This is a genomic window from Vibrio sp. sp1 (assembly GCF_016920955.1).
GTDB lineage: Bacteria > Pseudomonadota > Gammaproteobacteria > Enterobacterales > Vibrionaceae > Vibrio > Vibrio alginolyticus.
Genome location: NZ_CP060590.1, coordinates 57672 through 113858, shown reverse-complemented (window position 1 = coordinate 113858; position 56187 = coordinate 57672). Strand labels below are relative to the sequence as shown.

Annotated in this window: 60 protein-coding genes and 1 pseudogene (1 of these 61 cut by a window edge); 39 read left to right on the top strand and 22 right to left on the bottom strand. The window is 44.8% G+C overall.

Annotated elements, in window-relative coordinates; all coding sequences use genetic code 11:
• Positions 1 to 406: 406 nt before the first annotated feature.
• Together H9L11_RS15995 and H9L11_RS15990 are read left to right on the top strand one after the other, a co-directional pair.
• Positions 407 to 1387 carry an OmpA family protein gene (locus H9L11_RS15995; RefSeq protein WP_005374035.1) on the top strand — a complete coding sequence of 327 codons (981 nt, stop codon included), beginning with the start codon at positions 407 to 409 and terminating at the stop codon, positions 1385 to 1387.
• 136 nt (positions 1388 to 1523) lie between these two features.
• Positions 1524 to 2393 (top strand): LysR substrate-binding domain-containing protein, encoded by an 870-nt coding sequence (locus tag H9L11_RS15990; protein ID WP_205391263.1) that lies wholly within the window; start codon positions 1524 to 1526, stop codon positions 2391 to 2393.
• Positions 2394 to 2461: 68 nt separating this feature from the next.
• Here H9L11_RS15990 and H9L11_RS15985 read toward each other — a convergent pair whose 3' ends face one another.
• The gene (locus H9L11_RS15985; protein ID WP_005384388.1) at positions 2462 to 3337 is read right to left on the bottom strand and encodes a LysR family transcriptional regulator; all 876 of its coding nucleotides are present in this window, start codon (positions 3335 to 3337) and stop codon (positions 2462 to 2464) included.
• 248 nt (positions 3338 to 3585) lie between these two features.
• Here H9L11_RS15985 and H9L11_RS15980 point away from each other — a divergent pair, with 248 nt between their 5' ends.
• A complete protein-coding gene (locus H9L11_RS15980) occupies positions 3586 to 3822 on the top strand; it encodes a hypothetical protein (protein WP_054579233.1) in 237 nt (78 codons plus the stop codon).
• Positions 3823 to 3943: 121 nt separating this feature from the next.
• Here H9L11_RS15980 and H9L11_RS15975 read toward each other — a convergent pair whose 3' ends face one another.
• Positions 3944 to 5314: an L-serine ammonia-lyase gene (locus H9L11_RS15975; protein WP_017819764.1), complete on the bottom strand. Its 1371-nt coding sequence runs from the start codon at positions 5312 to 5314 to the stop codon at positions 3944 to 3946.
• 131 nt (positions 5315 to 5445) lie between these two features.
• Between H9L11_RS15975 and H9L11_RS15970 the strand changes: the two genes are divergently transcribed.
• Positions 5446 to 6288 carry a YdcF family protein gene (locus H9L11_RS15970; RefSeq protein ID WP_205391262.1) on the top strand — a complete coding sequence of 281 codons (843 nt, stop codon included), beginning with the start codon at positions 5446 to 5448 and terminating at the stop codon, positions 6286 to 6288.
• Here H9L11_RS15970 and H9L11_RS15965 read toward each other — a convergent pair.
• Entirely contained in the window at positions 6278 to 6934 is a 657-nt protein-coding gene (locus H9L11_RS15965; RefSeq protein WP_005374025.1) for a hypothetical protein, read from the bottom strand. The two genes, H9L11_RS15970 and H9L11_RS15965, sit on opposite strands and share 11 nt — an antisense overlap.
• A 249-nt stretch (positions 6935 to 7183) precedes the next feature.
• Positions 7184 to 7450 carry a DUF333 domain-containing protein gene (locus H9L11_RS15960; RefSeq protein ID WP_005374023.1) on the bottom strand — a complete coding sequence of 89 codons (267 nt, stop codon included), beginning with the start codon at positions 7448 to 7450 and terminating at the stop codon, positions 7184 to 7186.
• 277 nt (positions 7451 to 7727) lie between these two features.
• Here H9L11_RS15960 and H9L11_RS15955 point away from each other — a divergent pair, with 277 nt between their 5' ends.
• Complete coding sequence (locus tag H9L11_RS15955; RefSeq protein WP_005374021.1) at positions 7728 to 8246, top strand: NUDIX hydrolase; 519 nt, start codon at positions 7728 to 7730, stop codon at positions 8244 to 8246.
• A 434-nt stretch (positions 8247 to 8680) separates the two neighbouring features.
• On the opposite strand, the gene H9L11_RS15950 is transcribed toward H9L11_RS15955, so the two are convergent.
• The 4 genes from H9L11_RS15950 to flgA form a co-directional block, all read right to left on the bottom strand.
• Positions 8681 to 9427: a lytic transglycosylase domain-containing protein gene (locus tag H9L11_RS15950; protein WP_054579235.1), complete on the bottom strand. Its 747-nt coding sequence runs from the start codon at positions 9425 to 9427 to the stop codon at positions 8681 to 8683.
• Positions 9408 to 9845 carry a flagellar export chaperone FlgN gene (gene flgN / locus H9L11_RS15945; protein WP_005374018.1) on the bottom strand — a complete coding sequence of 146 codons (438 nt, stop codon included), beginning with the start codon at positions 9843 to 9845 and terminating at the stop codon, positions 9408 to 9410. The genes H9L11_RS15950 and flgN overlap by 20 nt, the downstream gene beginning before the upstream one ends.
• A 20-nt stretch (positions 9846 to 9865) precedes the next feature.
• Entirely contained in the window at positions 9866 to 10147 is a 282-nt protein-coding gene (flgM, locus tag H9L11_RS15940; protein WP_205391261.1) for a flagellar biosynthesis anti-sigma factor FlgM, read from the bottom strand.
• Between the two features lie 136 nt (positions 10148 to 10283).
• The gene (gene flgA / locus H9L11_RS15935) at positions 10284 to 11081 is read right to left on the bottom strand and encodes a flagellar basal body P-ring formation chaperone FlgA (RefSeq protein ID WP_064369423.1); all 798 of its coding nucleotides are present in this window, start codon (positions 11079 to 11081) and stop codon (positions 10284 to 10286) included.
• A gap of 77 nt (positions 11082 to 11158) precedes the next feature.
• On the opposite strand from flgA, the gene flgB reads away from it, so the two are divergent.
• The 12 genes from flgB to H9L11_RS15875 are packed head-to-tail and all read left to right on the top strand — an operon-like array spanning position 11159 to position 21149.
• Positions 11159 to 11521: a flagellar basal body rod protein FlgB gene (gene flgB / locus H9L11_RS15930; protein WP_005374013.1), complete on the top strand. Its 363-nt coding sequence runs from the start codon at positions 11159 to 11161 to the stop codon at positions 11519 to 11521.
• A 2-nt stretch (positions 11522 to 11523) separates the two neighbouring features.
• On the top strand, positions 11524 to 11958 hold the full coding sequence (gene flgC / locus H9L11_RS15925; protein WP_005374012.1) for a flagellar basal body rod protein FlgC: 435 nt from the start codon (positions 11524 to 11526) through the stop codon (positions 11956 to 11958).
• Entirely contained in the window at positions 11958 to 12641 is a 684-nt protein-coding gene (gene flgD, locus H9L11_RS15920; RefSeq protein ID WP_005384410.1) for a flagellar hook assembly protein FlgD, read from the top strand. Before flgC ends, flgD begins: the two co-directional genes overlap by 1 nt.
• Positions 12642 to 12668: 27 nt before the next feature.
• Positions 12669 to 13865: a flagellar hook protein FlgE gene (flgE, locus tag H9L11_RS15915; protein WP_005374010.1), complete on the top strand. Its 1197-nt coding sequence runs from the start codon at positions 12669 to 12671 to the stop codon at positions 13863 to 13865.
• Between the two features lie 12 nt (positions 13866 to 13877).
• The gene (gene flgF / locus H9L11_RS15910) at positions 13878 to 14609 is read left to right on the top strand and encodes a flagellar basal-body rod protein FlgF (RefSeq protein WP_064369422.1); all 732 of its coding nucleotides are present in this window, start codon (positions 13878 to 13880) and stop codon (positions 14607 to 14609) included.
• Between the two features lie 24 nt (positions 14610 to 14633).
• Positions 14634 to 15419 carry a flagellar basal-body rod protein FlgG gene (flgG, locus tag H9L11_RS15905; RefSeq protein WP_005374008.1) on the top strand — a complete coding sequence of 262 codons (786 nt, stop codon included), beginning with the start codon at positions 14634 to 14636 and terminating at the stop codon, positions 15417 to 15419.
• A gap of 32 nt (positions 15420 to 15451) precedes the next feature.
• Positions 15452 to 16123: a flagellar basal body L-ring protein FlgH gene (gene flgH, locus H9L11_RS15900; protein ID WP_205391260.1), complete on the top strand. Its 672-nt coding sequence runs from the start codon at positions 15452 to 15454 to the stop codon at positions 16121 to 16123.
• Positions 16123 to 17244: a flagellar basal body P-ring protein FlgI gene (locus H9L11_RS15895; protein WP_053307165.1), complete on the top strand. Its 1122-nt coding sequence runs from the start codon at positions 16123 to 16125 to the stop codon at positions 17242 to 17244. Before flgH ends, H9L11_RS15895 begins: the two co-directional genes overlap by 1 nt.
• 10 nt (positions 17245 to 17254) lie before the next feature.
• Positions 17255 to 17803: a rod-binding protein gene (locus H9L11_RS15890; RefSeq protein WP_005384422.1), complete on the top strand. Its 549-nt coding sequence runs from the start codon at positions 17255 to 17257 to the stop codon at positions 17801 to 17803.
• The gene (flgK, locus tag H9L11_RS15885; protein WP_005374000.1) at positions 17804 to 19177 is read left to right on the top strand and encodes a flagellar hook-associated protein FlgK; all 1374 of its coding nucleotides are present in this window, start codon (positions 17804 to 17806) and stop codon (positions 19175 to 19177) included. It abuts the gene before it with no gap.
• 13 nt (positions 19178 to 19190) lie between these two features.
• A complete protein-coding gene (gene flgL / locus H9L11_RS15880) occupies positions 19191 to 20090 on the top strand; it encodes a flagellar hook-associated protein FlgL (RefSeq protein ID WP_005373998.1) in 900 nt (299 codons plus the stop codon).
• A gap of 18 nt (positions 20091 to 20108) precedes the next feature.
• On the top strand, positions 20109 to 21149 hold the full coding sequence (locus H9L11_RS15875; protein ID WP_205391259.1) for a flagellin: 1041 nt from the start codon (positions 20109 to 20111) through the stop codon (positions 21147 to 21149).
• An 88-nt stretch (positions 21150 to 21237) separates the two neighbouring features.
• Here the strand turns inward: H9L11_RS15875 and H9L11_RS15870 are convergent, their stop codons facing one another.
• Complete coding sequence (locus H9L11_RS15870) at positions 21238 to 23925, bottom strand: DUF2339 domain-containing protein (protein ID WP_205391258.1); 2688 nt, start codon at positions 23923 to 23925, stop codon at positions 21238 to 21240.
• Between the two features lie 416 nt (positions 23926 to 24341).
• Here H9L11_RS15870 and H9L11_RS15865 point away from each other — a divergent pair, with 416 nt between their 5' ends.
• From H9L11_RS15865 to H9L11_RS15850, 4 genes are all read left to right on the top strand, one after another.
• On the top strand, positions 24342 to 26141 hold the full coding sequence (locus H9L11_RS15865) for a sodium:proton antiporter (protein WP_104976290.1): 1800 nt from the start codon (positions 24342 to 24344) through the stop codon (positions 26139 to 26141).
• A 238-nt stretch (positions 26142 to 26379) separates the two neighbouring features.
• Positions 26380 to 27399, top strand: coding sequence for a type 2 isopentenyl-diphosphate Delta-isomerase (fni, locus tag H9L11_RS15860; protein ID WP_205391257.1), 1020 nt, complete (start codon positions 26380 to 26382; stop codon positions 27397 to 27399).
• 194 nt (positions 27400 to 27593) lie between these two features.
• Positions 27594 to 27857, top strand: a complete 264-nt coding sequence (locus H9L11_RS15855; RefSeq protein ID WP_005373992.1) for a DUF3012 domain-containing protein — start codon at positions 27594 to 27596, stop codon at positions 27855 to 27857.
• Positions 27858 to 28108: 251 nt separating this feature from the next.
• On the top strand, positions 28109 to 28507 hold the full coding sequence (locus H9L11_RS15850; RefSeq protein ID WP_033906292.1) for a GFA family protein: 399 nt from the start codon (positions 28109 to 28111) through the stop codon (positions 28505 to 28507).
• A 96-nt stretch (positions 28508 to 28603) separates the two neighbouring features.
• Here H9L11_RS15850 and H9L11_RS15845 read toward each other — a convergent pair whose 3' ends face one another.
• Positions 28604 to 28954: a rhodanese-like domain-containing protein gene (locus H9L11_RS15845; RefSeq protein WP_205391256.1), complete on the bottom strand. Its 351-nt coding sequence runs from the start codon at positions 28952 to 28954 to the stop codon at positions 28604 to 28606.
• Positions 28955 to 29221: 267 nt separating this feature from the next.
• Here H9L11_RS15845 and H9L11_RS15840 point away from each other — a divergent pair, with 267 nt between their 5' ends.
• The 3 genes from H9L11_RS15840 (at position 29222) to H9L11_RS15830 (ending at position 31459) form a co-directional block, all read left to right on the top strand.
• Positions 29222 to 29512 carry a co-chaperone GroES gene (locus H9L11_RS15840; RefSeq protein ID WP_005373989.1) on the top strand — a complete coding sequence of 97 codons (291 nt, stop codon included), beginning with the start codon at positions 29222 to 29224 and terminating at the stop codon, positions 29510 to 29512.
• A gap of 33 nt (positions 29513 to 29545) precedes the next feature.
• The gene (gene groL, locus H9L11_RS15835) at positions 29546 to 31144 is read left to right on the top strand and encodes a chaperonin GroEL (RefSeq protein WP_205391255.1); all 1599 of its coding nucleotides are present in this window, start codon (positions 29546 to 29548) and stop codon (positions 31142 to 31144) included.
• A 105-nt stretch (positions 31145 to 31249) separates the two neighbouring features.
• On the top strand, positions 31250 to 31459 hold the full coding sequence (locus H9L11_RS15830) for a hypothetical protein (protein WP_005373984.1): 210 nt from the start codon (positions 31250 to 31252) through the stop codon (positions 31457 to 31459).
• Between the two features lie 131 nt (positions 31460 to 31590).
• Here H9L11_RS15830 and H9L11_RS15825 read toward each other — a convergent pair whose 3' ends face one another.
• Positions 31591 to 32202: a LysE family translocator gene (locus tag H9L11_RS15825; protein ID WP_205391254.1), complete on the bottom strand. Its 612-nt coding sequence runs from the start codon at positions 32200 to 32202 to the stop codon at positions 31591 to 31593.
• Positions 32203 to 32311: 109 nt separating this feature from the next.
• Here H9L11_RS15825 and H9L11_RS15820 point away from each other — a divergent pair, with 109 nt between their 5' ends.
• Complete coding sequence (locus H9L11_RS15820; RefSeq protein ID WP_005388706.1) at positions 32312 to 33202, top strand: LysR family transcriptional regulator; 891 nt, start codon at positions 32312 to 32314, stop codon at positions 33200 to 33202.
• Between the two features lie 59 nt (positions 33203 to 33261).
• Positions 33262 to 33633, top strand: a complete 372-nt coding sequence (locus tag H9L11_RS15815; RefSeq protein WP_005373979.1) for a VOC family protein — start codon at positions 33262 to 33264, stop codon at positions 33631 to 33633.
• A gap of 98 nt (positions 33634 to 33731) precedes the next feature.
• Here H9L11_RS15815 and H9L11_RS15810 read toward each other — a convergent pair whose 3' ends face one another.
• Positions 33732 to 33953, bottom strand: a complete 222-nt coding sequence (locus H9L11_RS15810; RefSeq protein WP_017635120.1) for a hypothetical protein — start codon at positions 33951 to 33953, stop codon at positions 33732 to 33734.
• 122 nt (positions 33954 to 34075) lie between these two features.
• Between H9L11_RS15810 and H9L11_RS15805 the strand changes: the two genes are divergently transcribed.
• Complete coding sequence (locus H9L11_RS15805) at positions 34076 to 34603, top strand: TetR/AcrR family transcriptional regulator (RefSeq protein ID WP_005373975.1); 528 nt, start codon at positions 34076 to 34078, stop codon at positions 34601 to 34603.
• Between the two features lie 44 nt (positions 34604 to 34647).
• On the opposite strand, the gene H9L11_RS15800 is transcribed toward H9L11_RS15805, so the two are convergent.
• Positions 34648 to 35598 (bottom strand): helix-turn-helix domain-containing protein, encoded by a 951-nt coding sequence (locus tag H9L11_RS15800; protein WP_064376176.1) that lies wholly within the window; start codon positions 35596 to 35598, stop codon positions 34648 to 34650.
• Between the two features lie 184 nt (positions 35599 to 35782).
• Between H9L11_RS15800 and H9L11_RS15795 the strand changes: the two genes are divergently transcribed.
• The 4 genes from H9L11_RS15795 to H9L11_RS15780 all read left to right on the top strand — a co-directional run bounded on the left by H9L11_RS15795 (position 35783) and on the right by H9L11_RS15780 (position 40730).
• Positions 35783 to 37195: an ethanolamine ammonia-lyase subunit EutB gene (locus tag H9L11_RS15795; RefSeq protein ID WP_005388715.1), complete on the top strand. Its 1413-nt coding sequence runs from the start codon at positions 35783 to 35785 to the stop codon at positions 37193 to 37195.
• Positions 37188 to 38072 carry an ethanolamine ammonia-lyase subunit EutC gene (gene eutC / locus H9L11_RS15790; RefSeq protein WP_064376177.1) on the top strand — a complete coding sequence of 295 codons (885 nt, stop codon included), beginning with the start codon at positions 37188 to 37190 and terminating at the stop codon, positions 38070 to 38072. The genes H9L11_RS15795 and eutC overlap by 8 nt, the downstream gene beginning before the upstream one ends.
• 11 nt (positions 38073 to 38083) lie before the next feature.
• The gene (gene eat / locus H9L11_RS15785; RefSeq protein WP_005373969.1) at positions 38084 to 39487 is read left to right on the top strand and encodes an ethanolamine permease; all 1404 of its coding nucleotides are present in this window, start codon (positions 38084 to 38086) and stop codon (positions 39485 to 39487) included.
• A gap of 187 nt (positions 39488 to 39674) precedes the next feature.
• Entirely contained in the window at positions 39675 to 40730 is a 1056-nt protein-coding gene (locus H9L11_RS15780; RefSeq protein WP_205391253.1) for a nitronate monooxygenase, read from the top strand.
• A gap of 38 nt (positions 40731 to 40768) precedes the next feature.
• On the opposite strand, the gene H9L11_RS15775 is transcribed toward H9L11_RS15780, so the two are convergent.
• Positions 40769 to 41248 carry a peptide-methionine (S)-S-oxide reductase gene (locus H9L11_RS15775; protein ID WP_005373965.1) on the bottom strand — a complete coding sequence of 160 codons (480 nt, stop codon included), beginning with the start codon at positions 41246 to 41248 and terminating at the stop codon, positions 40769 to 40771.
• A gap of 217 nt (positions 41249 to 41465) precedes the next feature.
• On the opposite strand from H9L11_RS15775, the gene H9L11_RS15770 reads away from it, so the two are divergent.
• Complete coding sequence (locus H9L11_RS15770; protein WP_017635127.1) at positions 41466 to 42206, top strand: DNA-binding transcriptional regulator YciT; 741 nt, start codon at positions 41466 to 41468, stop codon at positions 42204 to 42206.
• Here the strand turns inward: H9L11_RS15770 and H9L11_RS15765 are convergent, their stop codons facing one another.
• From H9L11_RS15765 to H9L11_RS15750, 4 genes are all read right to left on the bottom strand, one after another.
• The gene (locus H9L11_RS15765; RefSeq protein WP_005373960.1) at positions 42207 to 43100 is read right to left on the bottom strand and encodes a DMT family transporter; all 894 of its coding nucleotides are present in this window, start codon (positions 43098 to 43100) and stop codon (positions 42207 to 42209) included.
• 154 nt (positions 43101 to 43254) lie between these two features.
• Positions 43255 to 43611 (bottom strand): VOC family protein, encoded by a 357-nt coding sequence (locus H9L11_RS15760; protein ID WP_017635128.1) that lies wholly within the window; start codon positions 43609 to 43611, stop codon positions 43255 to 43257.
• Positions 43612 to 43640: 29 nt separating this feature from the next.
• Positions 43641 to 44294: an isochorismatase family protein gene (locus H9L11_RS15755; protein ID WP_017635129.1), complete on the bottom strand. Its 654-nt coding sequence runs from the start codon at positions 44292 to 44294 to the stop codon at positions 43641 to 43643.
• Between the two features lie 32 nt (positions 44295 to 44326).
• On the bottom strand, positions 44327 to 45052 hold the full coding sequence (locus H9L11_RS15750) for an NUDIX domain-containing protein (RefSeq protein WP_005373953.1): 726 nt from the start codon (positions 45050 to 45052) through the stop codon (positions 44327 to 44329).
• A 298-nt stretch (positions 45053 to 45350) separates the two neighbouring features.
• Between H9L11_RS15750 and pncB the strand changes: the two genes are divergently transcribed.
• From pncB to H9L11_RS23670, 4 genes and pseudogenes are all read left to right on the top strand, one after another.
• A complete protein-coding gene (gene pncB / locus H9L11_RS15745) occupies positions 45351 to 46661 on the top strand; it encodes a nicotinate phosphoribosyltransferase (protein ID WP_205391252.1) in 1311 nt (436 codons plus the stop codon).
• Between the two features lie 320 nt (positions 46662 to 46981).
• The gene (locus H9L11_RS15740; protein ID WP_033906302.1) at positions 46982 to 47341 is read left to right on the top strand and encodes a hypothetical protein; all 360 of its coding nucleotides are present in this window, start codon (positions 46982 to 46984) and stop codon (positions 47339 to 47341) included.
• Positions 47342 to 47555: 214 nt separating this feature from the next.
• Complete coding sequence (locus tag H9L11_RS15735) at positions 47556 to 48074, top strand: glycine zipper 2TM domain-containing protein (RefSeq protein ID WP_005373945.1); 519 nt, start codon at positions 47556 to 47558, stop codon at positions 48072 to 48074.
• Between the two features lie 170 nt (positions 48075 to 48244).
• A pseudogene (locus H9L11_RS23670) lies at positions 48245 to 49024 on the top strand (methyltransferase domain-containing protein).
• Positions 49025 to 49087: 63 nt separating this feature from the next.
• Here H9L11_RS23670 and H9L11_RS15725 read toward each other — a convergent pair.
• The gene (locus H9L11_RS15725; RefSeq protein WP_005373940.1) at positions 49088 to 49969 is read right to left on the bottom strand and encodes a DMT family transporter; all 882 of its coding nucleotides are present in this window, start codon (positions 49967 to 49969) and stop codon (positions 49088 to 49090) included.
• A gap of 92 nt (positions 49970 to 50061) precedes the next feature.
• Here H9L11_RS15725 and H9L11_RS15720 point away from each other — a divergent pair, with 92 nt between their 5' ends.
• From H9L11_RS15720 to H9L11_RS15710, 3 genes are all read left to right on the top strand, one after another.
• The gene (locus H9L11_RS15720; protein WP_005387224.1) at positions 50062 to 50946 is read left to right on the top strand and encodes a LysR family transcriptional regulator; all 885 of its coding nucleotides are present in this window, start codon (positions 50062 to 50064) and stop codon (positions 50944 to 50946) included.
• Between the two features lie 180 nt (positions 50947 to 51126).
• On the top strand, positions 51127 to 51741 hold the full coding sequence (locus H9L11_RS15715; protein WP_005373936.1) for an outer membrane beta-barrel protein: 615 nt from the start codon (positions 51127 to 51129) through the stop codon (positions 51739 to 51741).
• A gap of 160 nt (positions 51742 to 51901) precedes the next feature.
• Positions 51902 to 53569 carry an ABC transporter substrate-binding protein gene (locus H9L11_RS15710; RefSeq protein WP_064354517.1) on the top strand — a complete coding sequence of 556 codons (1668 nt, stop codon included), beginning with the start codon at positions 51902 to 51904 and terminating at the stop codon, positions 53567 to 53569.
• A 75-nt stretch (positions 53570 to 53644) separates the two neighbouring features.
• Here H9L11_RS15710 and ompV read toward each other — a convergent pair whose 3' ends face one another.
• The 3 genes from ompV to H9L11_RS15695 all read right to left on the bottom strand — a co-directional run.
• Complete coding sequence (ompV, locus tag H9L11_RS15705; RefSeq protein WP_017635134.1) at positions 53645 to 54421, bottom strand: outer membrane protein OmpV; 777 nt, start codon at positions 54419 to 54421, stop codon at positions 53645 to 53647.
• A 222-nt stretch (positions 54422 to 54643) separates the two neighbouring features.
• Entirely contained in the window at positions 54644 to 55177 is a 534-nt protein-coding gene (locus H9L11_RS15700; protein ID WP_005373930.1) for a copper resistance protein NlpE, read from the bottom strand.
• A 261-nt stretch (positions 55178 to 55438) separates the two neighbouring features.
• A protein-coding gene (locus tag H9L11_RS15695; protein ID WP_205391251.1) for a glycine betaine/L-proline ABC transporter ATP-binding protein crosses the window boundary here: on the bottom strand, positions 55439 to 56187 show its 3' portion. 481 nt of this gene lie beyond the right edge of the window; only the last 749 of its 1230 coding nucleotides appear in the window; its start codon lies off the right edge, out of view; it ends in the stop codon at positions 55439 to 55441.

Here is a 56187-nt window from a genome sequence, read left to right as displayed (position 1 = left end):
TGAGCTGTTTTTTTGTGCTCTCCACATCCATGCTCCCCTGTAAAAATTTGTTGCCATTCACAAGCTTAAATGATGATTCTTAAATTTGAGAAAGTGGTTTTTTATGGTGATTTGCGTCACAGAAAGTTGGCTTCTTTGTGATATTCTCCGCAACGAATTGACTATGGCTAAACCAACGCAACGAACTTTATTTTTCGGTTGGGTATGCGGATGAAGCTCATGAATAGATGGTCTTGAGGTTACCTTTTTCCGTTTTACGTCATTGGCGTTTGAATATCATTTTTGATTCTTTCCTACGCTATTTAGCTATTTCTATTCGAAGAAAAGAGAAAGTTACGGCTTCATATTTTACGGCAGTATGCTGCCGCGATGTGTTGCTTTGTGTACAAGAAAAAGGAAAAGAATAATGAAAAAAATCGCTATAGCAGTGGCTACTGTACTTGCTGGTGGTGTGATCTCAAACGTTGCACTTGCTGACACTTACATGGGCGGTAAAGTAGGTTACAACTCTCTAAACGATGCGTGTTACCTAAACGAACCTTGTGACGACGACAGTTTTGCAGCATCTATGCACTTAGGCTACAGCTTCAACAAGTACGTTGCGGCAGAGTATGGTGTTGATTACCTTGGTGACTTCACTGCAAACTTCAAAAAGCCTGGCCTAAACACCGTTGATGGTGATCTTTGGGCATTGACGCTTGCTCCTAAATTTAACCTACCACTAACGGATTCTTGGAATCTATTCGCGAAAGTTGGTGCTGCATACATGATGGCTGGTGACGAGAAAGATTTCGTACCAACTGGCTCTCTGGGTGCTGAATACCAAATCAACTACAACTGGAGCCTACGTGCTGAATACCAACGCTACCAAGATATGTCTGATGATGTAATTGAAGACATGGATTCAGATTTCTTCGGTATCGGTTTCAACTACAAGTTTGGTTCTGAGCCAGTCGTTCAAGAAAAAGCCGTTGAAGAGGTGGTAGAAGCACGTCCTGCAACCCGCATTGTAGATCACGTTTACCCTGCTCAAACAACAGCGACAGTACAATTCGACTTAGAAAGTGCAGAAGTGAAAGATGCGTCGAACCTTTCTGGTACCGTTGATTTGATGAATACTTACCCACAAGCTCAAGTTGAGATCACGGGTTACAGCGATACGACAGGTTCTGCTGCTTACAACAAGCAACTCACAGAAAAACGTGCGAAAGCCGTTGCTGACGAGTTCCAAGCAAAAGGTATTGCGGCTGAGCGTATGACAGTGAAAGGCATGGGTGAAGCTAACCCAGTAGCAAGCAACGAAACACGTCAAGGTCGTCAAATGAACCGTCGTGTTGAAGTAGTTGTCCCTGCGTTTGAATACCAAACCACTGAGAAAGCAGAATAATTCCTGCTTAAGAGACAGTTCCAAAAGCCAGCGTGTATCACGCTGGCTTTTTTGATCCCGCTTAACAAACTCAGCACTTTCATCAATTTGTCATCACCAGTTCATACCATGGCTGCCAAGTATTTGGGAGAGTGTTATGCAAAGTTTACCGCCGCTTAATTTGCTCCGAGCGTTTGAAGCCACGGCGCGATTACAGAGCTTCACTAAAGCCGCAGAGGAGCTAAATGTGACCCGTGCGGCCGTCAGTCAGCAGGTGAAATCGCTAGAACTGCAGTTAAATGCGACGTTATTCGAGCGCAAGGGTACGCACCTTACGCTGACCAGCTCAGCAAAAGAATACTGGCCTGTGGTTAACCATGTGCTTCAAACATTATCGACCACGACGCAGCATTTATTTACTCGTCCCAAGAATACGAAAGTTAACTTACATGTCGCTCACAGCTTTTGCTCTCAGTGGTTAATGCCAAGATTGGCTGATTTTCAGCGACAATTCCCAGACATTTCCTTTAAAGTCTCGACAACTGCTAATACAGTTCCAAACGCCAGTGCGATTGCGGATATCGAAATTATTAACGGAGATGGAGATTGGCAAGAGCAAGAAGCCATACGATTAACCCAAGAAAACTGGATTGTTGTCGCAAGCCCCGGCTTTATGCATTTAAACCCGATAAATGACCTCTCGCAGTTAGCTAAAGCGCCTAAAATCTGTACTAGTGGTTATCATGAATCTTGGCAAGAGTGGCTTTCACACCAAGGTTACCAAGGGAAGGTGAGCAAAGTCGTCGCCGAGTTTGAACACTCATTGCTTGCTATTCATGCTGCGATTAATCAACTTGGCGTGTTGCTGGTAAGAGACTTTCTTGTTGAGGATGAGCTGCAACAGGGCGTATTAGTCCAGGCTGGAAATTGGCATATGCCAAGTTCTGGTGCACATTATATGGTGGTTCGAGCATCCGAAAAATCACACGTAAACACCTTTGCTCAATGGTTAATACAGAGTCTTTAATGTTCGTTCAGCGAGTAAGTAGAGCGCATGTGTGGTTTGGCTATTATTAGCAGTAGCAAGTCATCAGTCTAGGACTGAGCGACATGCTTAATGACATCTAATAACCACTGATTTACCGGAGCTTGCTGTTGAGAGCGACGACAGCTCATCACGTAGCGAACATCAAGCTCTAGCCCAGCAGGAAGCGCGATACTCCGGCAACCCTTAGGAACATGTCCACTCATCGTTATGCCAAAATGATTCGTTTGCAGAAGCACTTTTTGAATCATCGCTGGATGCTCAATTTCCACTTTAGGTGTGGTTCTAAAACCCATATGTTTGAGCCTTTCCAACACTGGGTATCGGTAGTCGTTCCATCCCGGCGTTTTAAAAAGTATAAAAGGGTATTCTTCTAGTTCTTGGGAGTTTTGAGCGGGATGATCTTGTCGAACAAAAAATACCGCTTTTCCTCGCCCTAGTTCGGTCTGAACAATTGACTGTGGCAGATCTTCATCAAAGTAATGAATCGCAATGGCGTTTTCACCGTCAATTAATCGTTTTTTTGCTTCGCTACCCCAGCGCAAACATGAGAATTTTGCGTTTGGGGCGTGCTTTAGTAACTCCAAGTAAAACTTGTCACCAAAGTACTCCCAAAACAATGTGTTGGCATAAATAGTGATTGAACCGTCAAAATGAGCTGGTGAAAAATGCTGTGGTTTGATGGAATCAATACTGTTGATTATTTGCTCAAAATGCGCAATGTTCGCTTCCACAAAAGCTGTTGGTTCAAAGCCATTTTTGGTCTGAACGAATAGCGGATCATTGAGCTGAGTTTTCATCTTTGTCAGATTTTTGCTGATTGCTCCTGACGTTTTACCGAGTGATTCTGCGACTAACCGGACGTTACGTAACTCATACATCCGTTTTAATACCAAAATATTTTGAATATCCAGATTAACGCTCATACATTGTCTCGCTTGGCTTTTGTCGACAAATCATATCGCTGAATTTCTTAAGAAAAGACAACGCTCGGTCAATTTAAGTTGCTGCCTTATCCCTGATTTATTGAAGGTAACGATAAGTTATTCTTGGTTACATCAGTTTATTAGCATGGATTTCCATTTGGTAAATAATGGCTTTCCTCGTATGAGCGCGTTTCTGTTGTTACAGTTTTTCCACCGACAGAAAGTAAGAACGATAATAGAGGTGATGTATGAAAAAACTAATCGCACTTGTTTTGATGGTTTGCTCAACAAACGTAGCATTTGCTGGTGATGGGTCATACACGGGCACGATTGATATGACGATGGCAACGAAAAATCAGGTTGACGTAGAGCGTTCAGATTCTCAATTGACGCTGAAGGGTCGCAATGAAATGGCCTATGGCGGTGTAACAATCCATTCGGATGCTGCAACTCAAAAAATTGAACTTCGTGGTCGACGTGATTAATCGAATAGTTTCTTGTTAAGAAAATGCCGCGAAGAACGCGGCATTTCTATATGTAATATCATCAGATCATAATTACCAGATAAGCGTATGGTGAGAAGCTAAGCGCAATGACCACCTGCCATTATTCGCATGGCGGTGCCATATGAATGACAGCTAAGCCCCCCAAAGAGGTTTCACGGTATTTTTTATTCATATCTTTACCAGTCTGATACATGGTTTCGATAACTTTATCTAAAGAAATTAAACATTTACTTGTGCGCTTTAATGCCATACGCGATGCATTAATCGCTTTCATTGCTCCCATGGCATTTCTTTCAATACAAGGTACTTGAACCAAGCCGCCAATCGGGTCACAAGTCATACCCAATGAATGCTCCATCGCAATTTCCGCAGCAATACAAATCTGCTCGTTACTGCCCCCTCTTAGCGCTGTTAAGCCAGCGGCAGCCATGGATGAAGAAACCCCAACTTCTCCCTGACACCCCACTTCTGCACCAGAAATTGACGCGTTAGTTTTATATAAGATGCCGATAGCGCCGGCGACTGCGAGAAAGTCTTTTAGCTGTTTAACATCGAGCTCTTTGATGAAGCGATGGTAGTACATCAATACCGCCGGAATCACCCCTGCTGCACCATTCGTTGGAGAAGTGACGACTTGCCCTCCTGCTGCATTTTCTTCACTAACCGCAAAGGCGAAGAGATTGATCCAATCCATGATCTCCATCGGATCGTTTTCAACTGCAGCGTTGGCTTCGAGCTTTTTCAAAAGGTTTGGTGCTCGACGAGTGACATTTAGACCACCTTCCAAAATCCCTTCCGTATCGAAGCCACGTTGCATGCAGAGCGACATCACTTTCCAAATTTGCTCTGCTCTTTGGTTAATTTCTTCGTCTGAGCGAAATGCGAGTTCGTTTTGGAGGATCATGCCTCCCAAGCTGAAACCGTTCGTCTCGGCTTTTTCCAGCATCTCATCTGCGGATGTAAACGGAAATGGTACTGCGACCTCATCTTGTTGCGTGCCGTTCTCTAGTTCGTCGGCGGTGGCGATGAATCCGCCCCCAATGGAGTAATAAATTTCAAACGCGACTTGATCTCCAGCAGCGTCTAATGCCGTAATCGTCATGCCATTTTCATGCAAGGGAAGGTTGTCGCTATGAAAGACGATGTCATGGTCGTAGCTAAACTCAATCTGGTGTGTACCGGCGAGCATGAGCGTATTATTGTCTATGGTATTTTGTAGCGCACTTTTGGCACTGCTCATTTTGATGGTATCAGGTTTATTTCCCATCAAACCAAGGACCGTGGCTCGGTCTGTATGGTGCCCTCGACCTGTCAGTGACAATGAGCCATAAAGGTCCACTTGCACCCGATGCACTTTCGCCATAGAGTCGCTAACTAGCTGAGTGAAATGGAATCCGGCAAGCATAGGACCATTAGTGTGGGAGCTGGATGGCCCGACACCAATTTTAAATATATCGAAAATCGACAGCATAATTGACTTCCTTTAGCAGTGAACCTTTATAAAGGTCTCTAGAACAGTGTTGTTAACTAGATGTTAAAGCTTGTGGGTCGGGAGTGAAAGAAGATTTTTGTAACACTGCCAACTAAGCGCGAGATTTTAAAATGAAGTTAGACAACATCGTCATCGTTTTAGGTAAACGCCTCGTCAATAACAGGTTGACCTCTGAGGGCATAACAAGAGTCGAAGCTTTGTCTTGTAGGACTGCATCACTACCGACAGAGCGAACGGCGATTATTTTTTGTGGCGGAGTAACGCAAGGACAAAGTGTTTCTGAAGCAGAGGCGATGTACGCGTATTTTAGAACCCTAAACGCAGACTCTGTGAATCCGTTCCCTGAACGTCATATACTCTTAGAAACGGAGTCGTTGAACACGTTTCAAAACATGCGTTATGTTTCCCAAGTTTTGTGCAAAAGTGGGTTGTTCGAGTTATGGTTGGGGCATCCGGTTGAGGTTATCTTGCTGTCTAATGACTACCACCTCGAACGAATCATTGATACCCAGAATTTGATGGATGAGCAAGGCTTATTACGAGTACTTAAATCCGATTGCGAATCCATGGGGGTGACCCTCAATATTCCACTGGATATCAGCAAACATATTAGCGTGCCATACCCACATAAAGGGCTTATGGCGGAGACATTCTTGCTACTCGATGAACTCACAACCTACCGAGTTTATTTAGAAGGGGTCAAGCATGGCGTATTTTTCCGAGATTTATCAATTGTCCGAAAAAAGCCACTTATGATCGCAAGAGATGCTATTCACAAATTGCTCTCTTTCCCGCTCGATAAAGAGGCTTTGCAAGATATTGAAGAAATGAAAAAGGCCGTCGAAATGACGGCCTTGGATGAATCTGTAGGTGCTGCGGAAAAGGCATTAAGTATCTTCCATCCGATACTGACTGCATTGAACCGTCGCTTTGATCCTGAGTCTATTCATTAAGCTCGCGTTTTGTACGGACGGCGCTTAATGCGATCAAACAGTAGCAAAGCAGTTCTATACCTTCTTCTGAGATATTTTTAACATCACGGATGTAATTTTCATCCATCACTTGTTGCCAAAAACTGCCCATACCATACAAACGAGAGAAGACTAATAATAGCATCACAGCGCCTACTAATAGCTTCATATGTGGCACCGTTAAAATGGTCGCCATTTCGTTCATGGTACCTTTACCACCTTGGTAGGCTTTGGCGCAAGCCAGTGCGGTGACAGCAAGTGCTGGGAAAACCCAAGAGCCATGATGAATCATGTCTGTCCAATAGTCCGTTTCGCGAATAATAAGTACTGCAAAAAATCCTGCAATCAAAATAGCCGCATGCTTTAGCTGAGGCTGTTGTTTCGATAAGCTGAAAAACGACCATGATGCAATAGCAAGCATCACAAGCTGGAGCGTTTCTGTAACGGAAAGCTCGCCAAGGCTTGATCCCAACACGACATAATCAAGACGAAGACTAAGGTTAACGAGAATACTGATAGCGACAATCATCAAGGCGTTTAAACTCGATTTATAAATAATGCGCTTTGATTTTTCAGTAACAACGTTGCTTGGGGCTGACTCGGCTTCTTTTACTATTTGTGTTTTCATCTTGCTCACCTGTCCCAGAAAATGTGGAAGAAATGTGAATTAGTGTGATCTGTGTTTGGAATTTTATTGTCCAAGTGGAAAGTTATGTCAGAGAAATGTCAAGAATAGAACACTGTTCGATATAGGGTCGATGTGCGGTAAAGTCAGGGATATGTAAAAACAACGTAAGAACACTTTGATAAATCAAATAAAAAAGGAGCCAAAAGGCTCCTAAGTGATAGAGGGAAGGTGACGTATCGACAAAAATAATTAGTAGTTGTCACCCTCATTTTCTTTGTGATTCTCGCGATAGTATTCCCATTGCTCGACGCGTTCATTGTCCGACAGCACACAGTAAGTGACACGTTCGCCGTTTTCCGACACGGTATCCAGCTCACCACCTTGCTGAACACAGTATACGGCTGCGGGATTTGCAACGGAGGTATACTCAGTTGATCGGGTCGCTCCCTCGTAAGTTGAACAACCAGCCAGTACCAATGTTGCAGCCATAGCCATCATTAAATTTGTCTTTTTCATTCTTTATCTCCGCATGGGGTGGGCGAGTATTGTATTGATTATAGGCAACTTTAAGAGATTATTGTCTTATCGATGTTAAAAGTAAGAGGGACGTATAAGAATTTAGATATTCTCATTTATTGCTGATTAGCACGTCACACTTCTGTTCTTGGCGTATTGTTGTGAAGGTCATATCAATCACTTCCTGACAAGCGCTCGAACGTACTTGGCCTACAACAATGATTTAAAGTGTGAAATTCGGTAATATGCGCACAAAACATTGACCGTGGTATTTTCGATGAGACATTTAAAATCGACCGTTCATCCAGACATAGAGCATTTGGATGACAAAATTGTTTTTCAGCGCAATGCAGCGCGAGCCATTGTACTTGATGGTGAAGATGTGCTGTTGCTCTATACAGAACGTTACCATGACTACACGCTACCAGGCGGTGGTATTGATGATGGTGAAGATGTCATTGCTGGATTAGTCCGTGAATTAGAGGAAGAAACGGGCGCCCAAAATATACATGGTATTAAGCCTTTCGGAATCTTTGAGGAGTTTCGTCCGTGGTACAAGGATGACGCTGACGTGATGCACATGGTGTCGTATTGTTATACATGTAAAATCGAACGTGAGCTAGGCGAAACGGCGTATGAAGATTACGAAGTTAAAAATGGAATGCGCCCGGTATGGATGAACATACACGAAGCAATTGCACACAATGAAAAAACGATGGCAGAAAGCCCGAAAAAAGGCATGAGCATTGAGCGCGAAACGTTTTTACTTCAGTTGATTTCTAAAGAATTACTATAAACAGCTAGTTTGCATCATTACGACTTAGCTTCTGTTGGCTCTATTGTGGGCAAAGATTTTAGAGCAATAAAAAAGTCCGGACTCCCCCCCGGAACCCGGACTTATTCCAGACGCGCAAGCGAAGCGTCATCTTGATATGTTAGATTTGTTTCGAACTATGAAAACAATAGCTGTTTTACATTTAGTGTGTAAATAATTATTAGGTCTGACCATTGGTTTTCATGTTTTTTGCAAACGCAATGTGACGCATATCTACCCAATTGCCAAGCGCAATTGGGGCGCTTTTTAGTAAACCACTACTCTTTCTTATCTTTGAGATACCTTACCTCAACTTTTTTGCACACGTTTGCATAGAGATCACGAGTTTTCAAATCCGCCGAACAGGATCTTGTGATTTTACGTTTCTCTGACATTGAGCTCTGTCGTCGCTTTTATCACAAATTAACTAGCGGAGGCAGTCGGCTAAAGTCGACCAGCGGTTGTGAAATCATAGGAGCGTCTGGAGCAAATAAGAGTAAAGGTTGAAATGATGAGGATTGTAACTGACCGATATCTATCAACTTTTCCAATGCATAGAAGCGGCTGACATATTGGCGAGTCTCGTTAGGCAGCGTGAGTTGTTGGAAATCTCGACTTCCTGCTCGCTGAATAGCACGTGCAACACGTCCTTCTCCGGCATTGTATGCAGCTAAAGTGAGAGCCATATTTTGATCGAATTTGTTGTATAAAAACGCCAGGTACTTGAGCGCGGCCGTTGTGCTGGCTTCTGTGTCAAAGCGATCGTCTTGTTTTGTATTTATCGTTAATCCGAATCGTTTCGCTGTGGTTGGTATCAATTGCCAAAGTCCGGCGGCGTTAGCATGAGAAACGGCTTTGGGATTGTAAGAAGACTCTAACATTGGCACTAAGGCTAGGCTATTTGGTAATGAGTGGTTTTGAAGCTGTTTGAAAATGTGGTTAATTACCGGTTTGGATGAATCGAGACGCTTGGCAATTTGTGGTTTGTATGGGGCTAATACTTGATACTGCGTTTGAATATCGACAGCATTTGGTTTTGCCTGGCATGTGAATGGAAGGTAGGACAGAAAGGCAATAAAAATAAAAAGGCCTACAGTACTCAGCCGAGATGGCGACTGAATCTGTAGGCAAGACGAACATCGTTTAGAACGATTTATCTTCATAAGTGTGTTGCACAGGTTGTTTGAGTTGACTGACCAACTCATGGAACGCCGCAGAGCTGTGGCCATTGCTCTGATTGTATTGTTGGCACTGACTTACCAACGTTTCCAATAGCGCCCATTGTTTTCTAGCTTGCATACCTATTTGGGCAGGCAAAGCATTGAAAATTCGTTTTACGCTGGCGTCATTACACGCTAACCCCAGCGCTCGCATACACTGGCTTCTGTCATTGGCGGAGCGGCTGAGTTTATTGAGTATCGGCATTTGTTTCTGAACATTGTCGTTCAGTGCCTCTCCATCAAACTTTAAGTACAATACCTTTTGCTGCTGCAGCAAAGGAAGCAGTTGTTGATAAAGCTTAATATCCTCAGATATAGAGCGAACAAATTGTTGAATTCGCTGCGATACTGCGCTTGCCATGATGTCTTCCTAGCGTTTTATTACTCGTGACCTGTATGGAACTGCATGATTGCCTTGGATAGCACTTTTGTATCTAGGCTAAGTTCACCACGCGCTAATGCGTTGCGTACTTGTTCTACTTTTTCCATATCAACATCAGGTAGTGATGCCATTTCAGCTTGAGCGCGATCTATCGCTACGGTATTCGCTTGAAATGCAGGCTCTTGTACTTTGCTCTGTTCGACGACGTCGACAGGCTGTTTGCTTGCTTGCTGTAATTTTGTTTGTGGGACATGACCGCCCGCGACTTTGTCGATTTTCATGCTGTGGTCCTCATCATCATGTTCTAAATTAAGTAGGCGGTTAGAATGTGATAAACATTAAATATTTTTTTTGTACTCGAAGTTCAGTGTTACTGACGAGAGCCAAAATTAAAAAATGTTACCCCGAGTCAAAAAATCAAAATTGAGTATGAACCTGGTTTAATCCAGTTACGACTGCTCTTATGACCTTGCCCGAACTTGGGTTTTCCACGTCAATTTGTTGCCCTTTCGCTCCATCTTCTAAGGCGACTCCTTTTGTGCTGGCACTAAATCCATTTTTGCTCGCAATGACTATGACTTCATTGCCTTTCTCGATTAGAGGTGGGGCCGACAAATTGGATGGATTAACCACTTGTCCAGCCCTCAAACGACGAGAGGTTTCTAAGCCTACTGCTTGCTCGGGGCGAGTATAAAAATCGTCTTGGCGAGAGATGGTTCGGGTTTCAAGCTTTATGTGTTTAGCCGTTACGACTTCATTTCGGCCAACCGTGGTTGTCGCGACCAAAACAGGCAGAGTCAGCGAAGACTTTATCGTAACGTTAATTCGCCATGGTGATGCGATATTGTCGCAGCTGACTGAGCGCTTGAGGTTACCGACTGGCAACGTGTTGTTGTCACGACCTGTGATAACTAAAGGCGATTGACATTCTGGCAAGTGATTGGCGGAACCGGGCACCCACATGTCGAAGTCCAGTTTGTACTTCCCCCACTGATTGGAGAGCGCTACGCGATCCACCTCTTGTTCGAAATCCGTTGCTACAACGGACCTTATCTCTTCAACGCTTAGGGTTTTGTCATTGGTGTTGGCGAATGCTTGTTCTGATGTCAAAGCGAGTAACGTCAGCATTATTGTTGAGGAAGTGGACACTTTCCTCTTGTTTTTAATGCTTTCCGAGAACCGGAAGTTTGGCTTCCATCCTTGTTTGTAAATCATTGATATATATGGCTATTTTTTATGGCACGTATCTTGTTTGTATGTTGGCGTATTCGAGCCAACTGTAAGGAAGATGCATGGCGATCACATTTGAAAATGCTTTAGGAGTACATCCAGAGGCACTTAATTTTCGCGTTCAGCGTACCAAAGTCCTCGCCAGTAACCTAGCAAATGTTGACACCCCTGGGTATTTGGCGAAAGACCTAAGTTTCACCACCGTAATGAACCAAGTAACGGCAGGTGGTGTGAACAAACCGGTGCCAAAGTTCCAGGTTCAGGCCCAATACTCGGTGCCTTACCAGAATAGCAAAAATGGCAACACCGTAGAGCTTGGTGTTGAACAAGCAAAATTCACGCAAAACAACATGGACTTTCAAACTAGCCTGACGTTTCTCAACATGAAATTTAATGGCTTAGCGAAAGCGATTGAGGGACGTTAATTATGTCATTCACTGATATTTACTCGATCACTGGTTCCGCGATGACAGCACAAACTGTGCGTCTGAATACGGTAGCCAGTAACCTAGCAAACGCAGATGCAGTATCTGCAAATCCAGAAGATGCTTATAAAGCGCTTAAGCCAGTATTTGCGACTGTGTACCAAAAAACGCAAATGACAACAGAAAATGGAGCTTATCCCAATGCAGAAGTTCGCATTGTTGACGTTGTTAAAAATGCGGGAGATGCAGAGAAGCGTTTTGAGCCGAACAACCCACTGGCTAATGATGAAGGCTATGTGTTTTACCCAGATATTGATGTAGTTGCTGAAATGGCAGACATGATGTCCGCAACACGCAGCTTCGAAACGAATGTTGAAGTATTAGCCAATGTAAAAAGTATGCAGCAAGGTCTGCTTAGATTAGGGCAGGGCAGCTAATGAGTATTGCACAATACACCCCTTTATCGTCTGACGCTCCAGTAAATACAAAAGCAAAAGACAGCAACGGTATCTCACCAAACCCTAAAGACATGAACAGCGCTTCTTCATTGGAGAATGAGTTTATTTCTTTGATGGTGGCTCAAATTCAAAACCAAGACCCACTTAATCCCCTTGATGGTACGGAATACGTTGGTCAATTGGCTCAGTTCTCGCAGGTACAAAGTACCGAGAATATGTCTAAGACAATGCAACAGAGCATGGTGTTACTGGACAACATGCAAGTGCTATCAACAGCGGGCCTTGTTGGGCAAACGGTTTACGTCAATGCGGATGAATTTCAGCTTGGTGAAGACGTACAAAACGGAAAAATCGAACTCGCTCATAGCTCAAACCAAGTCACGTTAGTTGTTAAAGATGAATTTGGTCAATCAACTAAAGTGCCACTAGGTGCTCACGGCAAAGGTGACGTCGACTTTTCAATTAATCCTGAAGAACTTGGTCTTAAACCAGGCAAATACTCAGTGGCCGTAGAAGTGCAAGAAGGGCAAGCAAGTCCAAATGTGCTGATGGCAGGCACTGTTGAGCAAGTGCGCATTCCTAATACCGGTGGCGCAGCATTAGTCAATGTCCATGGCGTTGGCAACGTTCCTTTCTATCAAATCACTCAGTTTGGTGCTTAACCAAATACGGAAATCAGAGGTCTATTTATGAGTTTTAACATCGCACTAAGTGGTCTGGACGCGACCAACACAGAGCTAAACACAATCAGTCACAACATTGCCAACGCATCAACGTATGGTTTTAAAGGTGGCCGCACAGAATTCTCCGCTGTATATAACGGCATGCAACCTGGTGGTGTGGAAGTCGCGTCAATTTCACAGAACTTCGACAAAGACGGCAGTATCACAGGAACTGGCCGTGCGATGGACCTAGCTATTAATGGCGGTGGCTTTTTTGTTACTAAAGATAATATGGGTCAAATGTTGTACACACGTTCAGGTGTGTTCTCAACGGATAAGAACAACTTTGTTACGGCTAACAGCGGTGCAAAGCTTCAAGGTTACAGTGTCGATAGCAACAACAACCTAATGACAGGCTCTGTGGGTAATATTCAGGTATCGACTTCCTCGCTGAATGCTAAAGCAACAGACAGCTTAGATTTTGTTGCGAACTTCGACGCAAGCGCGTCTGTTATTGATAAAGCCGTAACGCCATTCAATCCAAAAGATCCAAGCTCATTTAACTCGTCTTACACAACAAAAGTCTACGACTCATTGGGTAACTCGCACACGGTAACTCAGTACTTTACTAAGACTGCTTCTAACTCGTGGGAAGTGAACGTTCAAGTAGATGGCGGTACGACGCCAGTAGCAACTGTGCCTGTAACGTTTGGTAAAGACGGCTCGCTTTCAGCACCAACTGCGCCGTTTAATGTTTCATTCCCTGCAGCAGGCGCGAACGCGATGAGTGTAGACATTAACCTGAAAGGCAGCACGCAATTTGGTGCAGCTTTTGGCGTAAGTACTAATAGCCCAAACGGTTACACATCAGGTGAACTTGCAGGTGTACGCGTTGAAGGTAACGGCATGGTTTACGCGACTTACACTAACGGCCAATCACAGCTACAAGGTCAGGTTGTTCTTGCTGATTTTGCAAACACACAAGGCTTAGCGAAAGTGAGTGGAACATCATGGACTCAAAGCTTTAGCTCAGGTGCTCCAATTATGGGTGTTCCGGGTTCAGGTACGATGGGTGACCTAACTCCGGGTGCATTAGAAGGTTCTAACGTTGACTTAACCAGCGAGCTTGTTGCTCTAATGACTGCACAACGCAACTACCAAGCAAACGCAAAGACAATTTCTACCAGCGACAAGCTTACTCAAGCTTTGTTTAACGCGGTGTAATGGGAGTTTTGCATGGATAGTTTGTTATTTACGGCAACGTCGGGTGCCAGCCGAGTTCTTAAAGCGCAGCACGTTCGTTCAAACAACTTATCAAATGCTGATACTGCGGGTTTTCGAGCGGATATGGAGCGTGTGCGTAGTGTAGAGATGCAAGGCCCAGGTTTTGATGGTCGCACTATGGTTGTGACCAACTCTGCCTCAACACGTTTCGACGCTGGCGATATTGTGAAAACAGGACGTCCGTTGGACGTTGCGGTTATGGGGGAGGGATATCTCTCTGTAGAAACCCCAGCGGGTAACGAAGCTTACACCCGTGCAGGCAATATTCAGGTCGATACTTTTGGCGCTCTAACAATCAATGGGTTCCCTGTCCTCGGTGAAAATGGTCCTTTGGTTGTGCCGGATTATCAAAAGATTGAAATCAGCGAGCGTGGTCAAGTCTCAGTGATCCCACCAGGTGGCGGCGCAGAAATTGTGGCAGGCACTTTGAAGTTGGTTAAACCGGAAATTAATCAACTGCAAAAAGAGAGCGATAGCTTGCTGCACAGCGTAGATGGCGTGCCATTCGCGGCAGATGAAACCGTGCAACTCTCTCCTGAGCACATTGAGGGCAGTAACGTATCTGCTATTGATGAATTGGTTAGTGTGATGTCGCTGACGCGCAACTTTGAAATGCAGGTGCGCATGATGAAAACGGCGGAAACTCTAGCAAAAGCTGGTAACAAATTAATGGCGGCGAGCTAAGTCTCGCCCCGCAAGGAGTAAAAAATGCATTCAGCATTATGGGTAAGTAAGACAGGCATGGCAGCGCAAGACACGAAGATGACTGCCATTTCTAACAACCTAGCAAACGTAAACACGGTTGGCTTTAAGCGTGACCGAGTCGTATTTGAAGATCTTTTCTACAGCATTCAGCGTCAACCAGGCGCACAAGTAGACCAAGTTAACGAACTACCAAGTGGTATTCAGCTAGGTAGCGGTGTTCGCGTTGTTGGCACACAAAAAGTGTTCACGCAAGGTAATACCCAAAACACAACGCAAGAGTTGGATCTTGCTGTAATGGGTCAGGGTTTCTTCCAAATAGAAAACTCGGACGGACAGATCATGTATACACGTAATGGTCAGTTCCATCGAAACTCAGAAGGCTTAATGGTGAACAGTCAGGGCCTGCCTTTAGAGCCTCAAATCCAGATCCCAGACAATGCGGTCTCTTTCTCTGTGGGTGTTGATGGCACAGTGACTACAACAACAGCAGACGATCCAACACCTCAGCAGCTTGGTCAAATTACACTTGCAAAATTCATCAATCCAGCCGGCTTAGAGGCCATGGGTGGCAACTTATTCCGTGAAACGGAAGCCAGCGGTCCAGCTGATGAGCTGATTGCAGGAGCTGATGGCGCCGGCATTATCAAGCAAGGTGCACTGGAAGGGTCAAACGTACAAGTAGTAGAAGAGATGGTCGACATGATCACCACTCAACGTGCGTATGAGATGAATGCGAAAGTGGTCTCTGCTGCAGATGACATGCTGAAGTTTGTTTCGCAATCAATGTAAGTATGAAATTGGTGATGATGAAGGAAAAAGCAATGAAATGGCTTTCTAAGAGTTGGGCAGTAGCCGCCGTGTTGCTGGTGGGATGTGCTGGCCGTCAGGAATTTATTCCGCCTGAGCCGAATGCTGAGGAATATGCACCACCAACGCTCGATTACACGCTGCCGGAAACCCAATCTGGTAGCCTTTATCGTCACCAATACACGATGACTCTGTTCCAGGATCGTCGTGCTTACCGAGTTGGCGATGTATTAACGGTTCAATTATCAGAAGAAACCTCATCGAGTAAAAATGCGGGTACTAAGTTCGGTAAAAGTTCAGCAATTAACCTTGTGGCGCCGACCATAGGCACGAAAACTATCGATGAGTTAGGGGTTAGCGTGGATGGCAAACGTAACTTCGATGGCAGTGCATCAAGTTCACAAGGCAACAAGCTTCAAGGTGCCATTACGGTAACGGTACACGAAGTATTACCTAATGGCGTATTGCGTATCAGCGGTGAAAAATGGCTTCGTCTGAATCAAGGCGACGAGTTTATTCGTCTAACCGGTATCGTCCGTGTGGATGATATTAACCGCAGTAACCAAGTTTCTTCTCAACGAATTGCTGATGCAAGAATTACCTACGCAGGTCGCGGAGCGCTAGCTGACAGCAACGCAGCCGGGTGGCTAACTCAGTTCTTCAACAGCCCATGGGTACCTTTCTAATGAAGACAATGCAATCTTTCTTTATGTCTCTCCTATTGGTGTTGACCTTGGGACTACCAGGCACTTCACGTGCTGAAGCGGAAATTCCGATCATGGACTTGGTCGATGTTCGCGGCATTCGAGAAAACCAACTGGTTGGTTATGGTTTGGTAGTTGGCTTAGCCGGCCAAGGTGACCGAAACCAAGTGAAATTTACCTCTCAATCTATTACCAACATGCTACGTCAGTTTGGGGTTCAAATTGATGACAGTATGAACCCTAAGCTACGAAATGTGGCTTCTGTGAGTGTGACAGCGTCCGTTGACCCAATGGCAGGCCCAGGACAAACGTTGGATGTGGTTGTGTCTTCAATCGGTGATGCAAAGAGCCTTCGCGGTGGTACGTTATTGCTAACGCCTTTACGTGGTATTGATGGCGAAGTGTACGCGATTGCGCAAGGTAACGTGGTTGTGGGCGGCTTATCTGCAGAGGGGCGAAGTGGCTCCAAAGTAGAAGTAAACACACCAACGGCGGGTCGCGTTCCGAATGGTGCGACTTTAGAGAGAGAAATCAAAACCGATTTCAACCAACGTGATGAAATCACCCTAAACCTGCGCAAGCCTAGCTTCACTACAGCAAAAAATATTGCGCGTGAAATTAACAACACTTTTGGACCTAAAGTTGCAGTTGCGATCAATAAAGCGCGCATTGATATGCGTGCACCAAAAGATACACAGCAGCGTGTCGTCATGATGTCGATGCTTGAAGAAATGAGCGTCGTTGAAGGCCGTAAACCTGCTCGTATTGTCTTTAACTCTCGCACTGGCACCGTAGTGATCGGTAAGAGTGTCAAAGTGAGTGAAGCAGCAGTAAGTCACGGTAACTTGACCGTGCGAATTTCTGAATCACAACAAGTTAGTCAGCCTAATGCGTTTGCAAATGGCGATACGAAAGTCGTTAACCAAACGGACCTTGATGTGAATGAAGATCTCGCTCAGATGGTGATTTGGCCTCCAGGCACGGAACTTAACACCATAGTTAATGCGGTAAATAGTTTAGGTGCCACGCCTACAGACTTGATGTCTATCCTGCAAGCTTTGAGTGAAGCGGGTGCATTGAACGCTGAATTGGTCGTGATATAAGGAGTTAAGGATGAAGCTAGACAGTACCAATGAACAAACTCAGTTAAATTCGATGCTTTATCACGACAATAGTGCATTGGCTAACATCAAGCATAGTCGTGATCAAGAAGGCGCACTTGAAGTCGTCGCAGGTCAATTTGAGGCAATGTTCCTACAAATGGTGTTACGCCAAATGCGCAGCAGTAGTGATGCTCTTGCTGATAAAGACAGCCCGTTCGCCAGTCAGCAACAAGGGGTATTCCGTGATATGTATGACGGTCAGCTGGCGATGGAACTAGCAAAGAAACAGAGCTCAGGCATTGCCAATATGCTCATCCAGCAGCTGAGCCCGTCTATGCGTGAGGTTGCTTTCGATGCTGCGCGCAACATCTCATCCGCTAACGATGGTAAAGGTTCGAATTCTGAATCTATCTCACAAGTAGATTCTAAAGAGGTGGAGAAGAATTCAAGCCTATTTAATACCGCTTCTCAAGCCGTCGCCTCTGTTAAACAGGTATTCGGTGAGGCCGGTATGACTACCGCGTTTTCTCAGCCGTTGATCAGAAAAATGGAGCTGTAAATGAACCTAGTTAATATTGCCCTTTCAGGTTTAGGCGCGAACCGTGTGGCCCTAGACGTAACCGCGCAAAACGTGGCAAACGTGAATACCGTGGGTTACAGTCGTCAACAAGCGTTGATGGCGTCTGTCGATGATGGTAAAGCCAATCGCTTAAGTCCAGGTTTAGGGGTAGAAGTCACTAGCATTCGCCGCGTTACTGATCAATTTCTGATTAAGCAAACGTGGTCGACTAACAGTATGGCGGCATACGCATCTGGATACACCAGTAACATGAGTCAGCTGGAGAATACGCTTGGTGCCGATGGTTTCAGTATATCGGCTGGCTTGGACTCGCTAAACGCTGCGCTTAACGATGCGACCGTTAAGCCGGAATCCATACCTTACCGCCAGCAGATCATTAACGAATCTGAAGCTTTGGCCCGCCGTTTTAATACGCTTACCGAATCTTTATACAATCAACATAAAGACATGAGCGATCAACGTAATGCAGCGCTTAACCACGCGAATAGCCTTATGGAAAATATCGCGAAGGTGAACAAGCAACTGGTAGAGATGCAAGGTACAGGTGGTAACCCATCACAGTTAATGGATGAACGAGATAGGTTAATCGGTGAGTTATCTCAAACCATTGAAATCAAAACAACACAGCAGCATGACGGCAGTGTTCAGGTCACACTAACCTCTGGTCAACCGCTTGTGATGGGTACGGACCATGGCAAACTGGAAGCCATTCCTGACCCGAGTGATCCTTACTTGGCGGACTTACACGTCACGTTCTCGAATCAAAGTTTTGCGATTGGTGACTCGCTTGGTGGCAAATTAGGTGCGATTAATGACTATCAAACCGAAGTGTTGAAACCAAACCAATTGGCTCTGAATGACATGGCGAAAGCTCTCGCGGATGAATACAACGCCGTGCTTGCGACTGGCAAAGACTTAAATGGCAACCCAGGTAAACCTTTGTTCAGCTATGACCCAGCAAACCCTGCAGCCAGTTTGGATATTACCAAGCTAACTCCAGATGAGCTTGCGTTCTCAAGTGATGGAACACCTGGTAACGCAGATGCGTTGCAATCATTGATCGAGTTAAGCAACAAGCCAGTGGCGGTATCAGGTTACGGCTCAGTAAGCTTGAACGATGCCTTTAGTTCAATGGTGGGTCAAACCGCAATTAAAGCACGCCAAGCTAATGCTGATTATCAAGCGAAGTTAGCCATGAACAAGCAAGCGCACGCAGCTCGCGATAATGTTAGTTCCGTAAACAGCGATGAAGAAGCGGCTAACCTAATGATGTTTGCTAATGCGCACAATGCCAACATGAAAGTGATCAGCACAGCAAATCAACTGCTCGATTCTATTCTGCAGTTATTCTAAGAGGAAAGTTTAGATGCGAATTAGTGACAATCAATTTAGTCAAATGATGTTGCACAGCTTGCAGAGCAATAGCGCGGGATTAGGCGAAGCTCTGCAACAGATGTCTACTGGCAAGCGCTTAACCAAGCTGTCTGATGATCCAATGGCTTCGATCAAGTTGCTTAACTTAGACCGAGAAACCAGTGCGATTGCTCAGTACAAAAACAACATTGAAAACGTAAAAACGACGCTATCGAGTCAAGAAACCCATTTAGATTCGATCAAAGAAAGCTTAAAAAGCATGCGAGACATCGCGCTTTGGGGTGCGAACGGCTCTCTTACTGACGAAAGTCGTGGCGGTATGATTACAGAGCTTAAGAGTTACCGTGACTCTATTGAGTCGTCTTTTAACGCGCAGGATGAAGAAGGGCACTACCTTTTCTCTGGTACTAAAACGGATACTGCGGCTGTAAGTAAAGCGAGCGGCAGCTACGTAATTGAAGGTAATAGTGACAAGCGCGTAGTAACAATTGCTAAAGGTGTCACGATGGATTCCAATATGACTGCAAAAGAAATATTGGACCTTGGGGGAGGCCATAACGTGCTTAACCAAATTGATGCGCTGATCAAAGAGTTTGAGAGCCCTACCGCCAACTTCAGAGCTGAAGTTGAGGCGAGTATCAGCGCTATCGACGATACTTTTTCAAACGTACTAGGGACCATGACTGAGATTGGTGGTCGACACAACAACTTAGATCTTGTTGGTGGCGCGCACAGTGAAAACAAGCTGTTCGTTGACAAAGTATCTGGAGACCTCTCTGCTCTGGACTATGGTGAAGCGTCGGTACGATTGAGTAATTACATGGCCGCTTTGCAAGCAACGCAAGCAAGCTATGTGAAGATCGATGGTTTGTCGCTGTTTGACCGTTTATAAGGTTAGGAAGTTCTTTTTATGGTAATGAGTACAGTAGAGGTTAGACCCCATAGCATACGCTTAGGTGGACAAGAACAAGCCTCTATCATGCCGACCCGTTCTGCAGACTCAAGTACGGCAATTAAACCGCGCCCGGCGCAAATTCAGGCTGACACTGCGTCAGCCTACTCTGTATCTGGTATTCAGCTTACGCAGGGTCAGCAGCAAGCCACGGCGGTTCAGATCGCGTCCAAATCGCTGCAGGTGATTGGCAAAGAGCTCACGCAAATTAAACGTGGTTTGACGCAAGCTATTAATCAAGGCGTACAAAATGTTCCTGGTTTGCAGGATACATTGGTTCGTTCTAAAGCCACCATCCAAAAAGTCGTTGAGCAAGCACGTTTCGATGGCCAGAAAGTCCTAAATAACGAACTGAACTTAAAACTGGATAAAGCGGACATTCGTCGCTTTTCTATTCCAGGTTTGAATGTTCATCGCTTAAGCGACAAGGCCGAGCAAATCCGTTTGGATTTTCCTCAAGGTCAAGCGGTGATGATTCAGTTTGATGGACAATCAGACGGTGAGCGAACGGTCAAAATGCTGGATCGCAGCTTGATTGCGTTAGGAATGCGAGCCTCATTAGCCGATGATGGCAGCATTTTATTTGAAGCCAGAGACAACGCTTATCAACAAATGCAGCAAAAGGTGATGGTAACGGGGGAAGGGCACCGATTCCCTGCGGGACAGCCTAACGTTTTGAACTTAAAGTCTGAGCCAGATGGTATTGCGGAGCTCGGGTTTGATCTAGGCTCACGCGATGGCATCAAGCAGACGATTGCCAAAGTAAATCAGCATCTGAAACAAGTTCAAACGAGCTTGCAGGAAGCGAAAGCTTTTCATGGTGAACTGAATACTCAAATGCGTTCTATCCAAACCAAAACCGCACAGCTTTCAGTCAATGAGGTGAATGCAAAACTGGATGGATTCATGCAAAAGTCTGGCGAGTTTACTTCGACTTTTCAGGCATTGAATGCGCAAGCAAACGTGCGTCGTCATACTGTGGTCGCTTTACTGAAGTAACGAACACTCCAATGATTCCCGGCTTTACACTGTTATCGTCCCCCAATAACGAAAACAGCGCACTGTCGGGAATCTCTCTTCGACTCGTCTAGGGCTCGAGTGCTTTTGCCACCGAACGATTCAATTTCTGGAATAGCCATCCAAGTGCTATCAAAGACGCACCTAAGCCTAAGAAGCTTATCGCTCGCCAGAACCCATCCAGAGAGCTCACATCCCATAAGAATACTTTCAGTGCGACACAGGCAAGGACCACTAGACCGACACGCTGCATCATCAGCCCCTGTTGGGTGACGCCGTGCCAAGTCAGCAATCCACCTACGAGCAAGCCAGCCACTGAATAACTGAACAACTCAGCCATGCTGGTTGGCTGATACAGCATCATCGATGTGGTTTGCCAGAATTGACGGATAGACATCCCCAACCAAATGGCTGCAAGTAAAAAGCCTAGACTAGCAATCGCAAATCGATGAACTTGCAACGTATTCCAGCGTTTAAAGGCTGCGATAAGCAGGATGCAAGCTGGTAACAGCCAGCCGATACTCAGCATGTTAAAGATGGGAAGTGCTTGTGCCGAGACGTTATCAGTCACCAACGGCGATTCTGCCGTATTAAGCAAAATAATCAATATAGCGAACGCGCACCAAAGCAAGTAACTATAGATTTCGTAGATACGGCTTAAGCGTTGCGCAAATTGGCTGCGGTAGCTGTATACCAAACCCATAACTAATGCTTGATTGGCAAAGACTGCCGCACTTGTGAAGTCGATGTGCCCCAAGTAACCATATTGCCCCGTTAACCAGTAGTTAGTTTGGGTGAACAATGCCATTAAGAATACATGTAAAAACGCCCCTTCAAACCAGTTGGTCAGTTCTCGGTCCACTTGTTTTAGTGTTGAACGAGCATAAGACAAGATGAAGAGAGAAGGCATATAACTCACAAGAACCCAAGCCCAATGCCCGGCTTCTACCGGTTGCCATTCGGGTATGAAAGGTAGCAGCGTGAGTCGGATAACCAGTATTCCCATTGCCACTTTAATCGCCCAACTCGCAGGTCGAAATAACCCGACTTGAGCCTGTAAGGCCATTATCGCAACTTGTATTGAGATTGCTGTTGTTAACCAAGTATCGCTCAACCAAACAAAAGCGATACCTACGATTAAAGCATGCATAACGGCAGAGCATTCTAATGCCAACGAACGTGCACGCTGACCAAGCACAACATAGTAAGTGGCCATCAATGCGCAGAAGGTAGTCCAATACCACAGGTAGCCTTGCATAAATTCGTCAACATAAAGCAACGTAATTAAGCTCATCGCGGGAGCCAGTACCAGCAGAAGCAGCCCACTGAGTTGCGAACGGTCACTAAGTGATTGGCAATATGTTCGATAGCCGATCAGTGCAATACTCACCGCCAATGCGAATAGAATGCTAGCTTCTCGCTCTAACATATACAGCGCATCAAAAGCGATGGTAAGAACAATCAGCGCGGTTGCTGAGACGAGAATAGATGGCAAAAATGCACGTAATGACCAGCCTGTACGAAGTGCTGGTAGCCAGATGATCGCAACAAGCAGCGTATAACAGTACGCCATTTGTAGAGTGTTCAGCTCCGGCATTCTGGTGACGGCAGAAAAGGTCAATAAAGCAGTTGCGAGAGCGGTAGCGGTCGGCGAGTTTGTCCACTTGCTTTGATAGTGACGAAAGCGAGGATTGAGCATCCAACCCATTCTCGGAACCGCGAAAATGAGATACAAAGTGATGGAGAGATAAATCGCGAGCCACGAGAACAACCGTTCTGTTGGTACACTCTCAATCAACAGCAACATCCAAATGACATGTGGAATCGCGATACTTGGCGTAATCCATGCCCTACGCACTTTTTGCATCAATAAGGTCGCCGCGAACGAAATTGCGCAGATGTATCCGGCTAACAAAAAGTAGTTGGGTTCATTACCTCCAATCCACAGTGGTGCTGTGTAGCCACCAATTAAGCCAAGCACGGCCATTAACGGCCCTTGTCGCAATGATAATGCTAAACTGAAAAATGCCGCTGAAGCCAAAATGATCAACGAGATACTTGGCGTTAGCATTTGATAAACCACAAAGGCAAAAATGACGGTGCAGTAAATGCCCGTTAATCCCGTACCGGTAACGGCAGCAGGAACATACGTAAAGCCTTGGGCTCGTGCTGCCCGCTGCGGATTCTGTTGTTCTTTACGGTGAAACCACTCGCCAACAAGCACCATAAGTAATGAGATCACAAAGGCAAAGGACACTCGCATAAATGGCGAAAACTGGATGTGACTACCAATCACCTGTACGAGATAACCTCCACCGATCAGCATGGCCAATGCGCCTACCCAAACCAACCAATTTTCTTGGATGTTGCTAAGCAGGCTCTGAACTTTACTCTGAAGGAATGACTCATTTTCTTGACTAAAAACATCCAGTTGCACTTCTCTTATCTGGGCGTACCCTTGATTCGCAGCGCTCTGGTCCAAGTCTAGGTTGGCAGCTGGATCATGTTCCCCAGAGGATGAGACATTTTTCTGTTGTGATTCTATGTGAGGTGACGTCGCTACAGATGGTGTGTCTTTTTCGATGCTGGATTGTTGGTGTACTTGTTGGTTTGAGCCCCCATGGACACTGGCTCGTAGTGATGTGACTTCCTCACGAAGTTTGGTTAGTTCTTTTTCTAAAAGTGCAGCTCGGTTGGCGGCTTTCACTCCGATGAGGATGGCGAGACACGCCATGAACAGTGCTAGTATTACGTACAATCCATTTCTCCTTGCGTACGTCGCGTGACCCACGATTCTTAACTTTGAGCACTTACGCTAAAGCTTAGTTCATGCTCTATGCCTTAGCCTCATATAGTGCTAGGTTCCGCGCTTTCTTCAGAAATCATTCTACATAATGAAACTCAATGCGTAATGATGAATTCGACAAAGTCGCACACTTGTGTGCCACTTTAAGACCTGATGAACAAAAATGAGTCGTTAAGTCATTGGGGGTCAACTATATTCATAGTTCTGATGCGATCGCCAAATGACTTCAAACATGTGCGTTTCGTAGCGATGTCATCGAAGGTCAGTCGTTTGATTTGCACGTTCGGTTGTTTCTATTTGACCGTAAGGCTGAATGTATTCGGGTATAGCGCATTCACGCGAAAAAAGACAAAAACAGGTAATTATTGATGCAAGTGGGTAATGAAGCGCTGGTGCTGTCAGCGGTTGGGGTTATTGGTTTAGGTTGCCAATGGTTAGCTTGGCGATTGCGTTTGCCAGCGATTTTATTTTTGTTGTTGGCAGGGCTGATCGTCGGGCCATTTATGCAGTGGTTAAATCCTGATGAGATATTAGGTAATTTGCTCTTTCCGTTGGTTTCTTTAGCGGTGGCAGTGATTTTATTTGAAGGCAGTTTGACCTTAAATTTTAAAGAAATTCGTGGCGTGAGTGGTTCGGTATGGAGCATTGTTTCCATCGGGGCGATCATTTCGTGGGCGGCGACCAGTATTGCAACACACTATTTCCTCGGCTTTACTTGGGAGCTTGCCATGTTGTTCGGCAGCTTAACCGTAGTAACAGGGCCGACGGTCATCGTGCCACTTCTACGAACCGTAAGACCTAACAGTACGCTTGCTAACATTTTGCGATGGGAAGGGATTTTGATTGACCCGCTCGGTGCGCTTTTTGTTGTGATGGTTTACGAGTTTATCGTATCTCACAGCGCGATAAATAGCGTCGAAGTGTTTGGGACGATCATTGCTGTCGGTGTCATGCTAGGTGCGGCCTCAGGCTATGCAGTTGCGACGATCATGCGTCGCTCTTGGCTACCGGAATATTTGCAGCCATTTGCGGTTTTGATGGTGGTTCTAGGTGTATTTTCGGTCTCTAACCACATTGAGTCTGAAGCTGGGTTACTAACCGTCACCGTAATGGGTATGTGGCTCGCAAACGCTAAAGACATCAATATTCAGCAAATTCTGCACTTTAAAGAGCATTTAACCATTTTACTGATCACCGGATTGTTCATCTTCCTTGCGGCTCGAATCAGTTTGGATGATTTTGCTGCGCTAGGTAGCGGTGCGTTATTGTTATTTGTATTTATGCAGTTAGTGTCGCGTCCGTTATCGATTTTTCTTTCAACCTTCCGCAGCAACTTGCGTCTCAAAGATAAGCTGTTTTTGTCTTGGGTTGCACCGCGCGGTATTGTTGCTGCTTCGATTTCGTCTCTTTTCGCGATCAAATTGACCGAATACGGCATTGATGAAGCGATTTTACTGGTCCCTATGACCTTCATGGTGATTATAGGAACGGTCGTGTTACAAAGTGCGACGGCACGTCCTGTAGCGCTGACATTGGGCGTCGCAGAGCCAGCACCACGCGGCTTCTTGTTGATTGGTGCTAACCGAGTAGCAAGAGAAATAGGGCAGGCGTTGTCGCGTTATGACCGTCGCGTATTAATGACTGACTCAAACTGGGAGTACATCAGTCAGGTTCGTATGTTGGGACTGGATTACTATTACGGCAACCCTATTTCTAGTCACGCGGACGACAACTTGAACTTGATAGGAATAGGTCAAGTGGTTGCATTAACGCCCGATCAGCACTTCAACATTATGGCTTGCATGCAATTCGTCGACGAGTTTGGGGAAGATAAAGTTCACTGCTTACAAAAAGTGAAAACCAACAGCAATGACAGCGAGAAGCACTCCGTGGCTCAGGAGTACCATGGTAAATTGCTGATGGGCGGCAATGTAAGCTATACCCAGCTAGCCAGTATGTTAAGTCGTGGTGCAGAGGTTAAACACACGAAATTGAGCGATAACTTCACGTATCAAGATTATTTAGCGCATCACAAAGGTAGTTCAGTTGTACCGCTGTTCCATGTAGAAGAAAAAGGAAAAATTCAATTCTGTGATGATCCCGAACAGTTTGAACCAACGACGACAAGCACTGTTGTGTCGCTAATTCTGTCGGACAGCGTAAAGTAAACTACAGAGCAATGTGATCCATTTGCATCATGGGTATCGTACGCTGATTATCTCAATTTGAAGAGAAACTTGCCGGCTTGTTGAAAACGGAAAGCGAGTTTCTTTTCTTATAATGTCAGGGGCAGTCGAGATTCATTACTCGTTTCGGAAAAGTAATCCGGCAAATTCACAAAATTCGCATTGACGTTACTGATAAGGATCGCAATACTGCGCGACTGTTTTACTTTAGGGTGACATTATGGCTCCGCAAACTAACCGAAAAGATTTACACCTAGATGCTGTTTTACATCATGATATGAGCATGAAGCATAAAACGGCGGGTTTTGAGTCTGTCGAGTTCGAACACTGTGCGCTGCCAGAATGTGACTTTCACGCGATCGATTTATCGACAGAGTTTCTTGGTCATCAATTAGCGCTACCGTTTTTGATTAGCTCGATGACTGGCGGAGCAAAAGACGCAGAAACGATCAATTGTCGTTTGGCTGAAGCCGCAAGTGAATTAGGTATTGCCATGGGTGTGGGCTCGCAACGGATTAGCTTAGAAGAAAGTCAGCATTCGGGCTTGGGTAAAACCATTCGTGAGTTGGCGAAAGAAGTACCGTTGTATTCCAATCTTGGAGCCGCTCAATTGCTCGATAAAGGTAAACTCGATAATGCGCAACGTGCGGTTGAGGCGATTCAAGCCGATGCCTTGTTTGTGCACGTTAATCCAATGCAGGAAGCGTTTCAGAAAAATGGCGACCACAATTGGGTTGGTGTTTTCCAGGCAATTGAGATGCTTAAATCTCGCGTGAAGGTTCCTATCATTATCAAAGAAGTCGGTTTTGGTATTAGCGGACACGTTGCGCAGCGATTAATTGATGCTGGTGTGGATGCAATTGACGTTGCGGGCGCGGGTGGCACAAGCTGGAGTGCGGTTGAAGGGTATTGCCAAGATAATCCGAAAATGCAGCGTGCAGCCGAGCTTTTCCGCGATTGGGGTGTCCCTACAGCAACATGTTTGGCTCAAATCCGCGCACTGCATCCTACATTACCCTTGATCGCCTCGGGAGGTGTTCGTAATGGGCTTGAAGCGGCGAAAGCCATTCATCTGGGTGCTAATCTCATTGGGCAAGCAGGTGCAGTATTAAAAGCTGCGACGATCAGCACGCAATCTGTTGTCGATCACTTTGAACAAATGGCATTAGAGCTGCGTTTAGCGTGCTTTGGTACTGGCTCTTCTAAGGTTGGTGAGCTAACGAAAGCGCGCTGCCTATAGCTTTTAGAATGGCGCGCTTTACACAGAGTCGCTCAATAATTTTTCGGTGTCTTAACACGTAGACTGATAATTTCGTTATAGTTGATACAAAAGTCACTTCAGCTAGTGACGCCTTTATTCAGACTTTTGAATGGGCTCGTGTTGAAGAGATTGAGTTTAATTTTACTATTGTTTGCAACTGGAACCTTAAATTTATGAAAAAACTAGTCATGCTGATGTTGGCGGCTTCTGCTTTGACCGCTTGTAGTGATGAAGTGGGCACTGAAGGCTGGTGTAACGACATGCGCGATAAGCCAAAAACAGAATGGACAGCAGACAACGCGGTAGACTTTGCAAAGCATTGTGTTCTGCAAGATGGTGTCGGCAGCGAGCAATGGTGTGAAAACCTGAAAGATAAGCCGAAAGGTGACTGGACTGCAAACGAAGCGACCAGCTTTACTAAACACTGCATTTTTTAAGCACAGCGGAAAGCGCCTTTTCTGAGGCGACATTCTGTGAGGTAAACACCAAGCGTTATTGCTTGGTGTTTTTGTATCTAAAATAGCTCGATTTTTCACGTGTCAGCGCACTTCCCTCTGAATGGAAAGTTTTACATTTTCGTTTCATTTTTGAAAACCTGTATTGCCTGTCTTTAATTTTTCGTATTGCAATGGCATGGTGTCGAGATAGCCATCTAATTCAATTAGATTCATAACAAAAAGGAATTCAAATGGAAGTACTAAAAGGCTCATGTCTGTGCGGCAAGGTAAAGTTGGAAGTGGCAGATGAATTTAAGTACATGGGAAATTGCCATTGCTCTGAATGCCGCAAGTTCACAGGTTCTGACTATTCATCTGCCGGTGGTATTGCGTTGGATAAACTGCTTATTATCCAAGGGAAAGAAGATATTCAAACTTATCAGAAAAGCGAAAATACCATGCTATGCTTTTGTCGCCACTGCGGATCGAGCCTGTATTCGAAAAAGAACAATGGGATCGTCAATATTCGCCTTGGTATCTTGGATGACACACCTTCTCACAAGCCTGATTTCCATATTTTTGTCGCGTCGAAAGCGCCATGGATCGAGATATCGGATAACCTGGCTCAATTTGATGCAGGGCCCAGATAGTAGAGTTGTTGTAGATAAGTATTTAGAAACAGAGCGCGTTACAATACGCTTGCGACACGCTCTGTGCTTTTACTTTGTATATTAGAACGGAGACGACTATTTGGCGTCTTGTAGTTCTTCTAAGCCACCGGCATTGTGCAGATTCGTAAAGCCTTGTGATTGTAAGTATTGATACGCTTTGCTAGAGCGGTTACCACTGCGACAGTACAACACGATAGCTTGATCTTTATCGACGTCTTGAAAATGTTTATCAAGTTCAGATAAAGGGAAGTTGACGGCATTATCCAAATGCCCTTCAGAAAACTCTTGCGGCGTGCGCACATCGACAATCATCGCGCCCTTGTCAATCAATTGCCACCCTTGTTCAGCGCGTTCAGAAGCCGACACGTTGGGGGAGAGGAAGCTCACGCACAACGTTGCAAGAAATAGAGATACGGCCTTTTTCATTGTTTGATTATCCTTTTTAAGAGTACGTAACCACTCTAGATTTGATTGAGCATATTTTCCATCATAAAGAGATGCTAAGTAGTTGTGAATGCGATAATTCGATAGAAATTTTTATTTAATTTAATAAAAAATTTTTATCAAATTCACCTCTTGAACTCTAATTTTTCGACCTTATTATTTTCATCGAAAGCGAGCTGTCGACTCGCAAATCCATCTTGATGTTTATTTTGTCTTTTATTTTTGGTTCCAAGTAGGAGGCACTTAAAAATGAAAATTCGTCCTTTAAATGACAAGCTAATTGTTGAAAGACAAGAGGTGGAAAATAAATCTGAAGGGGGAATCGTTTTAACTTCTCAGTCGGTGAAAAAATCAAACCGCGGGAAAGTCATTGCTGTTGGTTTAGGTAAACGTCTTGAAAATGGCGAACGCGCTGCGATGGAAGTCAAAGTGGGCGACCAAATCATTTTCAATGACGGTTACGGCGTGAAAACCGAGAAAATTGACGGCGCAGAATACTTAATTCTGTCCGAATCTGATGTGTTAGCAATCGTTGAGTAATTATTTTTGTAGTAGTTTTTTGAGGAGATAACCATGGCTGCAAAAGACGTATTATTTGCTAATGACGCACGTCAAAAAATGCTGAAAGGTGTGAACTTACTGGCGGACGCAGTAAAAGTGACACTAGGCCCGAAAGGCCGCAACGTTGTGCTTGATAAATCTTACGGCGCGCCAACCATCACCAAAGATGGCGTGTCTGTAGCGAAAGAAATCGAACTGAAAGATAAGTTCGAAAACATGGGCGCACAAATGGTGAAACAAGTGGCGTCCAAAGCGAATGATGAAGCGGGGGACGGTACAACGACCGCTACCGTACTGGCGCAATCTTTCATCAATGAAGGTCTTAAAGCGGTAGCCTCTGGCATGAACCCAATGGACCTAAAACGTGGTATCGACAAAGCCACTGAAGCGGCGGTTGAGAAACTACGTGAAATGTCTAAGCCATGCAGCGACAAAGAATCTATCACCCAAGTGGGTAGCATTTCTGCAAACAGCGATCGCGCGATCGGTGAAATCATTGCAGAAGCGATGGAGAAAGTGGGTCGCAATGGCGTGATTACGGTTGAAGAAGGCCAAGGTCTAAACAACGAATTGTCTGTGGTTGAAGGTATGCAATTTGACCGCGGTTACTTGTCGCCATACTTCATCACTAACCAAGAAAATGGCAGCGTCGAGCTAGACAACCCTTACATCCTATTGGTGGACAAAAAAGTCAGCAGCATCCGCGAGCTATTGCCTGTACTAGAAGAAGTGGCGAAATCTTCTCGTTCGCTATTGATCATTGCTGAAGACATCGAAGGTGAAGCGCTAGCGACATTGGTTGTGAACAACATGCGCGGCATCGTGCGTGCGACCGCGGTGAAAGCGCCTGGCTTTGGTGACAACCGTAAAGCGATGATGGAAGACATTGCGGTACTAACTGCTGGTACGGTCATCTCTGAAGAAATCGGCCTAGAGCTCGAAAAAGCAACGTTAGAGCAACTAGGTAGTGCGAAGAAAGTGACCATCACCAAAGACACAACAACCATTGTGGGTGGCGCAGCAGAAGCAAGCGCGATTGCTGATCGTGTGGCTTCGATTGAAAAACAAATCGAAACAACCACCTCTCAATACGATAAAGACAAGCTTCAACAACGTGTTGCGAAGCTTTCTGGCGGCGTAGCGGTGATCAAGATCGGCGCTGCAACCGAAGTTGAGATGAAAGAGAAGAAAGATCGCGTGGACGATGCACTACACGCTACTCGCGCAGCGGTTGAAGAAGGTATTGTTGCTGGTGGTGGTGTTGCCCTAACTAAGATCGCGAAAGAATTGGCGGATCTAAAAGGCGACAATGATGACCAAAACGTGGGTATCCGAGTTGCGCTACGTGCAATGGAAGAGCCTCTTCGTCAAATCGCAACTAACGCAGGTGACGAAGCTTCTGTTGTGGCGAACGCTGTCAAAGCTGGTGATTCCGATTACGGTTACAACGCTGCAACAGGTGAATACGGCAACATGATCGAAATGGGCGTCTTGGACCCTGCGAAAGTAACACGCTCAGCGCTTCAATTCGCTGCGTCTGTTGCTGGCTTGATGATCACCACTGAAGCGATGATCACCAACCACGTTGAAGACAAAGAACTTGATATCTAACGTCATCAACCGTTAGTGATTAAGTAAGCGTTAAAATAACAATAACATCGCAAAACCTAAGCGGGCTCGCTTGAGCCCGCTAATCAGTCATTTGAGATAAGTGTTATGACCCGTTTACCTGCGTTTTCTTTCTCAATATCTGAGCCGGGCGGTAATGAAGCTTCGTCAACGTGGCCGACTGCTATTCACTTCCCCCTCGTTCCAGCTGGGCCAGAGTTTTCGATCGAAAATGCTCTGCCTAAACGTCCGACAGTGACGATATTCACTATCGATCTGTCTCAGTTATTTAAAGGGGACGCTCGGGTCATCCATTAACTGTATCGAAACAGCCAGCGCACGTTGGCTGTTTTTTTCTAATTTAAAGTATTGATAACGTAGATTTTTATTTGATTACTGCCACTTGTTCAATGATCAATTTGAACTGGGGTAATCGGACCGCAAGCGCACTACACCTTTAAGCCCAGCATTGCGCCGAAAATGATTAATCCCGCCCCACATGCTTGATTGAGTCGATGCTTAATCTTCAACAAGAAAGCTTGTAGCCGGGATGACGTGAATAAAACAGCAACGATAGAAAACCAAATACCATGCAGCGCAATCATATAAATCCCGTAAAACAAGGCAATGTGTTGCTGACTAGAGTCGGGAGAAATCACTTGGCTAAAAATACTCAGAAAAAACAGCATCGTCTTGGGATTGAGTAAATTACACAGAAATCCCTGCATGAAAAATCGCCACATTGAATACTCGCTCTGTTGAATGGTTTCTGAGTTTGACGCAGGCTGCGAGGAGAATATTCCTTTAATCCCAAGGTAGACAAGATAAGCGGCCCCAAGATAGCGCACGAGATTAAACAACCATTCGTTTTGTGAAATTAAGTAACTGATCCCTAGCATGGAGTGAGCGATGTGGATGCTGATCGCCATGCTGATACCAATCGCACTGTATACGCCTGCTTTTCGTCCTTGATTTAAGCTATTTCTTAATACCAAAACAAAGTCTGCGCCAGGGCTAATGACAATAAGCACACCTAATAACGCAAGAGTTACAAATTCCATATCGATTTCCTGTTTGAATGATGAAGTCTGGGATGTAGTGGAATTGTAGGCGTCTTTATTACTGACTATAATCGAAAAACATTCCCATATTGGTGAGAAAAACTCACAGATGCGTCACCTGAAATCTTTTTATGTCTTCCACGTTGCGGCGAGTTCTTCAAGCTACACTGAAGCGGCTGACAAACTGAACATTACCCACGGAGCCGTGAGTAAGCAGATCAAGCAACTTGAGCAATATCTGTCTCAACCTTTGTTCTTCAAAGAGGGCAGGAAAGTCGTGTTGACGGCAGAAGGCGAATTACTCAAGACATACACAGAAACGGCATTCCAAACGCTAGAAACAGGCGTGAATACGCTTATTCAAGAGAAGCATCAGCATCTTGAAGTGTCTTGTGAACCGACATTAACCATGCGCTGGTTGATGCCAAGGTTGGCCGCGTTTAATGATGAACACCGTGCTGATGTTCGTTTGTCGACGGCTGGTGGCCCGGTAACATTAGGATCAACTGGGCTTTCGATGGCGATTCGTCGAGACGATTTTGCGCAGCATCACGATTACGACAAAACCATTCTTGTGGAAGAGTGGGTGGGGCCGGTATTTTCTCCTGAGTATTGGCAATCCATTAAAGACAATTTGAAAGCAGCTCGATTGTTGAATAGCCAAACCAGACCGAATGCTTGGGCGGATTGGCAGCAATCAACACGTTGTGAAACTTTCAACGGCAACACTCAGCAATCATTCGCGCATTTTTATTTTTGCATACAAGCCGCAGTGGATGGCTTAGGCGTCGCAATGGGATCGTATCCTTTTGTCATGGACGATATTAAGCGTGGTAATTTGGTCGCACCATTTGGGTTTTCTCCATCAAGTTGCAATTACGTTTTATTGAGTCAAGATAAAAAGCGTACAGAACTCGAACATAAATTTATCACGTGGTTACAAACGCAAATGGCAGAGTGTGTGCCACTGTCATCACAGCAGATTACGCAAGGCGAATAGAAGGCATAGAGCGAGATTACGTCAGTCAGTTTTATGGAAAAAGGCTTAGGAAATTGGAAATGGAAAACCTCAATATTGTTGAAATCAAATCATTTGTTCCGGCGAAAGATTACGCGCTATCAAAACGCTTTTATGAGGCGATTGGCTTTGAAATGGCGTCGGACTTCGGTGATGTAGCATACTTCTCTCAAGGTAGCTGCGCGTTTCTTTTACAGAATTTTTATGAGCCAGAACACGGCAATAACTTCATGATGCACTTGCTCGTAGAAGACGCAGAAAGTTGGCATCAGCACTTATCCAAAGTGGGTCATGAGGAATTTGGTTCGCGTTTGACAGAGCTAGTCGAGCAACCTTGGGGCATGCGCGAATGTTGTTTGTTTGACCCTAGTGGCGTTTTATGGCGAATTGGCCAGAACATGAATACTGACTAAAGCCAGTCTTATTTTCACCGCATCTACGCGCAGGTATTGAGATCTCGATATCTGCGCGTTTTCTTTTTTACTTAGCCTTGCCAACGTTTGTAGCGCACTCACGCCTTTTTCGAGGTGGTGTGCGATGGGCTAACGCCAAAAAACTCCTCAAGCAGCATGGCTTTGAGTTCCGCTCTGACTTCTGCGCCACCGATTAACGCCAAAAGTGCGAGTCCTCCTGGAATAAGGATGACCATTAATATCGGTCTTAAAATATACGAAAAGCAGAAGATGGTCGGGAAGAAAATCAATCCTTGGCCTAGTTTGTTTAATACGTACATGAGCGATTCCTTTTGTTTTTATATAAAATGAGCATGCTCAATTTTATAAATGAGCGCGCTCAATTTGTCAATCTCAACCACGCAAGGTATGATCCTTTCAGGCTCATTAAGCAGACACATCAATGACGAAGCGACAACAAACCAGAGATAAAATTCTAAAAGCCGCATGGGCATCTTTTGCTCAAAATGGCTATGACATGACGACCACAAGGCAGATAGCGAGAGAAGCAGGAGTAGCCGATGGCACAGTGTTTAGCCATTTCCCGACTAAACTGTCGATTTTGCGCGAAGGGATGCTGGCGCAACTGCAACAGATCAGCCAAGAAACGCTAGTCAGTGTGGAAGGTAAAACCGATATCGACATTGGTTTGGCGCTGACGGAGAAATACTATCGCTACTATTTTGCGAACGTTGAGCTGAGCCGAGCTTTGTTGAAAGAGGTGATTTGGGATTTGGATTATTATCAGTCGTTTAACCAAGCTTTGTTTCAATCTGTAAACGGAAGCTCCGTCCTTGAGGGAAAAATACCGCTGATTTTTGACTGCTATTTTATGACGTTAATCTCGCACTTGAGCCGTGCAGAACCGGATGTTGAAGCGGCACTTGAAGAGCTTCATGCTAAGTTTCAGCAAATCATTGCGACTGCATAACATGGCCCCAACGCAGGAGCTGAAAGAATATACTGCCTGTCATTTTATTTGCTGGGCTCCCATTTTCTCGTTTCAGTTGGCGTCTCACCAAATAGCCGCTTGTAGCTTTGACTGAACTGCCCGAGATGGAAAAAACCAAAGTCAAAAGCGATTTCTGCAATTGTTCGATTATCTTCAGGGCTTTGTAGCACTCTACGTACTTGATTCAGGCGCATTCGATGTATGAACTGCTTTGGGGAAGTATTACAGCAATGTTCAAAGGTGTACTGTAGTGTGCGACGACTGACGTGTACTGCGTCACACAGTTCACTGACGGTTATCGGCGTACGGTAGTCTAGATCCTGTAGCTGTTGTTTTATACGGTGCATCACGTGTTGACGATGAGAGATTGATATCGGATGGCTCGTGTGCAGTGAACTGAGTGAGAACAACTCCAGCACAATATCTTTTAAGATTGCTTGATGTGTGGTTTCAGACCATCTTGGCTCGGCGGAACCAAGTAACATGCCTAAGTAGTATTTAAGTTGTTGAATGTGTTTTTCTGTCAACCCCGTTAAGTGCAATGTGTTGTTTTGGATGCTCCCAAGCTCAAGTTGATTTTCTATGATGTGAACGAAGTTTTTGTCGAGCACTATTCCATAGATAGAAAACTGCTCCGGTGTCATTAACTCAAAATCAGCGCCACCTTGCCTAAGCAAAAGTTGGCTTGAATTAAACTGACTGTGATTTAGGTGTAGCGGCTTATTTTCCGTACTCAAACCCAACCAAATACCTCCCTGTTCAACCCTGCATTGCTGTCTTAGCGAGCGGTTACTGTCTTCACGAAATACATGGAAATTGGGAAATCGTCGTTCTCGAATTTGACCTAAAAATCGACCATCGCTGAGTTGGTCATATTCCTGTTGCCAGTTTATCAGACTCGCAGCTTGTTGGTTTGCATCCTTAGTGTGATGGATGCACAGCATTGGTGCGGTTTGGGGCATTTGGTTACTCATCCTTGTGATGCTCATTCCTTTTTTGTGAGTCATGTTGGAGCAATATTTACATAACTCATTGTTTATTATTGGTTTATAAATGTTGCCAGTTTTTGATAACGCTACGGAACACATTTGGCAATACTTTCTTAAAGCTTATTGATAGTTCAGCAAAAAGCGAACCAAATAGTGAAGAGGAAGAGCAATGACGGCAACTTATCGTCGGCAACAAGGAAGTAAAGTCTATACCTTTAAGTCATTAGCTGACTTGATGGCGAAAGCGACACCGGAGCGCTCAGGCGATGCGTTAGCCGGGGTTTGTGCTCAGTCAGCGGCAGAACGTGTAGTCGCACAAATGGCGCTGTCTGAGTTACCACTTAAAACGTTTCTTAACGAGGCGGTTATTCCATACGAAAGCGACGATATCACTCGTCTAATTATCGATACGCATGACCTTGAAGCCTTTAAGCCGATTGAGCACTTGACGGTCGGAGATTTTCGAAATTGGCTGCTGAGTGAAGAAGCCGATGGTGAAACGTTGGCTAAAATTCGTCAAGGTTTAACACCAGAAATGGTGGCCGCAGTCAGTAAGATTATGCGCAACCAGGATTTGATTCTCGTTGCTAAAAAATGCCAAGTTGTCACGGCTTTTCGGAATACGATTGGTTTGCCGAGTCGCCTGTCTACTCGCTTACAGCCGAATCATCCCACTGATTCTCTCAACGGTATCGCAGCGACCATTTTTGATGGTCTGATGTACGGAAATGGCGACGCGGTTATCGGTATCAATCCGGCAACAGATAATGTGCCTCAAGCTATCAAGTTAATGAACTTAATGGATGAGGTGATTCAACACTATCAAATACCGACTCAGTCTTGTGTGTTAACTCATGTAACGAACACGATAGAAGCCATTGAAATGGGTGCACCAGTCGATCTCGTTTTTCAGTCGATAGGTGGCACGCAAGGGACGAATGATACCTTCGGAATCGACTTGTCGATTTTGAAAGAGGCCCATGAAGCCGCGTTGTCTTTGAATCGAGGTAGCGTAGGAAACAATGTGATGTATTTTGAAACCGGACAAGGTACCGCGCTGTCTGCGAATGCATTTCATGGGGTCGATCAACAGACTTGTGAAGCCCGTGCTTATGCTGTCGCGAAACAGTTCGATCCTTTGTTGGTTAATACAGTTGTTGGGTTTATTGGCCCTGAGTATCTGTTTGATGGCAAACAGATCATTCGTGCTGGGCTTGAAGATCATTTTTGTGGGAAGCTGCTTGGTTTACCCATGGGTTGCGACATCTGTTACACCAATCATGCCTATGCCGATCAGAATGACATGGATAATTTGCTGACACTGTTAGGCGTGGCCGAGTGCTCGTTCATCATGGGTATTCCAGGGTCTGATGACATCATGCTCAACTATCAAACTACCTCATTTCACGATGCCCTTTACGCAAGAAAAGTACTCGGTTTGAAGCCAGCACCAGAGTTTGAACAATGGTTAATGGAGATGCAGATTTTCGAGAGCGTGCAAGACGTTCGGTTAAGTGAGCAAATCTCTCGCTCGTTTTCGGGAGCAATTAACCAATTGAATAAGGGGTATTCTCATGGGTAAAGTAATCACCATTGCTCAGTCCCCACAAGATGAGTCTGAAGTTGTCACACACAACCCGTGGGGCAAGTTACGTGACTTCACCTCTGCTCGGATCGCTCTGGGTCGTAGCGGAAACAGTGTACCAACCAACGAGTTACTCTCATTTCAGCTGGATCATGCCCAAGCTATGGATGCAGTGCATTGCAGTTTGAATGTTGACTCTCTCGTTGCTGGTTTATCGGACTCTTACTCGATTCTTGAAAAGACCTTAGAACCTCCAGTGGTGGTGAGCAGTCAAGTGAGTGACCGGCTTATGTACCTGCAAAGGCCCGATTTAGGAAGGCTGCTTGATGAATCTTCTTGGCAAACGCTCAACTCGATAGCAAATGAGCATAACACTGACATTGATCTTGCGATTGTTATTGCTGATGGACTTTCTTCCGTCGCAATTCAAAACCATGCCGTGCCTGTTGTTACTCGATTGATTTCTCTTTTAAGCGCTGATGATGAACATCAATGGAAATTCGCACCTATCACAATCGTAAAGCAAGGAAGAGTAGCGGTAGGGGATGATGTTGGTGAATGTTTTAACGCCAAGGCCGTGCTGGTTTTAATTGGAGAGAGGCCCGGTCTAACTTCTCCGGATAGCATAGGTATGTATCTCACTTGGGGGGCTAAACGAGGCTCTAAAGATTCCCAAAGAAACTGCATTTCCAATGTGCGCCCTCAGGGGCTCAACTATGACGATGCCTGTGAACGCGCATTTTACTTGCTCAAGGAGGCTCGAAAATTACAACTGTCAGGAGTGAATCTGAAAGATCGCTCCGATATCAATGAGCCAAGTGGCGCAAATGTTGAAGATAAACACAGCGACAACTTTTTAATTTCATCAAAGTAGAAGGATTTACTATGTCTAAACATCAGGAGTACTTGGCCAAAAGGCAGCTAAAAAGAGGCACCGCAGGTTGGATTTTACTTGCTGGCTTAGGTGTCTCGTATGTTATATCTGGTGACTTCGCCGGTTGGAACTTTGGCATCGCTCAAGCAGGATGGGGAGGCTTTCTTATTGCTGCTATCGCGATGGCAGTAATGTATTTCACGCTAGTATTGTCTTTAGCTGAAATGTCTGCGGCTATTCCTGCTGCGGGTGGTGGTTACAGCTTCGCAAGACAGGCGATGGGGCCGACAGGTGGCTTTTTCACTGGCTTATCAGTTTTGATTGAATATGCGCTCGCGCCTGCTGCGATAGTGATTTTTATTGGCTCAGCAGTGAATGAATTGGTTGGTATCGATGGCCCTGTTGTTTACGCACTTTTCTACGCCGTCTTTATCGCTATTCATATGGCAGGGGTTGGCGAAGCTCTCAAAGTAATGATGGTCATCAGCGGTTTGGCTGTGCTAGCTATTCTCATTACTGCTGCTGTGCTTATTGGTCACTTTGACGTTAATAACTTATTCGATATTGCTCCGGCGACGGCTCAGGCAACAGAAATCTTGCCGTTTGGGTGGTATGGCGTATGGGCTGCGTTGCCATTTGCAATGTGGTTGTTTCTTGCGGTTGAAGGTGTGCCTTTAGCGGCAGAGGAGGCAAAAAATCCGGCAAAAGATGTTCCCAAAGGCATCATTGGTGCGATGCTGTTTTTATTGCTAACCGCAACTCTCGTAGTCGTCCTTTTGGCTGGTGCGGTTGGCTCAAAGGTCATAGGCGATAGCGCGGTGCCATTAGTTGACGCCCTAAAGCTTACGGGCAATTCAACGGTAGCAATGGCCGTGAACTTACTTGGATTGGCTGGCCTTATCGCTTCTTTCTTTTCAATCATTTATGGTTACAGTCGCTTGGTGTTTGCGCTTTCCCGCGCGGGTTATTTACCGCAAACTTTGTCATTAACCAGTGACAAAAAAGTGCCTTCTCGTGCGCTTTTGGTTCCGGGCGTTTTTGGGTTCTTGGTTTCACTTACGGGTGAGGGGGACTTAATCTTGGCGATGGCTGTTGTCGGTGCGACTGTATCGTACGCATTAATGTCCTTGAGCCATATTTTATTGCGAATTAAACAGCCGGAATTAACTCGTCCATATAAAACGCCTGGTGGGATAATTACTTCGAGTATTTCTCTGGTGCTTTCTTTGATCGCAATGACAGGTGTTTATGCTTTTGATCCCTCAGCCTTTTTCATGACAATGGGATTGTTTCTTATCGGTGGTGTTTATTATGGGTTATACAGCCGCAACAAATTGGTGGCAGCAACCGCCGAGGAAGAGTTTGCCATGCTGTCTGTGGCAGAGCTAGAGCTTGAATCAGATGTCGTACGATAGTCACTTTGATTCTTTTTATTCAGCATATTAAGGGAGCCATAGGCTCCCTTTGTCATTTCTATCAAAAGTGCATAGCGCACAAATGCATCACTTTAACTTTATAAGTGTTTAATCATGTGAAAGTCTAGTCTGGATAACGATGGCGCAGATCCATCACAGGTAAAGGTTAAGTTTTCAAGGAAAGATCATGATAAACAAGGTATTTAATACACTTTTGGGAACAGAGTTACCGATTATTCAAGCGCCAATGGCTGGTGTGCAAGACAGCCAAATGACCATAGCCGTCAGTAATGTTGGCGGGCTTGGCTCGTTACCTTGTGGAATGCTGAACAAAGACGCCATCGTAAAAGAACTTCAACTTATCAAGCAGGCAACTAACCGACCGTTTAACCTCAATTTCTTTTGCCATGAAATGCCGGAGTATGACGCCAACAAGCACGAAGAGTGGCAAAAAACGCTGCAACCGTATTTTTCCGAGGTTGATGCAACCGTTCAGGCTCAGCCAAACGCTCCGACAAGGATGCCTTTCAATCATGATATTGCTGACGCGATTGAACCATTTGCACCGCCAGTGATCAGTTTCCACTTTGGTTTGCCAGACGATGATCTGTTAGCTCGAATTAGAGGGTGGGGAGGGAAGATCCTTTCGTCAGCGACTACGGTGGACGAAGCACTTTGGCTAGAAGCAAAAGGCGTTGACGGTATTATCGCCCAAGGCTTGGAGGCTGGTGGACACCGAGGTATGTTTTTATCGGATGATTTAACTACTCAATTAAGTTTGATTGCGTTATTACCACAAATCGCCAAACGGGTGAATTTGCCTGTTATTGCTGCAGGCGGAATCGCTGATAGAAGTGGGGTGGAAGCCGCGTTGAGATTAGGAGCGAGTGCCGTTCAAGTTGGCAGCGCCTATTTGTTGTGTGATGAGGCGAAAACATCGTCTTTACATCGATATGCCATTGCCAGTGAACGCGCGCAACATACCGCTGTGACCAATGTTTTCTCGGGCCGACCAGCGAGAGGCATTGTGAATCGCGCGATGTCGGAGCTAGGCTACATCAGTGAGTTTGCGCCGAAATTCCCATACGCCTCCATTGAAATGGCTCAACTAAGAGCGCTTATGGAAAAGCAAAACCGAGATGAATTCACACCGTTGTGGTGCGGACAAAACTCGTCGGGTTGTAAGGAAATATCGGCGGCAGAAATGACATTGTCATTAGTGGACGGCATCGATTCAAACTGATATGCATCTTGCCTTTTAAAGCGATGCTGACTGAATGGTTACGAGTTATCCCTGTATTTATGTAGTAAATCTAATGGGATGTGGCAGTAATCATTCGGAAAGTTTGTGAGTCTGTCTTGGTGCTCATCATCACTTGGCACATAATTTGTGAGTGGCAGTACTTCTACGGCGATCTTGTCGGCGTCCGGTCGTACTGCGATAAACGCTTTCGCCATGGTGAGATGCTGTTCGTTTTGGCTATAAACACCAGTACGGTACTTCTCACCTACGTCTTCACCTTGCTTGTTAACGCTGTAAGGGTCGATTATCTCAAACAAATACCCCATTAAAGTTTCAACCGAAACTTGCTCAGGGTCGAACTGGGTTTTCACGCACTCTGCGTAGCCATCGTATTCGGATTGAGTGTTATCCGTTGTGCCATTTGCTCGCCCGGCTTCTGTGTTGATTACGCCCGGAAGGTGGCGCATAAATTCTTGCACGCCCCAAAGGCAACCGCCTGCGAAGTAAATTTCTTCCATTACTTTTATCCTAGTCTTTACCGTTGTTGGGATGTAGGGAGTTAACCCCTCTTCTTCCATCCCATTTTCGTTGCCCTATTATCTGTTGATGGGAGCGATATTCGCAAGGTACAGCTTGGCTAATCAGACCACGCGTTTTTTCCTTTTTACTTTCAAGTTCTTTTCATATGAAACATCAGGTGAGTATACTGTAAGCTCATCAATAAGGAGCGAACCTGTGAACCCAAGACAAAATGAAATCCTGCAATTAGTGAACGACCGTAAACGCGTTCAAGTCACAGAGCTTTCTGACATCATTGGCGTGTCGGGTGTGACCATCAGACAGGATTTGAACTTTCTGGAGCAACAGGGCTACCTAAAGCGCGTTCACGGCGCAGCTACCGCGTTGCAAAGTGATGACATTGATGCCCGCCTAGAAGTACGTTTCGATATTAAACAATCGCTCGCAAACCAAGCTGCGGATTTGGTCGCACCGAATGAGACAGTGCTGATTGAAGGAGGCAGTGCCAATGCGTTGTTGGCTCGGACATTGGCTGAGCGCGGCGATGTGACCATCATTACGCCATCGGCGTATATCGCCCATCTCATCCGTAACACTTCTGCCAACATTATCTTGCTTGGTGGCGTGTATCAGCACCAAGGCGAGAGCTTGGTCGGACCGCTGACTAAGTTGTGTATTGAGAACATTCATTTCAGCACGGCCTTCTTGGGTATTGACGGCTTCCATCAAGACACTGGCTTTACTAGCCGCGACATGATGCGTGCTGAGATCGCAGAAACCATCATTGCGAAAAAAAGGCGCAATATTGTTCTAACGGATTCTAGTAAATTTGGGCAAATTTATCCCTCATCAATTGGTAAGACTGACGAAATATCAGTGCTGCTGACTGACAAAGCCGCTCCGAAAAGCGACCTTGAACAAATCAAAAAGCGAGGTGTGGAAGTTATATTAGGCTGATTAAGCCACGCTTCGTTTTCGCTTCGCGAGCATTGCTGTTGGGGAGAAACCGGTGACTAGCATAGTGCCGCTAAGCACTAGAATTGTTCCTATGATGGTGTTAGAGCCGACGGGCTCATCTAGCACCAAGTAGCCCCATAAGATACCAAAAACAGGAACAAGAAAAGTGACAGTCAGTGCTGACGCCGGGCCGATATCAGAAACTAAGCGGAAATAGAGCAAATAAGCGAACCCTGTGCATACAACGCCGAGCGTGACAACAGAGCTCCATTCGAAATGACTTGGTTCTGCACGCATTGGTAAGAATGGTAGCAGCGGCAGTACCCAAATAACCGCCGCCCACATGCTGCCGTGAGCATTGTCAAAAGCAGGTACTTGTGGCGCATTTTTAGTGTAGTTGGTAGCAATGCCATAGCTGAAAGAAGCCATCAAACTGGCGGCAATAGGGAGCATGGCTTCTTCACCTATGGTTGAAGTATCTAAGCCGACCAAGACTGCAACGCCTCCAATGCCTATTAGCATACCGAGAACAGATTTCGCTGTGAGTGGGCTGCGGTACCAAACAAAGCCAACTAGTGCTCCCCATATTGGGGCGGTTGAGTTCAATATTGCTAAAGTTGATGCATTCAGTGTCTGGGCTGCGTACGCAAAGAGTAAAAATGGAACTGCGCTATTGAATAAGCCAATAATAAAGAAGTGTTTAGTATGCGCAGTTAACGTGAGTTTCTTCTTCAAATATACGGCGATCAATAACAAAGCGACGGCGGCAAATGTAACTCGAAATTCGATTAAGTAAGCCGGCCCGAATGTGTTGGCGGCGACTCGCATAAACAGAAACGAGCCACCCCAAATAGCAGCGAGGCAGAGTAAGCGAAAAAAACTGACGGCAGTCATTTGACATCCTTGGTCGAGGTCTAGCGCCTCATCGATTAATTGTTGCGCTAACAGTGAATTAAACCAAGGATGAGGTCAACCAGAAATGTAATGCCAGTTCCGGATCTGGCTAGCTTGGGCTCACGTTGATGGTGTGTTGTTGATTTGTGATGACTTAATGGCTCTCTGACCATACTGCGAATTCATTTCCACTCGGTTCAGTGAAGTGGAATCGACAGCCGCCGGGGAATTCGAAAATAGGGCGGATAATTTTTCCACCATGCAGCTCTACTTTTGTCTGAGTGGCCTGAATGTCTGAGCTATAAAATACTAAAAGTGCGCCACCATTTGCGGTTTGGTTTATAAACTCAGATTTGAAGAATCCGCCATCCAACCCTTGTCCTGAAAATGCAGAATATTCTGGGCCATAATCGGTAAAGCTCCAGTCAAAAGCACGCTCAAAAAATTGTTTGGTCGCACTGACATTAGTGGAACCAAATTCAACGTAATTCAATTTTTCATGTTGATGCATGGTGAAATCCTTCTCGGTTACTATCGTTTCTAGGCGAACTTTTCTACGATGATGTCGTCCGCTTTTTCGACAAATAATGCGCCATTATCTCTGAGCTCTGTCAGCACATTCTCTACATTATCAGGCAGCACCGCACGAGTTGAAGCAAGATTAACTACCACATTGTAGCCAAGTTCCAGCGCTTGCATGACGGATTTTTTCACGCAAAAGTCTAAGGCAAGGCCACCTATAACTAAGGTATCAATCCCGTTGAACTTTAGAAATTCATGCGCGCCTGTCGTTTTGGTGTCGGCAATATCATGGAAAAAAATACCGTAAGGGTGTGCGTCAGGATCCATACCTTTATTAACTTGAAAATCATAGTCCAACACGGGTGGTAAGCCATCTAGCAGCTCAGAACCTGTTGTGCCAAGCACACAGTGACGGTTCCACTTTATATCCACATTCGGTAAACCAACGGGCTCAAGCATATTGGATGGCGATTCTGCATCCCACTTTGCTTTTGGTGGGTGTAAGTCACGACTGACCAGTTTTAATCGGCCTTTGGCATGATTGTTCAAAAGCTCCGGTACGATTTCCAACGCACCTGCAACGGGCAGTTCATTTGGACATAACTCACTAAAGCCTTTCTCTGGATCAACGTCGATCACTGCTGTAGTTTGATAGTTTACTCGAACAGTCATGGCAGACTCCTTGTCTGTCTGATTGTCTGCGTTTATCCACGCAAACAGTTTTGAAAAAAGGTTACTTCGTCGCTAGTCAGCGTATATACCATTGCGGGTTTTCCACCTTTGCCTTTGTTGGTTGAAGCGACTTTATTAGTGGGTTTTAGTACGCCTGAATCTATCAAGCGGCGCTTAATCGTCATTCGGCTGATATCAATACCAAACTCTTGATAAGCAGAAATGATGTCCGCAACCAAAAACTCTTTGTCTAATGCAAACAAAAGAACCGATGTGTATTCAATGGATGCACGAAGCTTTTGCCACGCTTTTTCAATGGTTTTTTGATGATCAAATGCGAGGGTTTCTTCTCCATTGAGAATAGCCTGTAGCGAAAACCATTTAAGTTGGCATTCCGGTACACCTGCATTATTTATTTGCTCTACATTGTTACGATCAACTAAGGCGTAGTGCGTAATGTTTAAGCTCCAGTCTTCTGGATCGCGCTTTGGATCACCGTCGATAAACGCTTCGCTAAAATGGCGAGGGTAGGTATGGATTTTCTCACGGCAAATTCGGCGACGCGCCGCTTCAAAGTTTTCATCGGCCGGGCGTCCGCCTTCACTGGTTAAGTCTTTATCAAAGACAAATCCGCCCGGTAGTGCCCAGACTCCATGGTATGGCCGATTTGGATTTGAACGTTTAATCAACAACACTTCCAATCCCTTATCGGCACAGCCAGATAGCCTGAATGGAATAATGTCGACAGATACGATCATGGTTGGGTCCTAATATTGATTTGTAAGTAATCTAGCGCATAACAAGTGGTCAATCAATGGGTAAGTAACGAGTTGTTAGAAACGTTTTAGGTAGTGTTCTTAATACGGTTTGAGCATAAATTTACGGATGACTCTGACTTATTCACAATGCTTGCTCGAATTCTAGACAAAAAAACCTTATAAAAATGAGTGGTTAGTAACAAAAGTTGACAAACTATAGATGGGTGTTTATTGTTTACGCAAATTAGTTAGTAACAAAAAGTTATATACCCAGGAAGGGCATGTAGAAGGGCACCTAATGACCACCAAACTATTTTCTTCCCGCATCATTCAAAGCGCTTTGGATTTCGATGTCTACAAAGTCAATATGATGAGCGCTGTAACAGCGCTTTACCCTGATGCGATGGTGTCATATAAGTTTATCGTGCGCAGTGAGGAAGACCTCTCTGAGCTTTTGCCCGAGGTAAAAGCCGAAGTCCTTAAACTGCAAGATATTCAATTTACGCAAGAAGAAATTGAATATATTAAGCGTGTCGCGCCTTACCTGAATCCTGACTTTGTTGATGCACTGCGCCATTTCCGTTTCAACCCACAAAGTGATGTCTCTTTCCATAATAAAGCCATGGCTGATGGCTCAAGCCAGTTAAGAATTACCATTAACGGTTTGTGGCGAGATACCATCTTGTACGAAACGATCATCATGAGCATCGTGTCTGAAGTTCGTAGCCGTCAGCGTTGGTCAGATATCCCTGTTGCGCAATTTACCACTGTTTTAGAAGAGAAAGTTCGGCACCTAAAGTCGGAACTAAAACGTCGTAACATCACTAACTTTAAATTTTCTGACATGTCGACGCGTCGACGTTTTTCCCTCCAAGCTCAGCGCACTATGCTGGAATATTTGTGCCAGGAAGTGCCGGAATGTTTGACAGGAACAAGTAACTATCACTTAGCAAAAGAGCTGAATTTGACGCCTATCGGCACCGTTGCTCATGAATGGTTTATGGGACACCAAGCTCTGGTGAATGTGCGAGATTCGCAAAAAGTGGCGTTGCAACGTTGGCAAAAAATGTTTAATGGTGCACTAGGTATTGCGTTAACCGATACGATTGGTATCGATGCTTTCCTTAAAGACTTTGATGAAGAACTAACTAACGCGTACTTCGGTGTACGTCACGATAGTGGTTGCCCTTATAGCTGGGGTGAAAAAATGATTGCACACTACCAGTCGCTGAATATAGACCCATTAACAAAAACACTGGTGTTTACCGACGGACTTAACTTCGAACAAGCGTTAGATATTTGCGAGTATTTCCAAGGACGTATTCAGGTGAGTTTTGGTATCGGTACTTTTCTTGCCAATGATATGGGTGATTATGTCAATAAAGATGGTGAAGCCTACCAGCCACTTTCTATCGTGATAAAAATGGTCACGTGCAATGGTTCACCGGTCGCCAAAATCAGTGACGAACCTGAGAAAGCCATGTGTGAAGATATCTTCTTTTTGATGAATCTCAAGCGCCGCTTTGAACAACCTCTTGATTTAAATGAGTGTCGTAAAATGATTGATCGTTTAGAAACTGAAGGTCAAAATTATCTCATCGACGCGTAGGCGTTATCTTCTCTCCATGATAAGCACCCTCTATCGTTACGACAAATTTATATAGGTAAACGTGGAGGGTGATTTCGTTATAGTAATATACAGAAGTAACCAGATACAGCGCAGGAAAGCACTCAAAAGTTGATGTGTTATCTGCCTTTGATAGGTGTAAATCGATACGTTACAGCATCGTGGACGGTGTATCTCATCCGACACTAAACTCAGTCTAATCACGTAGTTTATTCCCACGTACCATGAGCTCACTCGTGTATAGACGTCTATCTGCTTTTATGACTTTGGGCTTCACGTAGTTGCTTGAATCAGGAGTCAAAATGAACCTAGTAGTACATTTGCAAAAGAAAGCGATCCGAAAATATGGCTATGAGATGGCCACTCGCCAAGCATGGAAGTGTGGTATCAAGGCAAATCTTGTAAAGCGCGTGATTGGCCTTTTTAAAGGACAAATTGTTTGTGTGGTTGAAGGTTGCCGAGCAGAGTTTTCTTCTCCTCTTAATAACCCCCTTCACGAAGATGGCAAGCAGGGGCGATATGTGTTTGTTGGCGGTGTATGCTGGGAACCAAATAACATTATAGCGCCTGGTTTCCCTGATTTTATGTTTATGCACGTGCGTAATCTAAGCCACCGTCATAAGTATTTAACGGATGACGAACTATTTTTGAGCTTGGCTTAAAAATAAATCTCATAGACTAGTCCAGTCCAATCATAATCAGTAGTGATACAGTTTTAGCTCTGTTGACATTCTGCTGAGTGTTTCTTGACGTACCCCTTATAAAACAGTGTTTCTTTACTTGTTAATAACAGAGGGTTTGTTTTCGTCTGATGTGATTTCCCTTTTGCGATTTACCATAACGCTCATCAAAGCAAACCATACTGGGATGTAAATCATGAATATGAAATCTATCGCAATTGCAACGGCAGTTGTTGCTGTACTAGCAGGCTGTAAAGACAAAACGCCACCAGCTCCAACTCAAGCAAACATTACTTTGGTTGAAGCGGTGACTGAAACGGTGAAAAAGCCGCACCAAGTATGTAAAGATGTGGTAGTAACCGAGCAAGTTGCCCCTGCGGATGATAATAAAATTATTGGTACGGTTGGTGGCGCAGCAGCTGGAGCTGCGCTGGGCAACCAAATCGGTGGTGGCTCAGGTAAAGTGATTGCAACTGCAGCTGGTACGATTGCTGGTGCACTGACAGGTCGTAAGATCCAGGAAAATGTGCAAAAAGGTGATGTAGTAACAACGACGAAAAAACAGTGTCATACAGAATATACGACATCTGATAAAGTAGTGGGTTACGACGTCACTTACGAAGTTTCAGGTGCACCAACGACGGTTCGTTTGGCGAGCAAGCCAGCGACAAAAACGTTCCCAATTCAAGATGGTAACGTTGTTCTACCACAATAGTTAGCGACTTAACCGAAGCGATTAACAAGCCCTTTTATCTTTGAGATGAAAGGGCTTTTTCACATAAGCGGCGTTTTCATCTGTTTTCCCATTGGAATGTGCGGCCAGAAATACCCGTTAATTTCCGCGTTCGATACAATCACTTTTCTTAAAGTACGAACGGAAAAAACATGGAAGATTTTTACCTGACCGAGCACGGTTTGGCTGGTTATTTCGAAGCGCAATGGTTCGACAAGTTCATTGAGGATCAACAGATTGAGATGATAACCAGTCGCTCAAAACAAGTCCCACTTTCTTTTTTGTCATCACCTCACTGCTCCCAAGTTGCTGATTTTATTGCGCAGGCGGTAATCGAAAGCAGCGTTCAGCCGTATTCCCTACTTGAGGTTGGGGCGGCGCTGGGAAGAAATTATTATGAGTTAGTGCAACGCTTACCTAACCTTAGAGAAGCGACGCTTGTGGAGCCTTCAAATAGGTTAATGGATGGCTTGAAGTAACTATTAATAGAAGAACAACGCGTCGAGCTTACTTACCTTCACGATGTGAACACCTTAAACACTTTAGAGGTAGAGAATAGAGATATCGTACAGAAATGTGCTCATGTTGATTTGACGCTAATTAACCAGCCTTTTGAGCTTGATACTCTCCAATCTCGCTTTGATTTAGTCGTATGTTTAAATGTGATTGATCAATGTGAGTCGCCACTTAGCGTGATCAATGCTCTAAAAAAAACCACCAAGGTGGGTGGGCTGATCGTTGTCTCTTGCACTTATCAGTGGAACGCGAAACACATCAAAAATAAAGAAGAGGCGGTTGATGATATCAAAGAATACTTTGCTGAAGGCTGGCGTCTAGTGTCGGAAGCCGAGCATGAATATCGCATCCGGTTTAATGATCGCTTTGCAAGGCAGTTTTTATCTCACGTAGTCGCTTACGTAAAAACCGATTAGAGCCACATAAAAAAACCGAGCACTTACGGCTCGGTTTTTTAGTCTTTGGGTTAGAGCACAACTTTAAGTAACGTGCGCTTCTTGTTGCTCTTGCAACTTTTTCTTACGACGTTCTCGTTTAGAAAGCCAAACCAGAGGCACAACAATCATAATGGTTCCTATTGCCATAAATATATCTGGCACTTCTCCAAACCAAATCAATCCCACAAACACGGCACCAATTAAGCCACTGTATTCAGCGCTGGCAATTTTGTTGCTATCGATCGAGCGGTAAGCGATGACACATGTTGCTGCATAAATCATGATGAACAGACTTGAGCCAGCAGCAACAGGGAAAGCACTCCAGTCCCAAGGTTCTGCTTCGATCAGAACAAGCAAGAAGGCTACTGGAATACCTGCCAAGTTTGTCATCAATAACGTTTGCATCACAGACTGATTTTTTGGCAGTTTTCGAATGAGCAAGTTATTGATTGCTAAAGTAATTGCAACAACTAAAGCTGAAATTGCTGCCCAATCGATTTGGTCTGGACGAATGATGACTAACACACCGGCAAAGCCCATTATCGCTGCGGCGACCGATTGCTTAGACAACTGTTCTCCAAAAAAGATTGCTGCAAGTGGCAACATGATCAATGGCGCGGCGTAAAAGATCGCGTTCGCAGTTGCGAGCGGTAAAGATGAGATCGCCAAAACCATGAATATTGCACCAAGTAACCATACGTGAGCGCGAACAGCATGCCACTTAAACCCTTCAAGAAAAGGCGCATTTTTTGTTAGCAAGTAGACTGGCAGCAGGAAAAGCACCGCTGAAATTTGTCGGAAAAAGACAAATTGAAAAATAGGCACTTCATTTCCGACACTTTTAATTAAAGAGTCCGAAAGCACCGCAATGAGATTTCCAACAATTAATAGCAGCATCGCTGCTCCGACCGATGTAACTTTCACTTTTCCTCTCCTCTTTCTTTGCCAAAGAGTAGGTGATGTCATAGGATGAAGTGAAGTGATATTTATTAGTTTAAGTATGAGATTTTTAGATAATGAAATTGCCACCACTCAGAGCGGTTCACTGTTTTGAATCTGTTGCCAGAAACTCTAGCTTTTCGCTTGCTGCTGAAGAACTCAATGTGACGCAAAGTGCCGTTAGCCACCAGATACGATTATTAGAAGATTATTTGGGTGAATCATTATTTATCCGTCAAGGCAGAAAGCTCTCTTTGTCCGATACGGGCACCCGCTATTTAGAGGATATTAGCCCAGCAATTAGCTCAATTGCGATGGCCAGCCAAAAGGTGCGAGAAGGGGACAAAGGCAGCATACGGTTGGCGATTTATAGCTCGCTTGCCGTAAAGTGGCTTATTCCGCGTTTGTCTGATTTTAAGCGCTTACATCCAGAAATCGATCTGACACTCAATATGGTCGTTGGTGATCCTGAACAGACAGACAGCGTTGGCGATTGTTTCATCACGGTAGAAAAGCCAAAGCGAAACTACATGTCGGTAAAGTTATACGCGGAGACGCTGTATCCGGTCTGCAGCCATAAAATTTGGAAAGAGTTGCAAGATCAACCGATTCCAGAAGCGCTTTGGCGATACCCTATTTTGTCGACAGACTCAATTTATCGTGAGAGAGGAAAAGACTGGGCTGAGTGGTGCAGAGCGGGCGGTTACACCTTGCCGAAAGATGTCGATGTTCAACATTTTAGTCATATGTTGTTGGCAATAGAGGCGGCGCGTTATGACCAAGGCATCGCATTTGCGAATGATTTTATGCTCAATGAAAGAGATAAAGCGCACGATTTGGTGTACATCCCTTCTCATGGATTGGAAACCGGAGACAGCTTTTATTTTATTCATAAAAAGAGTCGAGCCAAGCAAGCGGAAATCATCAAGCTCACTAACTGGTTGAAGCAGCAATGCTTGTGAAATGACTAAATTGTCAAAATTAAGAAAGAAAGTGGCAAAGTTGTGTCTAAATATTTCATGTTTTATTGAGTTTTTATTCATTAACATCCACTTGGTTTTGAAACCAAGTGAAATGGACAGCATGGCATGCTTAAGGATGGGCAAAACACAACCTCAATAATTAACAGGCAGTGAAATACAATGTTTAAAAAAACATGGCTAATGACAGCCCTTCTAGCAACATGTTCTGTTGCAAACGCAGCTCCTTACGTTGGTGCATCTGTAGGTCAAGCATCGTTTGGTGATGTTAATGGCTCTATCAATGGTGGTGGTACTAACGCTAGCACTAAACTTAAACTTGAAGATGACTCAAGCCTTTCAGGCAAAGTATTCGGTGGTTACAAATTCAACGAATACATTTCTCTAGAAGCAGCCATTGGTGGCTACGATGCTTTAGACGGCAAAGTTGTTACTGTTGGTGACATGAAGTATCTATCGATTCAGCCAAAAGCGACTCTACCGATTGGCGATCGTTTCAACCTTTTTGCTAAAGCTGGTCTTTCTTACTTCAATGCTGAATTCAAAATTAGCAACTCTGTGATTGACGGTAGCGCAGGCCATACCACCATTTCTGACAGCACTGTAACAGGCATGTACGGTTTAGGCGCAGAGTTCGCTATTACTGAAAACTTTGCTCTACAAGTTGAATGGGAATACATGATGCCTGAGCTAGACATTGCGAAATTTGGCAATGAAAAAGTAACGGTTGATGCAGACATCAATGTGTTCTCTGTAGGTATGAGCTACCGTTTCTAAGAATACTTATTCAAGTTACCTCTTGGCTTAGTAAACGTTTTTGACTTCTGTTGGTCGAGCTGAGTCCAAGCTTTGAATTTGTTTAGATATAGCACAGGAAGTTTAGTTGCTAAGCGTCCTGTGCTATTTTTTTGCTTTGGAATAACTCTTAGGAATCTTTGTGAACGATGTCAATCTTAGGTATCTGGATCTACTGTTAAAGCACTTTGAACCTCACCAGTATCACCTTGTTACGCTTTCTGAGCTAGAAGCGGTGATTTGCACGTCGAGGCGCAATGTTTCTATTGTGATGAAAAAGCTTGCCACTTACGATTGGGTCGATTGGCAACCTGCGATTGGCCGAAGTAACGCTAGCCGTCTCAGTATTAATATTTCCCTCCAACAAGCGATGACCGAGTTTTTGGTTGAGGAGCTTGGCAGAGGAAGAATGAACTCAATAACGAAACTTATTGATTGGTTCGGTCAAACCGCGGTTAGAGCACTAACTATCGCTTCTGAAAAAGTGAATCGATTGAATGAATCAAATAACGCTATTTTGATTTCTTCTTACCCTTGGGTATCCAAAATCGACCCTGCGAATACTTACCGTCACACTGAATTACACGTCGCGAAAAGCGTTTATGACGTATTGCTGACCCAAAATTCCAATGGTGGTATCGAGCCATCGTTAGCACACGAATGGAAAATGGAAGGCAAGGTAATGACGTTATGGTTGCGGCCAGGCATATATCGCCATGATGGCGAGCCCCTTAACATACAGGATGTGGTTTGGAGTATAGAAAGACTTAGGGAGATAAAAGGACCAGTTCACGAGCTCTGGCAGTGTATTGATAGCGTGGTTGCAGAAACATCTAACTGCTTAAAAATTATATTGAAGTATCCGAACAAGTTGTTTCCATACATGCTAGCAACTCCTCATGCGTCTATTCTGTGTCGAGATGTCGTCTCTTTCGGTTCTAGTTATTCCTACCACATAGGGACTGGACCATTTAAAATCAGCGGCTGGAACCAGGAGAGTATGACTCTTGAAGCGCACAAAGAGTATTTTTCAGCACGCGCATTGTTAGATCAAATAACGCTGTCTCATGGTGATGTTAAAACCTTAAATATGTTGAGCTTTAACCAAAGCTCCGATCACGTTGAAGTGGAAAAAATTAGCGCATTTTCATATTTGACCTACCGCGAACGCGTGGAATCCCAACTCACAAAAGAGACTTGGTATCAACTCGCTGATTACATCCATGTGCAAAAGCGAATTTATGATGCGCCAAGTGCCGTTGACAGCATTCAGTTAGAGACTCACGAGCAAGATTTATCAATAACAGATGGTGTTGTGATACCTAAACTGAAAGGTAAAGTGGTATTAGCTGAACCTGTCTGGACGATTCCGAGTTTAATTCGTCATTCCGAATGGTTGCACAGTGTGATTCGTGCAACGGGATTAGAGTTAGAGATCATTGTTATTGATGACATTAGTTTTCCTGAGGTAGTGTCTCACCAAGCAGATTTGCTCTTCATTGAGGAAGTCATGGAAGCACCATTTGAATATGGCATCTTCGAATGGCTGTCGATAGCAACTGGACTGCGTTTTAGTTTTGATCAAAGCCAGATGTTAAGCCATAGAGAAAAGGTTCGCAGGGCGATGGCAGATGATCACTCGCTACAGTCTTTATTAAACCTAGAGAAAGCGCTGCGCGATCAGTACCTATATTTGCCTTTGTTTGTTGGCTACGAAGAAGTGACAAAAACACAGCAAGTGCGAGGTGTGCAGGTGAAGAATACAGGCTATAGCGATTTACATAGGTTATGGATTGCTCATTCACACTAGAGTCGGTGTTCAAGATTATGCAAATGTCCAACGCATAAAGCCATCGAAATGATGGCTTTATAAGGGCGTATCGGATTAGAAGTTGTACGACACACTTGCGCCAACAACCCATTGGTTTGCGCTATCAACGATAGAAGAGTCGCTGATACCGCTGCCTAGGCGCGTGTATTGTGTCATTTGGCTTACTTGCCAGTTGTCGTTGATTGGCATAACAAGTTTGTAGCCCACACCATAGCTTACCGTTGAATCACCTTTGTATGCTTTGCGGTTTGCGTTTGCTTCGCGTTGTTTCACACCAAAGTAGTAATCTACGTAGTCTTCACTTTGATAAGTTAGGTTAGCAAAAGGAACAAAATCAACACTACCGAATTTCATGATGTGGAAGTAAGTCGCGCCCGCTAAGTAACCTTTGTAAGCACCGCTGATATCGTGCTGAAGGTATGTAGAAATGACGTTGTTTTGATCCAGTGTAAAGTCTGCGTTTAAACCTAGATCGACGGCGAAACGGCGTTTATCTGTGCCTTTCAGGCTTTTCGCTGTATCACCGTCGCGCATTACACCACTACCTACAAGGTAGGCACTCATGTTGATTAACTCATTGGTGTTACCGAAGAAGCGGTAGTTAATGCCACTTAGGTCGGCATTAAAGTCGTCACCATGGTAACCACCGTTGAGAATTGGTGCTGTATTATGCTTTTGATCTTTGAAAAGATCGCTGCCTTGAGCCACACCAGCTTCTACGTTCCAACCGCCTTCGTTGTTGTAGATGTTACCGTTACGAATGTAAGTATCGCCAGCGAAAGCTGAGCCAGCAGCTGTCAGAGTAAGTAGTGCAATTAATGTTTTTTTCATCATTTTTCCGAGTTGTTCTGTTTTGTTTTGAACACTGTACAAAATGACGTTGTAAGCATCTATCGGCAAAGCGTATGGAAATGTAATGAACAATCAGGGTAAGAAGCAGAATGTTGCTTCAGAATAGAAAGGTTGCTGGAATAGCTTTCGTTAAAACAGCGAAAAAATCCGAGCTGGGGTGGCTCGGATTTGGGGTATTTATCAGGTATTGATACTAACTTCTTACTGTTTCGTTAAGTTGTATAGTGGTGCTAGGTCACCCGTTACTTTTTCGCCATTCATGTCTAGCTTCATAAGTACGTTTTCACCAACAAAGTATTGGTTTGGTGCATCTTCATTTGTCAACGTTACGATGCTGCCATTTGCGTCCCAAGTGAATTGACCTTCAGATTTTGATTGACCGTCTTCTTTGTCTTGGTAGCTTTCTTCAAGTACGTAAGTGCCATCTTGATTTAGTGTGATGGTCATATCGATACCAGCACAATCCGCGCAAGGTAGTGTTCCTTTGTAGGTGCCGTTCCAGTCCAGAGCACTTTGTGCGTTGTGTTCAGAGTCTACAAATGTCTCTTCAGTAATTACCTGTTCTTCTTCTACTGGTAACGTGTCAATTGTCTCAGTCGTAACGTCTGCACTGGTGGTGACTTCAGTTTCCGTTGCCTGAGGTACTTCAACTGCGCTTGTTTCGGCAGGTTTCTCATCTTGACAGCCTGCAAGAATGATTACCGCGCCTGTTAGTGCCAACATTGTCTTTTTCATTTTATCCCTCTTTAAATCAAGATTTTGTATGAGAGTAATAGTAGACATTTATCGAGGATTTGCGTCATCAAAAAGCAATAGAATGATCTAACTATGTCAATAAAACCGGATATGAGCATGAAATTGTCAGGAAAATCAGAACAATGTAAATGTTGCTTTGGGTATCAAGCTTGAGCCCACAGACAAATATCTAAAAAGGGGAGTGGGAGCGAGTTAATTGATAACAGCCCACATTATTGTGAGTTGTATTATCAACATCATCTAAGAAACGTTATTGAAGCTTGAGCGTGAAGTGCCTCGTTTTGTGCTTCGTTGATCAGAAAACAGCTCCGCAATAACCTGACGATTTAATTCGCCTTTCAAATTGCCGTGCTTATCGATGACGGGCAGTGAATATTCACACGACATGACTTCAGTCAGCACTTGCTCAATGGCTAAATGTGGAGAGATGATAGGCACCTCTTCATAGATATCATCACGCCAATCTGATAGGTGAGTTAACTTCGCTGCGTTTAGCAATCCTTGCTGTGTTATCACGCCTTGATAGCCTGCATTGGTCTCATGGTAGGCATAATCACGTTTAACACGTTTCATTTCACTCAGCGCATCTTCAATGGTTTCAGCGCGAACACAGTACGAAGGTGGCTGCATCAGCGTTTCGACCGTCAGTGCTCGCGCTCTATTGACGTCTTTTACAAAGGCTTCAACGTACTCATCGGCAGGATGCAGTAAGATTTCGTCCGGTGAACCTTGTTGGACAAGTTCACCGTCTTTAAGTATCGCGATGCGATCGCCAAGTCGAAGCGCTTCATCTAAATCATGAGTAATGAAAATAATGGTTTTGTGCAGCTTCTGTTGCAGCTCTACCAACTGATCTTGCATTTCGCTCCGAATCAGAGGGTCCAATGCTGAGAAAGCCTCGTCCATCAACAGTATTTCGGCGTCGGTAGCCAGTGCCCGTGCAAGGCCCACACGCTGTTGCTGTCCACCCGATAGTTGAGCAGGATACT

Excerpts from the sequence above, each read along its gene's own strand:
- H9L11_RS15995 (WP_005374035.1), top strand. The coding sequence starts at position 407 with ATGAAAAAAATCGCTATAGCAGTGGCTACTGTACTTGCTGGTGGTGTG.
- H9L11_RS15990 (WP_205391263.1), top strand. The coding sequence starts at position 1,524 with ATGCAAAGTTTACCGCCGCTTAATTTGCTCCGAGCGTTTGAAGCCACG.
- H9L11_RS15985 (WP_005384388.1), bottom strand. The coding sequence starts at position 3,337 with ATGAGCGTTAATCTGGATATTCAAAATATTTTGGTATTAAAACGGATG.
- H9L11_RS15980 (WP_054579233.1), top strand. The coding sequence starts at position 3,586 with ATGAAAAAACTAATCGCACTTGTTTTGATGGTTTGCTCAACAAACGTA.
- H9L11_RS15975 (WP_017819764.1), bottom strand. The coding sequence starts at position 5,314 with ATGCTGTCGATTTTCGATATATTTAAAATTGGTGTCGGGCCATCCAGC.
- H9L11_RS15970 (WP_205391262.1), top strand. The coding sequence starts at position 5,446 with ATGAAGTTAGACAACATCGTCATCGTTTTAGGTAAACGCCTCGTCAAT.
- H9L11_RS15965 (WP_005374025.1), bottom strand. The coding sequence starts at position 6,934 with ATGAAAACACAAATAGTAAAAGAAGCCGAGTCAGCCCCAAGCAACGTT.
- H9L11_RS15960 (WP_005374023.1), bottom strand. The coding sequence starts at position 7,450 with ATGAAAAAGACAAATTTAATGATGGCTATGGCTGCAACATTGGTACTG.
- H9L11_RS15955 (WP_005374021.1), top strand. The coding sequence starts at position 7,728 with ATGAGACATTTAAAATCGACCGTTCATCCAGACATAGAGCATTTGGAT.
- H9L11_RS15950 (WP_054579235.1), bottom strand. The coding sequence starts at position 9,427 with ATGAAGATAAATCGTTCTAAACGATGTTCGTCTTGCCTACAGATTCAG.
- flgN (WP_005374018.1), bottom strand. The coding sequence starts at position 9,845 with ATGGCAAGCGCAGTATCGCAGCGAATTCAACAATTTGTTCGCTCTATA.
- flgM (WP_205391261.1), bottom strand. The coding sequence starts at position 10,147 with ATGAAAATCGACAAAGTCGCGGGCGGTCATGTCCCACAAACAAAATTA.
- flgA (WP_064369423.1), bottom strand. The coding sequence starts at position 11,081 with ATGATTTACAAACAAGGATGGAAGCCAAACTTCCGGTTCTCGGAAAGC.
- flgB (WP_005374013.1), top strand. The coding sequence starts at position 11,159 with ATGGCGATCACATTTGAAAATGCTTTAGGAGTACATCCAGAGGCACTT.
- flgC (WP_005374012.1), top strand. The coding sequence starts at position 11,524 with ATGTCATTCACTGATATTTACTCGATCACTGGTTCCGCGATGACAGCA.
- flgD (WP_005384410.1), top strand. The coding sequence starts at position 11,958 with ATGAGTATTGCACAATACACCCCTTTATCGTCTGACGCTCCAGTAAAT.
- flgE (WP_005374010.1), top strand. The coding sequence starts at position 12,669 with ATGAGTTTTAACATCGCACTAAGTGGTCTGGACGCGACCAACACAGAG.
- flgF (WP_064369422.1), top strand. The coding sequence starts at position 13,878 with ATGGATAGTTTGTTATTTACGGCAACGTCGGGTGCCAGCCGAGTTCTT.
- flgG (WP_005374008.1), top strand. The coding sequence starts at position 14,634 with ATGCATTCAGCATTATGGGTAAGTAAGACAGGCATGGCAGCGCAAGAC.
- flgH (WP_205391260.1), top strand. The coding sequence starts at position 15,452 with ATGAAATGGCTTTCTAAGAGTTGGGCAGTAGCCGCCGTGTTGCTGGTG.
- H9L11_RS15895 (WP_053307165.1), top strand. The coding sequence starts at position 16,123 with ATGAAGACAATGCAATCTTTCTTTATGTCTCTCCTATTGGTGTTGACC.
- H9L11_RS15890 (WP_005384422.1), top strand. The coding sequence starts at position 17,255 with ATGAAGCTAGACAGTACCAATGAACAAACTCAGTTAAATTCGATGCTT.
- flgK (WP_005374000.1), top strand. The coding sequence starts at position 17,804 with ATGAACCTAGTTAATATTGCCCTTTCAGGTTTAGGCGCGAACCGTGTG.
- flgL (WP_005373998.1), top strand. The coding sequence starts at position 19,191 with ATGCGAATTAGTGACAATCAATTTAGTCAAATGATGTTGCACAGCTTG.
- H9L11_RS15875 (WP_205391259.1), top strand. The coding sequence starts at position 20,109 with ATGGTAATGAGTACAGTAGAGGTTAGACCCCATAGCATACGCTTAGGT.
- H9L11_RS15865 (WP_104976290.1), top strand. The coding sequence starts at position 24,342 with ATGCAAGTGGGTAATGAAGCGCTGGTGCTGTCAGCGGTTGGGGTTATT.
- fni (WP_205391257.1), top strand. The coding sequence starts at position 26,380 with ATGGCTCCGCAAACTAACCGAAAAGATTTACACCTAGATGCTGTTTTA.
- H9L11_RS15855 (WP_005373992.1), top strand. The coding sequence starts at position 27,594 with ATGAAAAAACTAGTCATGCTGATGTTGGCGGCTTCTGCTTTGACCGCT.
- H9L11_RS15850 (WP_033906292.1), top strand. The coding sequence starts at position 28,109 with ATGGAAGTACTAAAAGGCTCATGTCTGTGCGGCAAGGTAAAGTTGGAA.
- H9L11_RS15845 (WP_205391256.1), bottom strand. The coding sequence starts at position 28,954 with ATGAAAAAGGCCGTATCTCTATTTCTTGCAACGTTGTGCGTGAGCTTC.
- H9L11_RS15840 (WP_005373989.1), top strand. The coding sequence starts at position 29,222 with ATGAAAATTCGTCCTTTAAATGACAAGCTAATTGTTGAAAGACAAGAG.
- groL (WP_205391255.1), top strand. The coding sequence starts at position 29,546 with ATGGCTGCAAAAGACGTATTATTTGCTAATGACGCACGTCAAAAAATG.
- H9L11_RS15830 (WP_005373984.1), top strand. The coding sequence starts at position 31,250 with ATGACCCGTTTACCTGCGTTTTCTTTCTCAATATCTGAGCCGGGCGGT.
- H9L11_RS15825 (WP_205391254.1), bottom strand. The coding sequence starts at position 32,202 with ATGGAATTTGTAACTCTTGCGTTATTAGGTGTGCTTATTGTCATTAGC.
- H9L11_RS15820 (WP_005388706.1), top strand. The coding sequence starts at position 32,312 with ATGCGTCACCTGAAATCTTTTTATGTCTTCCACGTTGCGGCGAGTTCT.
- H9L11_RS15815 (WP_005373979.1), top strand. The coding sequence starts at position 33,262 with ATGGAAAACCTCAATATTGTTGAAATCAAATCATTTGTTCCGGCGAAA.
- H9L11_RS15810 (WP_017635120.1), bottom strand. The coding sequence starts at position 33,953 with ATGTACGTATTAAACAAACTAGGCCAAGGATTGATTTTCTTCCCGACC.
- H9L11_RS15805 (WP_005373975.1), top strand. The coding sequence starts at position 34,076 with ATGACGAAGCGACAACAAACCAGAGATAAAATTCTAAAAGCCGCATGG.
- H9L11_RS15800 (WP_064376176.1), bottom strand. The coding sequence starts at position 35,598 with ATGAGTAACCAAATGCCCCAAACCGCACCAATGCTGTGCATCCATCAC.
- H9L11_RS15795 (WP_005388715.1), top strand. The coding sequence starts at position 35,783 with ATGACGGCAACTTATCGTCGGCAACAAGGAAGTAAAGTCTATACCTTT.
- eutC (WP_064376177.1), top strand. The coding sequence starts at position 37,188 with ATGGGTAAAGTAATCACCATTGCTCAGTCCCCACAAGATGAGTCTGAA.
- eat (WP_005373969.1), top strand. The coding sequence starts at position 38,084 with ATGTCTAAACATCAGGAGTACTTGGCCAAAAGGCAGCTAAAAAGAGGC.
- H9L11_RS15780 (WP_205391253.1), top strand. The coding sequence starts at position 39,675 with ATGATAAACAAGGTATTTAATACACTTTTGGGAACAGAGTTACCGATT.
- H9L11_RS15775 (WP_005373965.1), bottom strand. The coding sequence starts at position 41,248 with ATGGAAGAAATTTACTTCGCAGGCGGTTGCCTTTGGGGCGTGCAAGAA.
- H9L11_RS15765 (WP_005373960.1), bottom strand. The coding sequence starts at position 43,100 with ATGACTGCCGTCAGTTTTTTTCGCTTACTCTGCCTCGCTGCTATTTGG.
- H9L11_RS15760 (WP_017635128.1), bottom strand. The coding sequence starts at position 43,611 with ATGCATCAACATGAAAAATTGAATTACGTTGAATTTGGTTCCACTAAT.
- H9L11_RS15755 (WP_017635129.1), bottom strand. The coding sequence starts at position 44,294 with ATGACTGTTCGAGTAAACTATCAAACTACAGCAGTGATCGACGTTGAT.
- H9L11_RS15750 (WP_005373953.1), bottom strand. The coding sequence starts at position 45,052 with ATGATCGTATCTGTCGACATTATTCCATTCAGGCTATCTGGCTGTGCC.
- pncB (WP_205391252.1), top strand. The coding sequence starts at position 45,351 with ATGACCACCAAACTATTTTCTTCCCGCATCATTCAAAGCGCTTTGGAT.
- H9L11_RS15740 (WP_033906302.1), top strand. The coding sequence starts at position 46,982 with ATGAACCTAGTAGTACATTTGCAAAAGAAAGCGATCCGAAAATATGGC.
- H9L11_RS15735 (WP_005373945.1), top strand. The coding sequence starts at position 47,556 with ATGAATATGAAATCTATCGCAATTGCAACGGCAGTTGTTGCTGTACTA.
- H9L11_RS15720 (WP_005387224.1), top strand. The coding sequence starts at position 50,062 with ATGAAATTGCCACCACTCAGAGCGGTTCACTGTTTTGAATCTGTTGCC.
- H9L11_RS15715 (WP_005373936.1), top strand. The coding sequence starts at position 51,127 with ATGTTTAAAAAAACATGGCTAATGACAGCCCTTCTAGCAACATGTTCT.
- ompV (WP_017635134.1), bottom strand. The coding sequence starts at position 54,421 with ATGAAAAAAACATTAATTGCACTACTTACTCTGACAGCTGCTGGCTCA.
- H9L11_RS15700 (WP_005373930.1), bottom strand. The coding sequence starts at position 55,177 with ATGAAAAAGACAATGTTGGCACTAACAGGCGCGGTAATCATTCTTGCA.